Below are 57,671 nucleotides of genomic sequence, written 5' to 3' on the forward strand. Positions count from 1 at the left end.
CGTTCTCATCGGTAGCTGTCCAGGTAACTACCGTGGTCCCAAAGATAAAGCTGTCTGGTGCATTGTTCGTAACCGTAACCTTGAAAATATCTGTAGCCGTCGCCTGCCCCAGCTCTACCGGTGTCTTAATGGCAGTGGCTTCTGCTGTAATATCCCCGGGCACTGTCAGGTGTGGCGCTGTCTTGTCTGTAACCGTGATCTTCTGCACCTGTTCCGAGACATTTCCATGCTCGTCTCTGGCTGTCCAGGTTACCAGGGTTGTGCCTACCGGATAGTCAGCCGGAGCATCATTCGTTAAAAGCACATCGAACAGATCAGTGGCTTCGGCTTGTCCGGTAGCTACCTTCGTCCGTTTGGCTGTTGCTTCCACTGTAATATCCTTCGGAATCGTCAGCTCAGGCTTGGTTGTATCGGTAATCACGATAGTCTGATCTGCTGTAGAGGTATTGCCATTCTCATCTTTCGCCACCCAGCTGACCTTAGTGGTTCCTACCGGATAGTCTTCAGGCGCATTATTCGTAATACTTACCTTGAAAATATCCGTAGCGGTTGCTGTGCCAACAGCTACCGCTGTTCTTCGGCCCACAGCTTCTTTCGTAATGCCCGCAGGCACAGTCAGCACCGGCTTGATCCGATCGACTACTGTTACCTTCTGTGTAGCTGTGATCACGTTGCTGTTCGCATCTGTCGCGGTCCATGTGACCGTAGTTGGACCTATAGGGAATTCCTTCGGCGCATCATTCACCACAATGACCGGAAAGATATCAACGGCCGAGGCTCCACCAACAACAAACGGTGTTTGTACAGCCGTAGCTTCCACTACGATATCTCCCTGCACAGTGAGCACTGGTTTCGTTGTATCCTTTACGGTGATCTTCTGCACCTGTGAAGAAGTATTGCCAACCGGATCCACAGCTGTCCACTTTACAGTTGTCGTACCGATTGGATAATCCGCCGGTGCATCGTTTGTCAGGATGACATCCGGGATGGAAATATCCTGAACGGAGGCTTTGCCAATATCGACAGGAGTACGTACTGCCTTGGCCTCAATAGTAATATCTGCCGGAACGGTGATTACCGGAATGGTTTTATCTATTTTCACTTCCGTTGTCTGCACAGGTGTACTGTTACCTGCCTGATCCACTGCCCAGAATGTAAGAGGTGTAATTCCTTCCGTCTGAACGGCGAACGAAGCGGTTGTTCCTGATACAGTCTTCTCTTCCCCGTCTGCTCCCAGTGTATAATGGATCTCCTTAACACCCGAGTTGGCATCTGAAGCGGTGAGCGAGACTGTGACATCCGTACTGTTCCAGCCCTTATCATTCGCTTTCGGGCTTAGAATGCTGGCAATGAGCGGGCCGCTCTTGTCAATTTTCACGGTCACTGTCCGGGCGGCTTCCGCATTCCCGGTCTTATCCACAGCCCAGTAACTGACTGCAGTTGTTCCTTCCTCGTCGATCTCAAGCCCGGCACTTGTACCCGCAGTTTTCACGGCATCATTCTCACCCAGCTTATAATAGATAGAGTCCACACCGGAATATTGATCCTCTGCGGCAAAATGCAGCGTTGCCTTCCCGTGATTCCAGCTGCCGGCTTCGGCACCCGTCACGGTTATCGCTGTAACCGGAGCGCTTTTGTCAATGTTAATGGGCCCAAAGGTCGCGATGGAATAATGGTTCTTATCCTCATCACTGGTTGCGACACTGTCAACAGCCTTCCCCGTTGCCGTCATGCCGACTCCCTCAGCTGTGAAGCTCTGATCGGAGGTCAGTGATTTGATGCCGGATAAGGTATCTTCCGCCGTGTAATGAACCGTCACCGAATGACTGGTCCAGGTTCCCGCAATGTACGGAGTTCCACCATCAACCTTCGCTGTGGCCTTAATCGTAGGCGGAGTGGTGTCGATCAGGTTGGAGCCTACGGAACCGATCTCCACCTTGAAGGTAACCGGCTGCAGACCCGGGACTGTAGCTTTCACCTCCAGTGTCTTAATGACACCAGTGCTTTTAGAATAGACCTGGTAGCCTTCTCCAGCATAACCTGTGTAGTTGTTAGCGGCTGTGGCATATCCGTTTGCATCCGAGAAAACCGTGATCCCAGTGCTGTTAAGCCCGCGCATAACCGCTGTGATTGTGCTGTCCTCCGAAACGGTGAATGTAACCGGAACACCTGCCAGCGGATTGCCCGCCAGATCCTTGACAGCCACGACCTGCGGAAGCATAAATCCGCGTCCCCCTGGAATAACACCCGAGGCCTGTGACAGCTTGATCTGCTGCAGCAGCGGTGACACCGGGGCCATCGTTCCCTGTACATCGCTGGCCGCAAGCAGACTCAGCTGATACGCACCGTGATGCAATATGACTCCAAGAGTAGGGTCTAGCCCATACACCGAATCATATACGGAATTGTAGACCGATTCTTTGACTGTTAATCTATTCTGAATCGGCTGTACGGTAGGCGGAGCATCATACACTGCCGCAAAAGCTTTGCCTGCGCTCTGATCCGAAGAGCCGTCCGGGAACATTTTCGCTGAGCCGAATACGGCGCCGGGCGCCAGCATCAGAATCAGGAGTGAGAGACACAGCCATTTACTGATAATGCCTAACCGTCCTTGCTGCACATGCTTCATTTTCCTCTTTGAATGTTTCATCATGCATCCCCTAACTTTTTATTTGATAAGCGTATTAATCATGGCGAAGCTTGGCCCCTCCTTTACTAATCAAAGGGAACTGCGGGCAGGATTTCACAACTGTTTATTGCGGTTCACATAAACTTCTATTTTCGTTTCGATCCATGCTTCAAGGTCTCCGATGACAAGGCCCAGCTCCTCTTTGGCGGCCTCCCCCAAGATGACAATCGCCTTCTCTTTTGCCAGAAGGAAAGATTTCTCCATCGCGGCAGCATCAAAAGCACCTTGCTGCTTCAGCGTCTCAACGAACGTTTGATTCACAGCAATTACAGCGGATTCAACGGCATCCGCCGCCCGCTCCAGCAGACCGTTTACAGCCTCGCTGCCGATTTTTTGCTCCAGACGGACCATTTCACGCTTGATATAAGCAATTATTGCTTTTGCCATCAGGCCAAACAGCGGAACAATCAGCACAGTAAGCATGGAATTGATAATCTCCGGTGTAAAATAATCCTTCATCGCCAGCGCCTCCAAAAATGTAATTTCGACAAACAAGCCTCCCTTTTTCTCAAAATACATGGTATTGGAGAGATTATTTTTACAACTTTAGACAGAAAAATAGTAATCATGTAAATTTATGTTTTTGTCAGTTGTGGAATCTATGGAATATTTTACTTGTTATATAAGAGGATCAGCGAATGGTGAAAACCGGCCTGGGGGAACAGGTTCTGCTGAACCCGTCTATAAAGTGTATAACTGAACATGGGGAGGTAAATTCATGATTACCTGTGATGACGAGCTAGTTGAAACCTGCAGAAAATTGTTAAAACGCTCAGCATGGAGAATCCAATATAAGACTCGCATTCAACTGATACGGGAAAGTAATCCGCTCTATGAGAATCAGCTTTATGACAACAGCTTTGAGAGTCTGGTAATTTCAGAGTTATTCGTCGACGAGCTGTTGGAAATGATCCCCTGGGAAAAATGCAGGTACATTATCAAAAAAACGGTAATAGACGGGATGGCAGAGCAAGAGGTTGCAGGCGAATTACATATGACTCAACAGGGGGTTAGCAAATGGAAGCGCAAGGGACTGGAAATTTTGAAGGAAAATCTCATCCATTCGTCGAGACAGTAAAAAAAGCGAAGAGCGGAGATAAAGCATCCATGGAGGATATTCTTAGCCTGTTCTCGGTAGACATCGAATATTTATCCAAATTCATCATGCTGCCACGGGAAGAAGCCATCCAAACCTTGAAAATCGAACTTATAAATATTGTTTATCAGGATTTGTAAATCTAGAAAGAACAATGCTCAAATCCTACATAATTTCTGTCTTATCCAATCCATGTGACCGTTTCAGCAGGAAAGATAACGATAATGGATTGCGCGAAACCTATTGATTCTTATCTGCTCAGAGTAAAGAGGGCATCCATACGGAGTTTACCGATTGGATGCCCTCTTTTATATGCAATGTTTAAACAGAAACAGCCGGAACTGTATATTATACCAGAGAAAATCCAACTATTTCCGGCCGCCGGTGCAGCTAATCCGATTAGCAGGAGTTTCTATAGAGAGGTTCAACATTAATCATACAAAACTTCAATCATCTGCCTTGTCTTCGCCAGCTGTTCCACAGTTAAATCATGCTGGGCAGAGGCATATACGCTAAAGACAATATCGAGTACAAATAATTGGGCAAATCTCGAGCTTGTTGCTGCACTGCGAAGCTTGGCTTCCGGTGCACGTGATGTAAATAGAGAAACATCCGCGAGCTGGGCAAGCTTGTTATTTCCGGGACGGGTAAGGCTAATCGTTTTGATCCCCTGCTCCTTGGCCCGTTTTGTTAATTGAATGACCTCTCTCGTCTCACCGCTATACGAAATTCCCCAGAAGACGGCGTTTTCTGATTTCGTAGCCATGGCTGCGGCCAATAAATGACGGTCTGAAATAGCATATACATTTTTGCCGAGCCGAAGCCATTTCTGTGCTGCATCCTCTGCAATGATAAAAGAGGCGCCTATCCCATAAACATAAATAACCTCTGCCTGTTGTAACAGGCTCACGGCCTGCCCGATCGATTGCGCATCCAGTTGACTGGCCGTGTTCTGAAAGGTCAATATGGTATTGGACAACATTTTATCAATGATAGAATGCACTGTTTCATTGGATTCAACATCAAAGTAGCCCACATAATTCTTGTTCTCTACTTCAGCGGATAAACGGATCTTCAGAGCGGGGAAGCCCTCGATGCCCAGTGACCGGCAAAAACGGACAACCGCCGCACTGCTTGCCTCCGCTTTGGCTGCTAGCTCATGTATGGTCATATGCATCACTTCTTTAGCATTGGCAAGAATGAACTCCGCTACTTTTTTTTCTGATTCCGGAAGTTCATTCAATACCAGTTCAATTTGGGAAATCATACTTCCTGCTGCCAAGTTCTAAGCTCCTCTCCTCAGTCTATTCTCCTTATTGTAACAAAATAGAGGGGAGTAATCATTAAGTAGCAGCTGTGAAGCTAAAGCGCCTTCCGCCTTGTCTGACGTAGTCCAAAAGAGGAAGGTCCTCTTCTATCACATGACCAATCACATTAACAGCTTCATGTGCTGGCAGATCTCTTAATGTGATCTGCAGCTCATGTTCATAGCGGCCGTACAAATAATTATCGACGGTAACCGTTCCTCTAGGCCGCTTGTACGTATGCATAGGCGCAATACTTCGGGTCATTACAAAACGTTCCTGATCTGTCCGGGCAGTTTCTGAGCGAACTACATCACGGGCAGCGTCCAGGCGGTTCAGGTGGACCTTATCCCATAGGGCATAAGGCAATTCTTGGATTACCCGCAAAGAAATAATCCCTTCTTCATACTGCTGAAATTGAACCTGAGACCCTTCTGATAGGGTTAAATCGCCAACGAAAATTTTGTCCACCGCACAATCTTTCTCTAATTCCAGATAAGCTAGAAAAGAAGATTGATTCCTGTGCTTCTCTAAGGTAGGCAAGCTTTGAAATAACGGTTTTCTCTTTAGCCCGTCTCCCGGAATAAAGGCCATCGTCGTAATACCTTCCGCTTGCAGCCATCTGTTCTTCGCTATAAATGCTTCTTTATCCAGACCTGTCTCCGGGCGGGGATAATAATTATGCCAGGCTTCAATATTGTCTAGACAAATGTGATGCTCTTGTAAGGCAGCCAGGAATTCCGGGGTTAAGGTACTGGCATTTAAGGCGATTTTCATTTTGTGTGAGTAGGCTGCAATTTCAACGGCGCTAAAACCAAAATCCATCCGCAAACCTGTAACACCAGCTTCCAGTAGAAAGGGAAATGAAAATTTCTCCAATGCTTTTCCGGAAATATCCGCCATCAGGTCCATTCCTAACCGCCGGGCAGCGTTTGCGATCTCCAGCAATTTCTCCTTCAATTGTCCGATATCATCTTCCGGCATATGAAGAGAGGTGAATATCTCCGTACAGCCTGCAGCCTTCATTTCTTCCATATACCTAACGTTGTCTTCTAACGAGCGGTCCGCCACAAAAATCGAAATTCCGAGCAATGGAATCACCTCAATATTTCAGGGTCGCTTAATCCTGTTCTGCCATAGCCTCTTTGGGTGTACCGAAGAGATAAGTGGCGATGAATCCGCCAGCGTAAGCTGCAATTAAGCCTATTACGTATTTCAGCCATAATCCACCCGCAATCAAGGGAATTAACGCAACCCCGGAAGGACCAATGGCAATCGCTCCAACGTTGCCGAATAAACCAATGACCGCACCACCAATCCCACCGCCAATACAAGCTGTAATGAACGGCCGGCCCAGCGGTAAGGTAACCCCGTAAATTAAGGGCTCGCCGATTCCCAGAATACCTACCGGAAGCGCACCTTTAATCATGTTCGTTAATGATTTATTCTTCTTGCAGCGAATCCATAAGGCAATTGAAGCCCCGACCTGACCCGCACCAGCCATAGCCAGCATCGGAAGCAACAGTGTCATCCCTGAATCATTGATCATCTCAATGTGAATCGGCGTCAATACCTGATGCAGTCCTAACATAACAAGCGGAAGGAACGCTGCTCCTAGAACAAATCCCGAGAATGCACCGCCAACTTCTAACGTCCAGTTAATCGCTCCGATTAAATTACTGGAAATAAATCCGGCGAATGGCATAATGAAAAATATAGTAATCAGCCCCACGACCAGCAAGGCGATTGTTGGTGTAACGATAATATCAACCGCATCAGGAATCACTTTTCGCAAATATTTCTCGACGATTGATAAAATCCATACGGCGATGAGGACGCCGATAACTCCTCCTTGTCCTGCCGTTAAAGGCGCACCCGTAAATATATTAAAGATGGGCAGGTCCGCTGTAACCCCTGTTAAGAGCGTTACCCCGCCGATCACTCCCCCGAGAGCAGGAGTAGCTCCAAATTCTTTAGCGGCATTAATACCGACATAAATCACCAGGTAACTGAAAATTGCGTTTTTAATCACATTTAAAATTGTTACATACTGCTGCCAGGTTGCAGTGTCTAAGTTGCCTGCTGTAATATTGTTAGCTAGAATCGAGCCAATTCCTGCAATTAATCCGGCTCCAACGAACGCAGGGATAAGCGGTATGAAAATATTTCCGATCTTCCGTAAAAAGTTTTTGAACGGAGTATCATTCTTCTTTTTAAGCTGCGCTTTCATATGTGCGCCTTTAGCCTGTAATTGTTCAGCCGAAGTTGAAGGATCGCCCTCAGGCCCGCTGTTTTCCAACACTTTACCGAATTCTTCAGCTACCTTGGTCACAACTCCTGGCCCGAGAATGACTTGATACGTTTCATCATCCACCACACCCAGAACCCCGTCGATTTGCTTCAAATCCGCTTCGGCGATCCGGCTGCGGTCCACAACCGTTACTCGAAGACGGGTCATGCAATGGGTATAAGAGGATACATTCGCACGGCCACCGATAGCCCCTAGTATTTTGACCGCTAAATCATGATATTTACTCATGCTTGTGCCCCTTTCTTCTTACCTTATTATTGAATCGCCTGACGGACGAAGCCTTGTGATTCTTCCAGCCGTTGCACAGCTTCTTCTTTAGTTAGCCCCGCAAGAATCATCACAATGGCAATTTTCGGTTTATGATCTGCCTGCTGCAGAACACTCTCCGCCGTTTCAGCGTCGCAATCTGTCGCATCCATAACAATCCGTTTGGCACGTTCTACAAGCTTTTCATTGGTTAACTGTACATCCACCATTAAATTTCCATACACTTTTCCCGTACCGATCATCGAAGCTGTTGACAGCATGTTGCAGATTAACTTTTGCGAACTGCCGGCTTTCAAACGTGTTGACCCGGTTAACACTTCCGGCCCATTTACGACTTCAATTGCAATCCCGGCAATTTTACCAATTGCTGAATCCTTGTTGCAGCTCACAGCTACAGTGGGTGTTCCTATAGAATTGGCATATTCTAATCCGCCGATAACATAGGGTGTGCGTCCGCTGGCAGCAATTCCAACGACTACATCTTTGGCGGACAGCTTGATATCCTGTAGATCCTGCACCCCTAATTGTTCGTTATCCTCTGCACCTTCGACCGCCTTGATGAACGCCCTCTCTCCTCCGGCAATTAACCCGATGACCTCCTCTGGTGTTGTTCCAAAGGTTGGCGGACATTCAACAGCATCCAGTAAGCCGATACGCCCGCTTGTTCCAGCCCCCATGTAAATTAAGCGTCCGCCTTGTTTGATCGCCATTGTAATCACCTCTACTGCTTTGGCAATTTGCGGAATTTCCTGTTTAACCGCCTTTGCGACCTTGTGATCTTCTTCATTCATCACTTCCAGAAGTTCAAGAGGAGTTAATTCATCCAGGTTCATTGTTTTCTTATTGCGGGTCTCTGTTGTCAAATGCTCTAACATGATTTCCTCATCATCCTTTTCTGTTTATGAAATCGCTCTCTAAGTGAAGAATAACATCACTGAAATAATATTTCAATATAAATTTTATTTAGTTAAAATTAAATATCACCGGGAGGTTAAAGGGTAAGATTAACGTGTGCACTTGAGCGGACGCTGCGCGAACGGACTGTTTAAGCGGAAAGCGAATCTTCAATCTTTTAAAAGCACAAAAAAAGAAACCGCTCCTGTGTAAAATGGAAGTACAACCTAACCATTTCAAATCAAAGGAGAAGTTTCTTACTTTTGTACATTCAACAAACCATGGACCAACCCAATTACAACCCACCCAACCGGTACATAAAAGTCTTACTTTCCTTCTTACTGCCTGTAAACTTGAACCGCAATTCTGATTTATCATCATTACTCCCTGCGAACTCAATCCCATCGTATTTAAATCCCGTCATATCCAACGGATCAATTCCGAATTCCTTGTAGAGGAGGATTGCCCGGTTAGCTCCGGTATCAATTAACGTCAGGAAGCCTTCTTGTGAGGAGCGGGCAACCAGATAATTCTCACCTATGGCTTCAATGGCGTAGGTTTGATCCGGCGTACCTGCCAGCTTCGATACGTTCCAGGCTTGCAGGACGGAAGCATCCGGCGCAATCAGCCGGACCGTGTGGCCATCGTTCATAACGGCGTTACCGCCATATGACTTCAGCTCCAGAGGGGAGAACTGCCAGTAATGGGCAGTGGATTGGCGCAGGATGGCCCCATTTTTGACAAAAAGGTTGAATACCGTAAGGTTGACCGAAGGTTCACCGCTCGAATTCTGAATCGTCACCAAATCCGCATCTTTTGAAATCTTCACCGATGTCAGCCGTGTACCCGCAATATAATAAGGTTCAAGCTTGGCTGCAGAGGCGCCCATAGAGTGAACCACTCCTGCTGCATCCCGCTTATATAAAGTGCCGTTCACCCCGTTTAAGAAATACGCGTCTTTACTGGTCTGGCCGTCACCGACAAATTCAGGATAACTGATGAGCGCCTCCCGGCTGTCCTCATTCCATTTCAGCGAGCCGCCAATGGCATCATTCACGAACCGCAGTGGGATGTAGAGCTGCTTATTCACCTGCTGGAAGGCTGCGGAATAAGTGATTTGCTTCCCGTTCACCATTGCAATGCGGCTCCCGATCTTCATGCTGCCCTTCGTGAATAGATTCCCGATGGTGATCAATTTCGAATGTTCATCGTAACTGACCGTTGCCCCCCTGACATATAGCATGTCCAGCGAGAGCATCACCGTTCCATTCATTAGGGTGGCTCCTCCTGCTGAAGAGGTGATCTGCGAGTTGTTCAAATAGATACGGATAGCCGGTAAGTTCGCGGTCTGTGCTGTACTAGTAGCTGCTGCTTCCATAGCGGGGGGATGAACAACGCCCGTTACAAGAACACTAAGACCAATGATCTGCAGAATTTTCTTAAAAGTAATCATAAAGAGCCCCTTCTTTCTCAGAAAATACCATATCTCAAATCATAGCACAAACCAGACGGAACACCAGAAATTTAATGGCAGACTGAGAAATGCCAAGAAAGCGGGCAGTAAGTATCAGTAAACTATCTTATTTCTTGACGGACACCCGAGGCGCTTGCCTTACGAATCGAATCCATCAGACGATGCAACCGGACCGCCTGGGTGAAATCAGGCAATTCCACCTCTTCCCCGTCAAGCCGCTGCGCCAATCGGGCGTAGAGATGAGCTACATTGTATCCGGGACCGGGGAGCAGCTGATGTACCTGTGATGCATACACATCCGGCGTTTCCAGCATCTCTGTCTCACCGGAAGGACGGGCGAGCTGCAGCGTCAGCCGGTCCATCTGAAACATCAGCTGATCCCGCGGAGTGATGACCAGTTCACCATCGGTTCCGATGATCCTCAGCGTAAATCCGGGGGCACCACCATTGACGAACTGTGCCGAAACAAGTGCATTCTGTGCCAGTTTCCCGCTAACGAGCACGTGATCCGGTGCATTTGCGGTCACTGATTCACCAGTCTCCAGTACGTGAACTTCAGGGTATTGCGTATCCAGCTTACCAGACACCTCAACGAACGGCGATACCATATATTCAATTGCATCAAGCACATGTGCAGCACCAATCGTCAGCTGGTCTGCCCCGTTAGCTTCATCCAGCAGATAGACATGTGCCTGGTCCACTGTTCCGTTCGAGGTCGGAAATACAGGCAGACTAACCATTATATTCACAGCTAATACACGGCCAATAGCACCTTCAGCGACCAAGTCCCTGATGTAGCGGACAGTTGGATTGCCCCGTGCCTGAAGACCCACTACATGCTTCACTCCCCGTTCTTCCGCAAGTTCAAGTAGCACCTCCGCTTCCGCAGTAGTCCGGGCAAGCGGCCATTCACTGTACACATGTTTACCGGCATCCAGGGCTTCCCGGATCAGCCGGTCATGTTCGGGTACTTTTACAGTTACCACTACTACGTCAATTCCGTCCTGCTTGGCCATCTCCGATGTACTACTATAGGAAGAGCCAATGCCGTGGAGCTCAGCCGCCGCCTGTGCACTCTCTAATCGTGTGCCGACTACGGCCTTCACCTCATATGCCTCAAGCGCTGCGAGCGCAGGAATATGAGCCACTCCACCCCATCCGCCTGCTCCGACGATTCCTGTTCCCCATGAATTTCTTGTCCCCATAGCCATATATTATTACCTCCACATTTAGCGTTGTACTGACACGATTGAATATAACCTTTATAATCAAAACAAAAAAGTACGCACTTTTTCGTAATATAGTTACCAATCGGGTACGTTGAAGGAGATCGATGATTATGACACATAAAAAGTACCACAACCCTACGGAAGCCACCCTGGAGCGGATCGGCGGCAAGTGGAAAACAGCGATTCTCTGCCTGCTGGCCGAGCAAGGAGCAATGCGCAACGGGGAAATCCTGCGCACGCTGTCACCGGTCACCCAAAAAATGCTCACCCAGCAGCTTAAAGAGCTTGAAGCAGACGGGCTTATTCTCCGGACCGTATTCCCTGAAGTGCCTCCAAAAGTGGTATATGAGCTGACGGACAGCGGAAGGTCAATCAGGATGGTTCTTGATCCGCTGTGTGAATGGGGCAAACGGTTTGTTAATACAGTAAACCGGGACACCCGCACGGGAATTGAATAAATCAAAAAAAGCTCCTATCATCTAAAATGAAAGAAGCTCCTTCACCGGCGGATTACGCATCCTCCAGTACAGATCACTTTATGTATGTCAAGCCTTAAATAAAATAACAATTTCGGTAATCAGGATCAGCCCGGCAGCAGACACGCCAAGTGAATTAATGATTGTCAGTGCGTCCGGGTAATTCTCTTTCCGAAACTGTGAACAGAGCGAAACCGTCCATAATACGCTGAAAAAAAGTCCGGCCGACCCGCAGCCCTGCTCGTTCAGAACCTGTCTTCTGCGCTGAAAGAACCGGCCCAGCCCGGCAAAAGTGAACACCATATAAATGATAAGCTCAGCCGATGAAATGGCAAGGACCTCGCCTGCAGAAAAAAGATGCATTAATGCGTACTGAATGCTAAAACCCATAATTACTAGCATGTTAAAGGAAACCTTGTGTAACCTCAAGTCTTCTTCCTCCCTTTGCGTAATAATGTATACAGCATTTAGATAACGCTTACATTATAATTGTAAACGTTTTCCTTTTCTGTGATTAATGACGCTTCCGGCCTATAGGATACTATGCATTATGGGTCTTATCAGCCAAAAATACATACAAAAAAACCGGACTGCATCGGTAGCAGCCCGGTTTCTCTACAGATTCATAAATAGATCATGATTATTTATTCATCACCGCAGTTCGGTTAGAGGTCTTGTATGTCTGCACAAAAGCCTCATATTGCACCGCCCGTTCCACAACTTGGTACCAGGCTTCACCACCGCTGCCTTTTTACCATACATTAACAATAGGTTCGTTATGCTCAAGCCGCTCTCTGCTTTCGCTGATCCAATCCTTGAACCATTGATTATCTGATGAACTGAAGGATTCGTCACCGTCGAAATTCCGGTATGCCCCGATGTAAACAATCAGTTCTCTGAGCTTCAGGAACACAGGGATTTGCTTCAGCCAATACGGCTCCAAGGTGTTCTCCCGGCTGTACCCCTTCATAAAATGATCCATAAACCGGAGAGCCTGTTCCTCACGGTGGTCCCGGCCCTCTTCCCCGCCGTATACATAGACCAGATAATATAGCTGAATGGCGATATCCTCTACAAACCAACTGTACTGCGCCTCATCGAAATCGAATAACGTGATCTTGCCTTGATCACTCACATGGAAATTCCCGAACCCCATATCCCCATGGATAAGTCCGTAAGCCTCTCTATCCTTCGGAAATTTATGGATGGTCTCTGTGATGCTGTAATAAGTCTCTCGTACGTGATGGTGCGAGGGGGGCAGAATATCGATATTTTGCAGATAATAATTGAGATTCCAGTCATGCCGCCGCACAGAGGCATCCGGATTGTCATACCGCTTGGCAAGCACATGCATCTTCCCTGTAATCCGGCCCAGCTCCTCATAGGTGGCGTTATCGTTCAGGCATTCGGGATAGCCGATCCTGTTGCCATGGGCTTTGTCAAAGCAGGCGGCAATAAAACACATCTCCGGCGTTTCTATAACTTCAGTCCAATTACCATCCTCAGAAAGAATCGGACCCGACGCTGAGATTCCGTTCCCGGTTAGATAGATAATCCAGTCCAGCTCTGCTCTAACCTGCTCTGCAGTCCGGTGCATTCCTGGAGTAATTCTTAGAATATACAATTCACCGCTCCGCTGGTATTCGTACACGAAGTTCTGAAACCCGCCTATGTAAGTTAACTCATCAGGGTTGATTTCATAGCGGCTTGCGGCAATACGCATAATATCTTTCTGTTCAAATATGTCCCTAATAGCATTTTCCATTTGTGTATCCCTCCGGTGACTTAGTTCGACTGCAATAGCGACTATAAAACTAGTAAAAAGCATCATCACACTGACGGGTGCCCAAATTCTACTCTCCCGGACACTACGTGTAATGATATTCAAGATGGATGAGTGTCTTATGAATTATCATAGACAATGTGGATGCAAAAAACCATAATGATTGTATATAAATGGTTTTTTATGAACAGGAGAGCAATTATGAAATTATCAGAAGCGTTTAAGACGGAGCGGCTGCACTTCCGCTTGCTGAATGTAGAGGATATTGATGTAGTGTATAGACAATTCTCAGACCCGGAGATGTGCAAACATTTCAGCGAACCGCCCTGTAGCTATGAAGAAGCCATAGAAATCATTGAACATTACGCCAGTCCAGAGGGAAAAGGCCATCACCGTTACGGCATGTTCGATATTGAAACGGATGCATTTATCGGGACCTGCGGCTATCATTACTGGGATCGTGAGCTGAAACAAGTCGAGATCGGCTATGATATCTGGAAAGATTACTGGAGACAGGGATATATGTCGGAAGCCTTACCTGTACTCATTAAGCTCTGCTTCGAGCATCTTAACGTAGATTGTATTTATATCTTGACCCATCCACACAATGCTGCATCAATAGCCAGTGTGCGCAAGTTTGGATTTGAAGTGTGTGAACCCTGCAGAAGCGTTGATGAGGAACCCCAGGTGTGCATGAAGTTGATGCGGGGGTAAGTGGGCTTATTAATGAGGAGCAGAAAACGGCTACTTCATCTAATTCTTTATACTGGACTCATAAAAAAACAAGGTACCTTTGTTTAGACAAAGATACCTTGTTAACTAAAGGTGGATTTATAGCCCCAGAATCTGTTTTTTCTTGGCTTCGAATTCTTCCGTAGTAATAATACCTGAATCCCTAAGCTCAGCGAGCTGTCTCAGATCATCGATCGATCCGGCCGGAGCAGGAGGAGCTTGGCGATTGCTTCTTCCGGATTTATAGCTTGCAATATATTCACGAATTTTTTCGGCGGTTTTCATTTTACCAGGCTGAATCAGCACAACGTTCGCGCTTGCCCCTTTAAGATTATCCTTTTTGGATGTTTGCAGGCCCGGTGTAATGACTTGTAAATAAGGTACTTTTAGAAAAGGTTTAACTATACTGATTGTTACTACCGAATCCAGAGGAATTGTTTGAGTTTGTCCTCCTAATTTCTGTACATTACTTGGCTTAATTACTAGGTAATCCTCATAGAGTTCGAGAGATGATGAACCCCCGCTGATCTGATGTATCATATTATCCACCTCATATTCAAGATGGGTCTATCTTAGCATATTTTTCTATATTATTGCTATATTTATCATTTACTCCAAATTTAAAATAAGCTAAACAACTTATTAATTATCGAAGATAAATCCGCCCCAGCACCGCCTCCACCTCAGCCAGATTCTCCAGAACCCCTTCCCGCTGCCTGCCCAGCTCCGCAATACTGATGTCGATGGCATGCACACGTTCCTGCAGTATGTCACGGGCGAAGCGGAGCACCCCCGCTGTCCCGCAGCCGGATTGCGCCTTATGTCGGAACAGACATTGAATCTCCTTCACCGCAAAGCCCCACTGCTTCAGCTGTGCGATGGCCTGGAAATCCCGGACTTCCTTCTCTCCAAAAGAATAACGGTTCCCCTTAAGCTCCGGTCCCAGCAAAGACAGCTCCATGTAGTAGCGCACGGTATCCGCCGTTGTCCCCATCTCTCTGACAAACGCTCCAATTTGCATCGTCCTCCGCCCCCCTTGCCATGGGGTTAACCCCATGTGATTAACTCGTATTATATCCCACTGCAAGGAGGAACAAGAATGATCTATCTCCTAATTGTATTGTACGCACTACTCATGGGTGCCGCCGCCATCATCAAACGCCGGAACCTTCAACTATCACTGACAGCAGCTAACCTTCTTGGTTCATTAGCGCTGCTCTGCACACCGTATCATCCGCTTTTTCTACCGTTTGGACTGATCCTGTTATTTTGCTGCGCACTTCGCAACGGATATGTGCTTCAGGGGCACATCCATCTGCTTCATGTGCTGGTCCGCTGTTTACTCTCGCTATACTTATATTTCAGTTACACCCTTTTTTAAAGCAACAAGCGCCGGTACCTGCGGATACTCCCGCTTCCCGGCGCTTGCTATGCTACACTCCTCTTACTCTTCCCGCTCTTTTCGCTTCCGTATTTGCTGTGACCAGAAATCCGGCTGCGCATAGCCGATGTACGAATCATCCAGTTCATCACCCTGCGGGGTGGCTAATTGAATGAGCATTACCTTTTTGAGGTCAGTGGGATGCAGATTCCCTGTTTTGATAGTCGCGACTTGAACGCCAGCATGTTTAGGGATACCTGTGACAACTACCTGATTACCTTTGGTATACACAGCTGTAATCTCCGTTTGAAAAGCAATGATATACAGATCCAGATCCGTTTTGTTCTGAAACAGCGGGAATTGAATGCCTACATTCTGCTGGAAATCGTATTGGCTGGATAAACCGATATCGTAGGTTGTAAATAACCGGTGGAGTGCGTATTGTATCCGCGTTGGCATGTAACTCCATCTTCCTCCACTATAGGTGCTATGCCAATGTTTTTCATACACAGGTCTCTGATAGAGAGGGTCATTCTTTATAATAAAGAAAGGAATTCTCTTGCCTTTTTTAATTACTCCGGAAATGGATATTATATCTTTAGGCAGATGTGCAGCAGCCTCTGTTTCCTCTGGCGAATTCATAATGGTAACGGGTTCGGGCGGCTCAAGCTCCTTCAGGCGAAATTTCAGCTGTTCCAGTTGTTTAGCGGTCTCTTCGGGATTACCAACCCCAGAATTTGGTATATCTTGAGCATTAGTAGTTATTGGGGATGTAGTACACGCGAGCGACAGGGATAAGATTATTGCTGAGCCTTTGCTTAATAATGGCATATGGACCACCTCATCCATAGCTTGTTCCCCACTCCATGAATTTATGTAGCTGAGCATAAGGTAACCTATTGAAATCTTGCACATAATACAATATTATCCAGATTTAATTAACCCAGATTCCATATTCAATTTTGTTTAAAGTTCTTACTAAGCTAAGAGGTCTCCATTCTGCCGATAATCCCTTACTTCCTCCGGAGCATTCAGACTTGGAACAAGAAGTTCAACAGATTGTACTAGATCTATTAACGGCTCTGACAGATAAGAAGGTTCCATATAGACTTCATTGTGCTCAATTTCAAGAGAGGATTCTGCCCAGCCTATACTATTCAGCATGTATGTGAATTTCATTCTTCATCTCCTGTAGCGATATCAAACAACGCCAATAACCCATCCAGACGATCAATCACAAGATCATACCTGCTCACTTCGCCAAATCCGTAACTTGCGTACACAAAAGGAATCCCGGCAATCCCCGCCGCCTTCATATCTCCCTCCGTATCGCCCACATAGACAGGACTGCTTAAGTGATTTCGCTCCATAACCAGCCTGATATTCTCGCCCTTGGATAGTCCGGTTCTGCCCGGATTCTCGTAATCTGTGAAATACTTCTGCAGCTGATGGTATTCATAAAAAGCCTCAATATAACCCGCCTGGCAGTTGCTCACGATGAACAGCATATATTTTGCAGATAATGCCTGAAGCACTTCTTCCAGCCCTTCATACAACCTTCCGCCTTGCTTGGCCAGACAAAGACACTCTACTTCACAGCATTCTCTGAGAATTCTTTGCCGGGTGTCCTCATCTATATTCGGGAACAGCTTCCGGCCAGCCTCATCTACCTGCAGACCCATGATTCCCTGTAAATCTTCCTTGGTTACTGCGCTTACGACACCTTGGTAATTGCTGAGCACACTATTCCATCCCACCACTACTGCATCCGAAGAATCCCATAACGTGCCATCCAGATCAAAAATAATGCTGTCCATTCCACTTCTCCTAACGTTCAGTTCGTAGTTGCTGCTGCGGCCGGGCCCATATCAGATGAATCATATTCAGCGAGTAGCTCTCTACCTTACTGATCTGCATCCCGGACTCCCGGACCAGTCCAATAATATCCCGGGTGTGATGGCATCCATAGACACGGTACAGCAGCGGATTCAGTGTCCGTTGCAGCGTTGACACCATGAAGTTAGAACTGATCCCATGCTCCAACAGCAGGATAGTCCCGTCCGGCTTACACCAGCGGTTAATCTTCTTCAGCATCTCCAGGGGATTCTGATAGCTGCAACAAGATAACGTAGAAACAATAGTATCGAAGGTTTGCCCGGGGAAGCTCATTTCTTCCATATCTGCACATACAAAACTGGCGTTCACGTGGTAATGTCCTGCTGCCTGCCGCGCCTTCTCAAGCATTGCGCTGCTGAAATCCGCTGCAGTAATCCTGACCTCCCTGGGATAGTAAGGGAAGTTAGCCCCCGCCCCCACTGCCAGCTCAAGCACATCCCCCTTGGCATGACTTATAAGATTCCGGCGCCAGCGTTGCTGTTTGGGATCTTCTCTTTTGCGGGCATAGTCTGTGGCCTGTTTATCAAAAATACGGATCAGCTTCTGCTTATCCATCTGCACCGGTCACTCCATTCATTAATAAAGTCGTTTCTCGTAGCTCTCCTGTATGCCTTGCCGGACTACTTCCACAGTAAACTCGGCAGAATTCACATGATCCGCTATAATCGCCGGAGCAGACGGAAGCGAGGCCTCTGCGGGCCAGGAGCCGCTGTCCCATAGCTGTGATCTTTTAAAAGCCTTGGCACAATGCATATAGCATTCCTCCACCTTCACTCCAATTCCCAAGGCAGGCCGTTTATCCCGGGCCTTCATCCTATCCAGAATATGCTCGTCTCTGATCACGAAAGCTTGACCGTTAATCCGCAGGGTCTCTTCAAGTCCCGGGATGATAAAGATTAGGCCAACATTGGGGTTAGCGAGGATATTTCGCAATGAATCAAATCTGCGGTTGCCCGGCCGCTCCGGTATCACCAAATGACCGTCATCCAGCACTACTACCGATCCAGGTGCATCCCCGCGTGGAGATACATCGCAAGAGCCGTGTTCATCTGCAGTAGACAGGAATAACAGCGGTGACATAGCGATAAAATTGCGGCAATTATGATCCAGATGATGGATCGATTTGCGCTTCACCACTTCACTGGGATAACCCAGGAGTTCTCTAAGCTCAGCTTCTGAAGTCAGAATTTCTGTAAAAGGATTATTCATCTAGCGTCCTCGATTCTGGTTTGGCTTCTAAGATATATTTTACAATCATATACCCGAAACGTTCCTCAGCGCCAGATCTCCATCCGTTCATCGAGGGTTGAAGTATGCAGCTCTAACTGGATTCCATCCGGGTCCAAGAAATTAACGGACCAGCCTACTCCACGCTGTATCGGGCCTCTTACAATTGATACATTGTTGTGATGCAGGATGCCCATAGCTTCCTTGAAATCGTTCTCTGCGATATAAAAAGCCACATGGTCCATACCGGCGAATCCGTCAGTGTGTTCCTCAGCATCCGCCCGTTCAACCAGGCAGACCCAGGCACTTCCCCACTCCAGATAAGCATCCGACCTGCCACGGTGTCTTAGGGTCATACCTAGAATGCCATGGTAGAATTCCAGGGATGTCTGCAGGTTGCGAACATTTAGCGTAATATGGCTAAATCCGGTTACATTCATATCAGTGGCTCCTTTCGGGCTTCGTTTGAAAATAATAAAACATCCTGAAATGGAGAGGTCGTAACCTCCTGAATTTTTCCTTTTTGTCGCATTTCTCCTCTAGTGACCTTCAATAATATTTCTTCAATCTTTAACTTCACTTCATCTATATTTCTTGAATTAAAAACTTCTAATGGGTTAGCCCAATCAGCGAATTGTTGCTCTTCATCATCACTTTTATGTATTAATAATAGCCTGTACTGCCCGTTTGGCTGAAATTCAGGATACCAACCGAGGTCTAATATCTTTTTCCTATTGTAGTTTACAAATTGGAATAAATCCTCATTATATTCCCAGCGGTGTTCATGTTCTTCATCTGTGAAGTCTTCCGGTGATACTTCGGTAAACACATTCCATTTTATTGTCCAACCTATAGGAATTCTTAGAGGAACTAATTGCAGGTTCATCTGAATGATCCTTTCTATTTATATTCGATTAGTTGTGATGCCCTAATTACAGCCATCGCGTAAACCGTTTATGCAACACTTTAATCTGATGTTGTTCTGCCCAATCCTTCAGATCCTTTATCCCCTGATCTTCCTTGTCAGCGAAACAGAAACAGTACTTGTACGGCACCAGCAAATTAGCCTTGGGCTTAACCGCGATTACAGGCTTAAAGTATCCTTTGATAAAAATCTTCTTAACCTTGCCCGCTTCTATCTCAGTATTCTTGATCTGAAGGACTTCAGGTTTAATCTCAATGACGAACGCTCTGCTAAATGTCAACAAGCGATAAATTAATATCCCAATGATGGTTACTGCTACCCCAATGACGAGGAAGGCCATGATTAGTTCTAATCGGGTAGATTTATTGGCTTGCAGCATGAACCATATCCAGCATAACATCAGAATACTCGTACCTATCGTAGCCATAATTTCAGCAGGACGTTTGCCTTGATGTGTGATCATCCTTTCCATTCACTTCCCCCACTTTGTTCATAATAAAGACCTATTGGATTCTTATTATAATACAGGTAAAAGATGGTATGCAGCAGTCTGTGGTAACATTCTTTGACGGATAGGCGAATCCCTTAATTTGCGTATTCATTTTTTTGACTAACCGGGTACGAAACTATAAGATAGATCGCATGAGAGTGATTACAGATCAGGAGGGACAAGCATGGAAGAGTTTGCACAGTATTTAGCGAAGATTGATAATCCGGTACACCGGGCCGCTACGGAAGAGGTACTTGCCTGGGTGATTCAGGAATTCCCCCAATTGACGCCGAAAATTGCCTGGAACCAGCCGATGTTCACCGACCACGGAACCTATATTATCGGCTTCAGTGTATCCAAAGCGCATATGGCCGTTGCTCCCGAGAAGGCGGGCATGGATCATTTTGCCGATGCCATTAAGCAGGCTGGCTTAGATCACACCAAGCTGCTGGTGCGTATGAAATGGACGAGTCCTGTTGACTTCACCCTACTCCGACACATGATCGAGTACAATATTGCGGATAAGGCTGACTGTACAACTTTTTGGCGGGCATAGAAGGCATGGATGAAACACTGGGATCAGCCAAGAAAAAAGGACGTGCAGGATAGCACGTCCATCGTATGACATATCATTTTACAGGATAACTCCAGTGACAATCTTACGGTGATCTGATACATAAGCTCTGAATTTATTCTCTTGCGCTGCATCCTCGAACGATTGCTTAGCTATGAACCAGTATTCCTGCTGACCATGGAACAGTAAGTAATAGCCTTTATTCTCCCACACCCGGGTGAAGGAGCCCCATTTCATGATGGCCTGATCTTCTTCCGGACTGAAGTTAATCCCTTCTGCATCAAACAGATATTCGAATTCCTTGTTGTACCTTGTATCTGCCGACAGGATCTTTGGTAACAGTAAGGTACGCATAACCATCGACATCGCGATCGTAAGCACAAGGGTTATCGATATCCCGAGGAGTATGATCGATTCGTTCTTAACATATAGAATCATACAAACGGCTACAAACACCGCTTGAATCCCAATGGAGAGTATGGATTTCCACGAATGGAAATATAGTGCCCGCGCAACCTTTTGAATATGTTTTCCGTAATGAAAGCTAATTTTCTCCATCTTGCCACCCTTTATCTGTTCACTTAATAACCTCTAGTAGTATAGCATTCATTACACGAAACCCATAGCGGAGAAACTGCCCGCCATCCTCTTCATTCTACTTGGCGCCCTGATCCACCACAGGTTCTGGCCCCAGCTTCACAAAGAGCGTCGCAATCAGTGCGATAAGAAAACCGGTCGTACAGGCAATAAGAAAACCGCCAAACCCGTCTCCCAGATAAGCAGGCAAAGTCGCCAGACCCGGAAAAGCGAAAGAAATCGCGGACGAGCCGGACAGGCCGACCATTCCGCCCCCGATCGCACCCGCACAGCAGACAATGACCATCGGCTTGCGCAAGGGCAGGTTCACCCCAAACATCGCGGGCTCGGTAACTCCGAACAAGGCTGAAATAGACGCGGACAAACATAAGGTTTTGAACTTCTTGTCCTTGGCTTTGATGAACACGGCGAGCGCTGCTCCTGCCTGCGCGAAGGCGGCTGGTCCCATCAGCGCGAGGATTGTATCCGAGCCATGTACGTTGATATTGTTGATTGCCAGCGGCACCAGACTCCAGTGCAATCCGAAGATAACCATCGGCTGAATAATCGCGCCAAGCACCATTCCCGCCCCGACCGAACTGAGGTCGTATACAGAGCGGTATCCTTCAGCCAGCGCGTCTCCGGCAAGTGAACCAATGGGACCGAACACCAGCAATGTCACGGCGGACACCGTTACAATCGAGATCAACGGTGTGAAGAACTCCCGGATCACCTCAGGCAATATTTTAACGCAGAAGCGTTCTACATACACTAAGAGGCCTACCGCAAGGATGATCGGAATGGCGCTCGACGGATAGTTAACGGGAGTAATACTCATGCCGAGAAAATGTATGATTTCCTGGTTGTCAAACAGCGTGGTCAGGCTCGGGTACACCAGTACTCCGGCAATCACAACGGCAGTAAAGGGGTTGGCCCCGAATTTGCGGGCGGCTGTAAAGGCAAGCAGCAGCGGAAGGTAGTAGAACAGACTGTCCGCCATCGCATTAAGCACCATATATGTGCCTTCCGCTTTACTGATGATCTCCAGCGCAACGGCGCCGGCGAGCAAACCTTTCATAATGCCCGCAGCACTCAGAATATTAACAATGGGAAGAAAGATTCCCGAAATGCCGTCAATGATGACATTGACCACATTCCTTTTGGACTGCTTCACAACTGTTGACTCATTATGTACTTTCATATGATCCTCCTGCAGCTATACTTGAATTCCGACATAAATGACCCGTAAGAGTGTCACTTTGTTCAAAGCTGTCCTCTTACGGGTCACCGTTAGACCAGCATGATTGCCGGCTCTTTAGAATACTTTTGTCGTCCACGATTCGCAGTTCCAGATATCCGTCACGATATCTCGGTAGAACTCAGGTTCATGGGAAATCAGCAGGATGCTGCCTTTATAAGCTTTGAGCGCACGCTGCAGCTCCTCCTTGGCATCTACATCGAGATGGTTGGTAGGCTCATCCAGTACAAGCAGGTTGCTATCACGATTGATCAGCTTGCACAAACGTACTTTGGCTTTCTCGCCGCCGCTTAAGACCGCAATCTTGCTCTCGATATGCTTGGTCGTCAGGCCGCATTTGGCCAGTGCCGCCCGGATCTCAAATTGGGAGTAGGATGGGAACTCGTTCCAGATCTCTTCAATACAGGTGTTGTAATTCGATTCCTTCATTTCCTGTTCGAAATAGCCGATCTCCAGCAGATCACCGAGTCTGACCGAGCCTGAAATGGCCTGAATCTGACCGAGAATGCTGCGCAGCAGCGTCGTTTTACCGATCCCGTTCGCACCGACGAGAGCTATTTTTTGTCCCCGCTCCATGCTCAGATCAAGAGGTCTGGACAATGGAGAATCGTAGCCGATTACCAGATCCTTGGCTTCAAAAATCACCTTGCCGGAAGTCCGGCCCTGCTTGAAATTAAATTGCGGCTTCGGCTTCTCTTTGGCAATCTCGATGACATCCATCTTATCCAGCTTCTTCTGCCGGGACATCGCCATATTCCGGGTAGCTACGCTGGCCTTGTTCCGGGCCACGAAATCCTTCAGATCCGCGATTTCCTGCTGCTGGCGTTTGAAGGCGGACTCCAGCTGGGACTTCTTCGCCTCGTACACCTGCTGGAAATACTCGTAATCGCCCACGTAACGCGACAGCGACTGATTCTCCATATGGTAGATCAGGTTGATGACGCTGTTCAGGAAAGGAATATCATGCGAAATGAGAATGAACGCATTCTCGTAATCCAGCAGGTAACGCTTCAGCCAGTTGATATGCTGTTCATCGAGATAGTTCGTAGGCTCATCCAGCAGCAGAATATCCGGCTTCTCCAGCAGCAACTTGGCCAGCAGGACCTTGGTCCGTTGACCGCCGCTGAGATCGTTAACGTCTTTGTCCAGACCGATGTCGGTAAGTCCAAGCCCGCGGGCGGTTTCATCGATTTTGGCGTCGATCATATAGAAATCCTGGCTGGTCAGCATGTCCTGAATCGTGCCGACATCCTCCAGCAGCTGCTCCAGCTCCTCCGGGGAGACCTCGCCCATCTTGCCGTACATATCGTTCATCTCTTGTTCCATATCGAACAGATATTGGAAGGCTCCGCGCAGAACATCACGGATGGATTGTCCCTGCTGCAGGACCGCATGCTGGTCCAGATAACCGGCGCGCATACGCTTCGCCCATTCCACCTTGCCTTCGTCCGGCTGCAGCTTGCCGGTAATGATATTCATGAAGGTCGATTTACCTTCACCATTGGCACCAATCAGACCGATATGCTCGCCCTTCAGCAGGCGGAAGGATACATCGGTGAATATGGCCCGGTCTCCGAACCCGTGACTCAGCTTTTCTACATTTAATATACTCATGAAATTAACACCTTTTCCTTTATTCTATATTCTCGTCATATTATAAAGGCTAAAGCGCCACAACTCCAGACGGTTTGCAAAAAAAGCAGAAAAAACACTAACTTTGGGGTTAGTGTCTGCTTACGCCTTGCGCTCTCCTGTGAATTACGCATAGTTTTTGGCTCAATCCAGGCATTTGGCGAAAAGCTCTGTTAACTGGATGCCCCTGTGCCAATCTGTCCCTCCATCTTCAATCGTCCAGCATGCCTCAAGCACGCCCCGAACCACACCCCACATCGCGATTCTGCGAGGGTCCAAGCCAAGGCGGTCGGCCATAAGCGCAATCCGGCCCCGTAGTACCTGCTCGCGATCACCACCCCGATCCATATAGTTCAGCAGATACTGGATAGTATCAAAATGAACGTCACCGATGATGCCTTTGGGATCAATAACTACCCATTGCTCTTCTCCTTGGCGGAGGATGTTGTCATGATGAAGATCTCCATGCAGCAGGAGATTCTCTCTCGTGGTCGTAATGAGATATACCAGACACTCTTCGGCATTCTCCACCCAACTCTCAGGCAGTGGCGCTGCAGCGTTCCCATCGTCGAACCGCTCACGGTATCGCTCTATTGCCGCGAAGTACTGCTTCATAGAAGGGTATACACTACCCGTTGGCACAGGAAGATGAAGGCGGTGAAATACTTGGCAAAAGATATCCGTCGCCATCGCATCATCCGTAATCGCCGACAACGGTGTCCCAGGGTCCGCTCCCTCCAGCAGAGCCATCCCCCAATCCTCGTCAGCATCCAGTACACGAATCGCCCCCCGGCCCTCATAGGCACGCAGCACACTAACTTCCTTGGAAAGCTCGTCCTTCAGGTAGGAGGATTTTAGTACTGCCGGCTTCCCGTCCCTGAGCTTTGCCCGGAGTACAAAGTTATAGGATAAATTGGAAAAGGGAGTTTCCGGACTAAAGCCGAAGCGGTTAGCGCAGTCGGCTATTAAACTTGGCAGCGCCTCCGACCATGCTTCGCCCTGTATACGGTAGAGTTCGTTCATTCTTTTAGTAAAAGTATCCGGGATTGTAAACATGCCGTAATGGCTCCTTTCGGTGAAATCGTTTGACTGTAAGCTGAATGAACAAGGACTTTTTTGATAAAGTAATGCTGTGATATCCCAGCACCTCTTGTTCCGTTATGCCAATTCTATCAGGAAAACCGAAATTCGCCATAACTCCAGACAGTAATCAGGTTCCATGGTCATACTACAGGTAAAGAAGCAGCAGAACGTAAGCAAGCGTGACCCCCCCGGCCGTGTAATCCATCCGCGACAAGTTCAGCTCCCTATAAGACGTGCGGCCCTTTCCGGTCCCGTAAGCCCTTGCATCAATCGTCATCGCCAGCTGTTCCGCCCGCTGAACCGTAGACAGGAGTAACGGAACCACTAGCGTCAAATAAGCAAGTATCCGCTTATAGCCCTTGACCGCCATGATCTCATATCCCCTCGCTCTTTGCGCCAGCATAATCCGGTCCAGCTCTTGCACAATTGTAGGGATGAAACGGACTGCAAGCACGAGCATCAGGGCGATCGCCTCCACAGGAACCCCCCAGCGGGATAGAGGCTTGAACAGCTTCTCCAATCCTTTGGCCAGATCCAGCGGTTTGGTCGTCAATGTCAGCAGCGAAGCAAGGGAAACCAGCAATAGTATGCGCCAGACCACGAAGATGCCGTTCTCTATCCCTGCTCCTGTCACCTTAACGGCCGAGCCCGGCCAGAGCGGCGTTCCTGGGGTATGGAAGAGATGGTACACAAAAGTAAAGGATAAGATGAGCACCACCGGTTGTAATCCCCTAAGAAACATCCGCACCGGAACTCTGGACAGCAGCAGCTGACTTCCCGCAAAGACTGTCGCCACAGCATATCCGCCAACATTATGAAGAGAGAGGCAGCAAAACGTGAACGTCAGAACGCTTAACAGCTTCGTCCGGGGGTCAAGCCGGTGGAGCACCGAGCCTGAGTGGATATACTGGCCCAGCAGGATGTTATCCTTCATTCCGAAGCCCTCTTGACTGCCAGACGGTCCGCGCAAGCTGCATAATATCTTCTTCCCTGCAGCTCTCCGGCTCAAGCTTCTGTCCGGACAGCGCTTCAAACAAGTGTAAGAGCTGAATAGGCTCCGGCAAAGGCAGTCCGGCTTGCTCCAGCAGCACTGCATGCTTCAGGAACAACTCATCCGCTTCCAAGTGGGCCAATAAGCGTCCCCGCTCGAAGATCATCACCTCGTCCGAATATTCGGCTACCTCCTCGAGCTGATGAGAGATGCATAGCACCGTCCGGTCCTTTGCCCTCTGCCATACCTTAAGCTGCTTCAGCAGCGCTGTCCTGCGTACGGGGTCAAGTCCGGCGGTCGGTTCATCCAGAATCAGCAGCTCCGGCTCCGCAATCAGCAAAGAGGCGATGGCGACAAGCCGCTTAAGCCCCCCGCTAAGCTGGAACGGCTTCTCCTGAAGCAGCTCTGCGGGGAGTCCCAGCTGCTCCATAACCGTCTTGATGGCTTTGTCCACCTTCTCTGGAGATTCCCCCTTCATGGTTGGAGCAAAGGCCAGCTCTTTAAACATCGTCGTTTCAAACATCTGCTGCTCCGGATATTGAAACACATAACCGATCTGCGGAATGACCTTCAATTTTCCTTTACCATCCCCCGGCAGAGGCTGCCGGTTATGCGTATATTCACCTCTATAATAAGGAATCAGCCCTTTAATGACTTTGGCGAAGGTGGACTTTCCGGCCCCGGTATGGCCAATCACCGAAATCCATTTCCCCTCCTGAAGGGTACAGCAGACCGAATGGAGTATATCTTCACCGTCTAACATCACACTTACATTAGTTAACTCATAGACCATAAGGCAGAGACCGTCTCCTTCCAGTCCGCGCTTAAGGGCGCGTTCAACCCAAGCGCTTGGTGTAGTCTTGCCGCAAAAGGCAGTGCCAGCTGGTGTTCCGAAACAGATACGTCGCTGAACAAGGAGGACGGTGACCCGTCGAAGACGAGGTTCCCTTGGCTTAACAGCAATACACGTTCAGACAATAAAATCTCTTCCATATCATGCGTGATCTGAATGATGGTCTTGCCCTGCCGGTGAAGGGTGTGCATAAGATCCAGAACATCTCTCCTTCCTTGCGGGTCCAGCATGGAAGCCGCTTCATCAAAAATCATAATAGAGGGTTCCATCGCCGCAACGGCAGCCACCGCTACCCGCTGCTTCTGTCCGCCCGACAATTGATGCGGCATAGCTTCCATATAGTCTTCCATATGAACCGCCTCCAGAGCCTTAGTCGCCCGATGAGCCATTTCATCTCCCGGCACGCGCAGATTCTCCAGTCCGAAGATCACTTCATCCATGACCGAGGTGGTGATGAATTGATCATCAGGATTCTGAAAAACAAGACCGGCCCGCTCCCGGATCTTCCCAAGGTCATCAGGATTCCGTGTATTCAAAAGCCCTAGCCGGACTTGTCCCCCTCTTGGCTGAAGGAGCCCGTTCATTAACTTGGCAAGCGTGGACTTCCCGCTTCCGTTCCCTCCAATAATGGAAATGAATTCGCCTTGGCGGATCTTGAAGCTTAGCTGGCGAAGAACAGGCTTCCCCCTCCGGTAGTAATAATCGACCTGATCAAAAGCAAGCATCTGCCTCACCCTCCCTCCGCTGCTTCCAAAATTCAAAAAAATCCTCCGGCGCAGCAGTCACTGAAGCCAGCGGCCGTGGTTTCTCCCACGGTGTAATCTGCTGCCCGTTAACGCCGAACACCCTGCCAGTCAGCTCAGGGTCCGGCTGATCCAGAAGCGCACGGACGAACCGGGCCACGTCCTCAGCTTCGCCCAGCTTCCAGGCCTCCGGGAGCGGCTCATTACGCTGTGCATATTTGTCCGTCAGATGTTGAACCACCGGCCGGGTCATATCGGTTAAGGCCGCAGGAGCAACGCCATTGACCCTGATCCGTCTGGACTTCAGCTCATCGGCAAGCGTCCATACCATCCCGAGAAGTCCCGCCTTAGCAGCACTGTAATTGACCTGTCCCGCCGATCCGGCGAGTCCTGCGGTGGAGGTCATCAGCAGAATATCGCCTCCATGCCGGTTCAGATGAGCCAATGCCCGCTGGATGCAGTAGAAAGCCCCGTTCAGATGAACCGCCAGAACACTCTGCCATTCCCGGTCCGTCATGAACTCGCATTTGCGGTCATGAAGGATGCCCGCGTTATGAATAACAATATCCAAAGCCCCCATCTTGCTGCTCACTTCATCCATCATTGCCGTAACGGCAGCGGGATCGGCGACATTGGCACAGAATCCCTCCGCTGAGCCGCCTGCCCGCCGGATGTCCTCAACGACTTGCTTAATACTCCCGGCATGTAAACCATTTACGGCTACTTTATAACCGCAGCGGCCCAGCTCAATAGCTATACTGCGCCCAATCCCCCGGGCTGCCCCGGTAACCAATACCGTCTTCATGTATCCGCGATCCCCTCTGCAACGCTAAAAGAGCCTTTGGCGATGATATCTTCATGGTCCGATATCACCGTTACCTGAATCTGATCCTGATTACAACTGTGATACCGGAAGTCTACGCATGTGCCTTGGACACACGGTTTTTCAAATCTCATCGTAAAAGCTTGTATCCACTGAGAACGGTGTTCTTTCATATATAGAGACTGCGCCAGCCCCATGATGTACATTCCATGGGCTATGGGGGCCTCATAACCCGCTGTCTTTGCGGCTTCGGCATCCAAATGAATAGCTGCCTCATCCCCGGTCACAGAGGCATATTGCCGGATGGCTGGCTCAGAGATCCTGATTCTCATATCATTTCTCCTCTCCCGATCAAGACCGTTTCAGCTTCAGCAATGAGGCTGCCCCGGTGATAGCAGACCAGTGAAAGGGTATATAGCGTCAGCAGGCCGCCTCTGCCGTTTTTGTGCTCCACGGCCAGCAAGGATAGCTCACAAGCCAGATTCATACCCGCCAGCAGCGGTGCATGACAGGTTAACTGCTGCGTTCCGTGAATCATTGTTCCCTTCCCGTGGAGCCAGGGGACATCCTCTATACTCCAGAACGTTACCGGCATGGTGGAAGGAGCAATCACTGCTCCTTTTATTCGCTGTACGGGCGAAGCTATGCTGTCAGCATATTGCAGAATATTGTCCGCCATGAGCTGAACCTGAAAGCAGATCCGGTTCATAGGACCGCCTCTACCAGAACAGCCAGCCCCATTCCGCCGCCAATGCCAAGCGTAGCCAGCCCCCGTCTGTAAGGGGTCTGCAGCATCTCCGAATATAGACGCGTCATCAGGATCGCACCGGAGGCTCCGTAAGGATGGCCCAGAGCCAATGCACCGCCGCCGGGATTGACCTTACCCGGAGGAAGCTGAAGCTCCTGCAAGGAGGCCAGTACCTGGGCGGCAAAAGCTTCATTAAATTCAACGATATCCAGATCGCCGACTGCCAGCCGCTGGCGGCCCAGCAGTTTCCGGACCGCCGGGACCGGTCCGATCCCCGGATACCGGGGGTCCACCCCGGCAGCCTGCGAGTCTACAAAACGGAGGATGGGCTTTAGGTTAAGCCGTTTGCATTTTTCACGCGACATCATGAGCACCAGAGCGGCGCCATCATTAACGGGGCAGGCATTCCCGGCAGTCACGGTGCCATTCGCCGCAAAAACCGGCGGCAGGCTGCCCAGCTTCCCCAGGCTTGTATCCGGCCTTGGACATTCATCCTCTGTAATCCGGAATCCGTTAGCTTGAAGCGGTACAAGCTCCGGTGCATATCTGCCTGTACGCTTGGCGCGGACTGCCTTTTGGTGGCTCTCAAGCGCATACAGATCCTGCGCCTCCCGGGTAATCCCGTATTTGGACGCTACATGCTCTGCAGCAAGCCCCATATCAGGATCTCCGTAAGCAACGGGCGTGAACGGCGCGCGTGTGTACAGGGTTGGCGTGCCGCTCAGCGTGTGCGGTCTGAACATTTTCCAGGGTGCCCGGCTTGCACTTTCGACTCCGCCTGCCAGGAATATCTCTCCGGCACCGCTCTGAATGAGGCGTGCTGCCATGATGATGGCTTCAAGCCCTGAGCCGCATTGGCGGTCGACCGTGACTCCCGGAACTGTGACCGGCAGCCCTGCTTCAAGCACAGACTTGCGGGCAATATTCCCGCCCGGACCCACTACATTGCCTATGATGACATCATCAATCCATTCCGGCGGCAGCTGTGCTTCGGTAACGAGGAGGCGGATCAGTGGGGCAAGCAGCTGCTCCGGTTCAAGCAGGCTTAACTGCCCACCGATTTTCCCGACAGGTGTACGCCTGGCCATGACAAGAACGGCCTCATTCATAGCCTCCCTCCGCTCACATCGTCCTTCATCCGCTGCCGTGCTATTTTTCCGCTGCTGGTATATATGAATCGGCCGACAGTAATGAACTGCTGGGGTACCTTATAGCCTGCAAGATATAGGCGACAGTAATCCCTGAGCTGATCCGGACTAAGACGCAGTTCCCCGTTCCACTCAATCAGTGCCGTTACCTGCTCTCCCCACCGATCATCCGGCAACCCGAATACCATCGCATCGCGGATCGCCGGATGACGAAGCAGCACAGCCTCCACTTCTTCGGGGAAGACCTTAAGTCCCCCGCTTTTGATCATGTTGCCGGCGCGGCCAGCCAAATGCAATTGCCTGTCCTGATCAAGGAGCACGTAATCCCCCGTTCGCAGCCAGCCCTCGCGAAACACATTTGCCGTCTCTTCAGGCAGCAGATGATACCCGGTGAACATCATTTCGCTCCGGATATACAGCTCACCAATCGTACCCGGAGGAAGCTCGCGAAACTGCCCGTCGCGGATGGAAATCTGCACGCCGCCGAACAGCTTGCCTAAGGAATCCGGCTCCTCCTCCCCGGTTATCTCCAGATAGCTGATGTAGCTGGCCTCGGAGGACCCGTAATATTCATAGAGCTTCGTCCCTTGGAATAGCTCGCGGCAGCTTTGTTTGGAGGTCCCCGGCCACTTGCCGCCGGAGCTGATTAAGGCCTGCATGGATATCCGCGCGGGGGTTACAGCAGCCAGCCGGACCAATGCGTCAATCATCGCAGGCACAACGAACAGAATCATATCCTGTTCACGGGAGCAGAGCTTAAGGACGACCGCAGCATCGAATTCCGGGAGCAGATGAAAGGTTGCCATACTATACAGGGACTGCATCAAGGCGAACAGCGACAGGGAGTGCACGAACGGCCCAGGCGCAAGCACATGCTTCATACTGTTCAGCTGGAATGCCTTCTCTGTCGCCTCAAGGCTTCTTAACCAGGACAGATGCGTCCGCATGTACCCTTTAGGCAGACCGGTGGTGCCTGACGTATATCCGATGAACAGGAGTGCGGGGTTCTCCGCTGCTGCGGCATCCGGCTCGAAGCCAGCCAGCCACGGGCCATAGCTCCGGTCTGTCTGCTTCCCGCCGAAGTACACCTGCGGAATTTCTGCATAACGTTCTGCGAAATCAGCTGCGTGGTGCTCTTCACAAGCGATGAGCCCGGGCTCACACTGCCGGATAACCTTATTCAGCTCTTCGAGAGGCCATTTGGGGTCCAGCAGAATGGGAACACATCCCGCATAAATAGCACCAAGAACAAACTCGGCGAACTCCATACGGTTTCCGGACAGGATGGCGATGTTCCGCTCCCTGTATCCGCCATGCTTCAAACCGGTTGAAACCTGTTGCACCCGCTTCATAAGCTGCGCGTATGTACGTTCTTCCCGCCCGTCCGAGATCGCGGTACGGGAAGGGCAGGCCTGGCCGCGTTCCAGAATGTGCTGTACCAGATTCATGGATTCCTCACACCTCCGCTTGTTCAATCGGGCTGACGGCTTTCAGCTGCATCGTGATGACGGCTGCAAGTACAGCCTTGATGATGTCACCCGGAAGGAAGGCCGTCGCGCCGATAAGTCCGGCCCAGACCGGCGTATCCGTCAGCAGAGCCATAACAGGTGCGCCTATCAGATTCACCAGCAGTACACCAAAGATCAGGTTGATGGCTAACAGCTTCCACATGCTGACCTTCGGCCAGATTTTCTCGGAACACCAGCCAATGACGGCTGCTGCAAGCGGCCAGCTGAATATGTATCCTGCAGACGGTCCAACCAGCACCGCCAGCCCGCCGCGTCCGCCGGTCAGCACTGGCAACCCTAGGGCAATGAGGATAATAAAAATAACTAGGCTGAGGGTACCTATCCGGCTCCCCAGAAAACAGCCGGCGAGCATGACGCCAAGCGTCTGGGCAGTGACCGGAACAGGAATGAAGCCAAGGGGCAAAGGCGGAATCATGCCGAGCACCGCGATGAGTGCTGCGAATAATGCGGCATACACAAGTTCTTTCGTCTTCAAGCTATTGACCTCCAGGTGGATGAAATAAAGGTTGTATTCTGGTTAAAGAATACAGCCAATACGCTGAATTATAATGGAGACTCATTCTATTGTAAACCATTTATATTTTTTAGGTTCACAATTGAGTGAAATAACACCTTCGTTTTCCTATTGTTATCTAAGCATGTTAATATAATCGAAGAGGATTGATCGGAACGTAATATTTCTGGAGGGTTATTTCCATGACAGTTAAAGAACAAATTCTATCCTTGCTGGGCAGCAACAAAGGCGGTTATATATCGGGCGAGGAGATCGCAGGGCAGTTATCCGTAACACGCAGCGCAGTCTGGAAAGCCATCAAATCGCTGCAGACGGACGGTTATTCCATACAGGCTGTAACCAATAAAGGGTATTCCTTATCCCCTTTAACGGATATTTTGTCTGCCGGTGCAATTTCGAAACACCTGAATCTCCAGAGTCAAAAGCTGCGCCTTGAGGTTTACAAAACTATACCTTCAACGAACGAAGCTGTAAAAATCCTGGCCGCAAATGGAGAGGCTGAAGGTAAAGTGATCCTCTCGGAAGAGCAGACTGCCGGCCGCGGAAGAAATGGCCGGCCCTTCTTTTCCCCGCGGGGAACGGGCATCTACATGAGCATCCTGCTGCGCCCCACGCTATCTGCGGCAGAATCCATTCTTCTGACGACCTCCGCTGCAGCCGCCGTTGCTCTGGCCATCGAGTGCGTATCCGGTAAAGACACGCAGATTAAGTGGGTTAATGACGTGTTCATGGACGGCAAAAAGGTGTGCGGAATTCTTACCGAAGCTTCCATGTCGCTGGAAAACGGCCGGCTGGATTATGCCGTTCTCGGCATTGGCATCAATGTAACCCTACCGGCGGGCGGCTTTCCTGACGGGCTTGGCGGGATTGCAACGTCTGTATTTTCCGAAGGCAATCATTATGATGATCTCCGCTGCCGGCTCGCGGCAGAAGTGCTGAATCATTTCATGGAATACTATGCGTATTTAACGGACAGACCGTTTCTCTCCGAATATAGACAACGAATCCTTTCCCTTGGTAAGCTTGTGACAGTGGTGAAGGATAACAAACAACGCGGGGCGACAGCCATTGACATTGATAACGACTGCCGTCTGAAGGTCAGATATGAGAATGGTGACGAGGAGTATCTGTCAAGCGGAGAAGTCAGCATTACCATCTAGGTCACGACTGTAACCACACGTTATCATGAACCTTCGACTACTCTTGCTCTCCACTCCGCTTCCGTTAGCTCATAATCGATGCAGGTTTGCCATTCTCCAAGCTGATCGGTCCATGCATGATTACGCACCGCAATTTTCCGGAAGCCGAGTTTCTCATAGACATGCTGTGCTCTAGTGTTCTTATGGTTGGTATCGAGAATGATTGTGTGATATCCCAACACTTCAAATAAATAACGGATTAGCATCGTTAAAAACCGGGTTCCGGCCCCTTGATTCTGCGCTCTGAAATCACAGATTTTGATGCCAATTTCCGCTACGAGCTCTGCAACCGCACTGTAGCTCATCTCTCCCGCAGGAACACCATCGATCTCCAGTATCAGACGCCCTTTCCGTTCATGGGCTGTGCCGGTCTGCAGTTTGGCTAGCACCTCATGTTCAGTAGTGCCTATTCCATTAGGGTAGCCGGCATGCGCCATAACCTCCCCGTCGTTCCACCAGCTGCATAACAGCTGTGCATCGGCTGCAGTTGCACGCCGAATGACCAGGTTCTCTTTTTGCAGATACATATCGTGTGAACCTCCATCTCTTCCTTCGGTCTAAATGATCGCAGGTTCATCTTATCATGCAAGGATTTCCAGATTAATGGATAGTTTCGTTATACATAAACTGTACAGGGTTATCGTTCATGCTCACATTAATAGAGCCAGCTAACCCATTCCTTGAATACAAGGAAATGCAGTACTAACACGGACAGATTAAGCAGCAGTCCAAGTATAGCCCATTTATTTCTCGAAATAATCCCCAGCACACTGATGCAAATGGCAAATAGCAGGAAGAAGAACACCAGGTAGATTAAGACATCTGCGTGAAGCGCTAAGACCTGCGAACCTGAATTATTTAACCAGATTTCGTCGCCTTATGCCACTCTTAAGCGGTGTCTCACTTTTCATCCTCCGTCTGCTTTCTGACGGCTTCCCGCGAGTCATGAGGAGTATGAATGCTCTCCTTTCTATTGTGTTCGGTTTTCCGCATACATTTGGCCGATGACCTTCGCGCCAGCACATTGTGTTCGGTTTTTCGCATACATTAGGCCCGATGACCTTCGCTCCAGCACATTGTGTTCGGTTTTTCGCATACATTTGACCCGGTGGCCTTCACAGCCGCACACTGTGTTCGGTTTTTCGCATACATTCTATGCTCCCCATTTACTTTTTCGGCCTGCTTCCGGTGAAATCAGGGTGCGCTCCTCCTCATGGCTATCCTTCAGCCACCCTCCGCCCCATCCCAGGGAGGATTCCTTGGATTTCACCCTGTAGCTGACCTCCTGCGGCTTCCAAACGGTTGCTCTTCCTTCCGGAATGCAGCCGATTTCGGCCGCCTCAGGGGAGTTGTTTCTTTGATCGATCCACATCATCCTACGGATGATTCAAGCAACCCTTATCCCCATCTTTATACACTCCTTATCCACAACAGACGAAATCCATAATTTCCTAAACGATAAAAAAGACGCTAACCTGATGTATTCCTACACCTTTTAGCGTCTTTTAGTCAATCCTGCTTAAGTCCAGCGCATATATGCGCGCACCGTAATAGGAGCGAAGATGGCAACAATCACAGCGGCGCCGATTAGGGAGAACACCAGATCGCTGCCAACTGTGCCGTGATTAATCAGATCACGGACTGCAGTGACCAGATGGGAGATCGGGTTAATATTTACGAACCACTGAAGCCAGTTCGGCATAGTGTCCACCGGCACGAATGCATTTGAGAGGAAGGTGAGCGGGAACAGCACGATCATCGAGATCCCCTGCACACTGGAGGCTGTGCGGGCAATCACGCCGAAGAAGGCAAAGATCCAGCTGATCGCCCATGAGCATCCGATGACGAGAAGCGCTGCGAGCGCAACATTCCCTAGGCCGCCTTCAGGCCGCAAGCCCATAATATAACCCATGACGAATGTAAGCACCGTTGCAATGGTATAACGGATGGTATCCGCGAGCAGCGCTCCCGCCAGAGGAGCAATCCGCGCGATCGGCAGTGATTTGAACCGGTCAAACACCCCCTTTTCCATATCCTCCCGCAGCTGGACACCGGTAACGACAGAGGTCGTAATTACAGTCTGCACTAAGATCCCGGGGATGATGACCGGCAAATAACTTGCCACATCACCCGCAATTGCTCCGCCGAAGATATAAGTGAACATCAAGGTGAAAATGATCGGCTGGAACGTGACGTCAAACAATTGTTCCGGCGTGCGCCGGATTTTGAGCAGCCCTCTATAGGCCATTGTTAGTGAATTGCGCACGGCCTGGCCGATGCCCGTATGATTCTTCAATTTCCGTTCGACCCCGGGTTTGATTAAAGTACTCATGCCAGTACACTCTCCTTATTCTTCGCTGAATCAGAGGCAAGCCCGGCCTCTTCCTTCACGCCATGGCCGGTCAGGGTCAGGAACACCTCGTCAAGCGTTGGCTTCTGCACGCTCATCTCAAGCAGCGGGATACCTGCCTCGCGGAGGGCAAGCAGCAGGTCGGTCACCCGGTCCACGTTGCCCATCGGAGCCATGATTTTGGCGGCTTCTGCCGATATATTGGACCGCACCTCCAGTACCTGCTCGATAATCCGGCGGGCATTCCCCAGATCCTGCGGGTTCACTACCTTCAGATGCAGCGATGAATTGCCGACAGAGCCCTTCAATTCATCCACGGTGCCTTCAGCGACCACTTTGCCGGTGTCAATCACCGCAATCCGGTCAGCAAGCTGATCTGCCTCTTCCAGATACTGCGTGGTTAACAAGACGGTTGACCCAGTATTCACGAGCCGCCGGATCGTATCCCACATCTGATTGCGTGTACGCGGATCAAGGCCGGTGGTCGGCTCATCCAGGAAAATGAGCGGCGGCTGCGCAATGAGACTTGCTGCCAGATCCAGCCGCCGGCGCATTCCGCCGGAGAAATTTTTCAAAGGACGCTTGGCTGCTTCAGTCAAACCGAATTCCTCCAGCAGCTCTTCCGCCTTGTTCCGCGACTCGCTGCGTCCCAGTCCGAGCAATCTGGAGAAGATAACCAGATTCTCTGTAGCGCTGAGTGACTCATCCACCGATGCATATTGGCCCGTTACCCCGATTAACTGACGCACGATCTGCGGTTCTTTTGCCACATCATGTCCGAAGATACGCGCCGAACCTGCGTCAGGCCGCAATAAGGTGGCCAGCATGCGGATTACTGTTGTCTTCCCCGCCCCGTTTGGACCCAGCACCCCGTAGATCATTCCTGTGCCTACCTTGAGATCCACACCATCAACTGCACGGTTGCTGCCATACGTTTTGACCAGCCCCTGCGCCTCGATGGCATAGCTGCTCTTGTGCCGCGCTGTTTGCGTTTGTTGTACTTGACTCATTCTTTACTCCTCCTAGACAACTGAATGTAATAGGATGGTAACCGACTTTTTTAAACTGAATATAAACTTATCATTCATCCGCCAGTTTGCTTTTCCCAAGTTCTATTAAAACAAAAATCCGATCCCATGGGATCGGACTGGAGAAGTACGCTTGCAGACGTATGCCGTTTAATCCGTATTTTTAATCATAGCCGCCTTCAGCTTCGGGCAATTCTTTGTACGCATCCTTACCGGCTACGATGTCCTCTATGAAGGTCCGCAGCTCCAACAGCTGCCTGGAATCGTCCGTGAGTTCACAATTTTCATCAGACCAGGTTAAATTCCGGGTGACTCCGTCTACAGTGACTTGCCAGCTGTCCTCCTGATAAGGGGTTGTGGCACAATTATGACTGGCAGGCACCAGTTCCAGGCTCCCCATGATGTTGATTTCTCTCATTTGATCATAGATGCTGCGCATTTCATCTCCGGTCAAAGTAATATTCGCCGTAGCTGTCCCGTTCACAATCAGATCTTTTGCCACGGTATCACTGTAGGTATTAATCTCATTTTTGGTGACTTCACCATAGCCGTATCGAACGAGAAAATCGAAATCCACGGGCATTTCTTCCGGCATTTCCTGCTGCTCTGGTGCTGGCTCTACTTCATTATTCATGTTACAGCCCGCTATAAGCAGCACTGCCAGCAGGAATAAGCGTACTCGTTGCACATTGCTCACCTCCACATAGAAACCTTTACAGAATCATTAGAACTGAATCATACATGGTTGTTCAACGGGACGATTGCCAATTAGTGCAGAACAGGTTATGTAGTATAGTTATAGCTGGCTAAATACTTCGCGACGGCTTCCTTATTCTCATGCCACCATAGAATGGGGATTTCGCCCACTTTCGCCAAACCTAACTTAACGGCCAGATGGTTAGATGCATGATTGCCAGAGTCACAATCCCAATATGTTGTTAAGTTCCGCATGCGGCCAAGCTCAATGAACTCCTGACACAGTCTAAACGCCAAACCTTGATTCCGGTAATCCTGATGTGTAATGATGTCCGGTTCGATATACCCTCCGCCGAGATAAAAGGTGTTACAAACGCTTACAAAGCCAGCTTCATTCGAATAGCTGAAACCGTAAGCCTTCTCAAGATAGGTCTCTGCGGAATCCCACAGCAAGCGGTAGGAATCATCCATCTCCTGAATATACCGCTCAAAAAGCTGCTCATCCATTCGTGTCAGCACGAATTCCCCAGCTTGTTCCTGGGATGCCCCAGAGTCTGCTGCATTGTCACTCATGATGTAATGAGTTCTGCTCAGCTCTACTGTATTATCTTTCAGCGGACCTTTAACCACCGTCAGCCAGTGTCGGGACGACAAATACAGGTCATAATAATTCGCATGATTGGCCGGATCGGCTAAGAAATCTAACAAGCTGCGATTGAACAGTTGATCGTCTTCTTCACCGAACAGATAATACTTTCCCCCGCGGCTGGTGACGATTCCGGCAGTCGGATGGTCTATATTATTCACAAATATTTTACCAGGCTGGTTAAGATCTATAACGCCTCCGACAAATACAAACTTAAATTCACCGTCTTTATGTTTCAGGAGATGCCTGATTCTGCTGTAATCACTCGTCAGTAATTCTATCATTGTTATCCTTCCTCTCAGCAAATGTCCTGGTTATGTATAACTGTAGTTCTCTTAGCAATAAGGGCTGCCGGCCACAGATTTCTGTATACCGCCAGCCCATGCTGCATCCGTTCCGGACACGATTCATTTTGACAGGTAAATCTGCCCATTACAAGAATATCGGGGCATTTAAGGACGTTTCGCTTCCTGCACAGGTATCCATATTTCACTTCTGTACGCTGGCGAGGTTGTATCCTTGCTCTCATTCCATAGGATTTCCGGCCCTTCGACCTGCTCGTAATTGGAAGAAGGGAACCATTCGGAATAAATCCGGCCCCAGATATTCTGGAGCGTATCCGGAAACGGCCCCACCGCTTCAAATACAGCCCATGTAGACGCAGGGACTTCAAGTCTCGCATAGGATAGAGGGCAGTCCAGCGTGGTAGCTACACCAATATAATGATCGAGCTCCCCCCGTTCCGCCATCCGCCCTTCGGAGAAATTCACCGATGCGCTGATCATCCCCGCAGGAACGATGTTGGACAGCTGCTTCAGTTCTGTAATGATCTCCATATTGAGACTCTGCCACATTGCCGCGATTTCCGGATTCACTCCGTTGAACTGAATAGGCACCCTTTTCTTCAGTCCGACGATGCTAAAAGCCGCTTTCTCTTCCATACGATAATTCATTTCACTGCCTCCTCTGATCGTTAATTGAAAAGTCATCCGAGGAAAGGCCTTCAGCGGTGTCCCTGCACTTCTTGCTTCCGACGGCGTCACGCCGTGAACCAGCTGGAAAGCCTTGGTGAAGGCATCTGGTGAACTATAACCAAATTCCAGGGCCAGATCAATAATCCGCTGCTGGCTGCCCTGTAGTTTGAATGCGGCCAGTGTGAGACGTCTGCGGCGGATATATTCCGACAGCGGAATACCTGCCAGGAAGGAGAACATCCGCGTGAAATGATACTCCGAGCATAACGCCCGCCTCGCTGCCTCCCTGACATCCACCTCACCCTCCAGATTCTCTTCAATATAGAAGAGTGCTGCGTTCATATTTTCGAGCAGGTTCATCGTTTATCACCCTTTCCTCACAATCAGATTAACATCTATACAGAGAGCGGTTCCGACAGTTCCTGCACCAGATTGACGGGTACTCCCCCAGGACGCTGCAATAATTCTGCCGTGATATATAGTTGAATTTGAAGACAATCCGATCATTGACGTTTTACCATAATAGATCTCTTTCAATAAAGTGTTTCCTAGTATATATCGGTCAGTCCCTTTATTCTCAGTCCCTACTTTTGATGAATAAACATTAAGAACATAACGCTCTATTTCATTCCTTGTAAAAATCTATACTAAGCTATATAAATTTATTTATTTATTGGATGGAAAACGGGCATTTATCATTGTACTTATGGAGGCTTTAACTACAAGTGCTTTATATTTAGATATTCACCTAATAGCTAATCGAACCATGTTCTTGTCCTCAACTGCTAGTTCAAGTAACAATATTTAGATTTCTTAATACCCATCCTGCCGTTTTTATAGTTTACAGATTCATCTGTTCCTTAAGAAATTTGAAAACTGTTCTGCATTATACTGCTTAATGAGGTTTTATCTATATCACTTATTATTTTAAGCGCCGAACCAACTGGGCTCTAAACATACGGTGACCAATAATGGACGTTTTTAAACAGTCCTATGTCATGTCTGTTGCTTGCCCGTCATCCACTTTACGTTGCCTCTCTTTTGACCAGACTGTACAGCGGCGCCAGCAGCTCCACCTATGAAAATTTGAAAGCGCCTCTACGGGTTCCGGCAAGCCGGTTGGTAGAGGCGCTCTGCTGCACCATCACTTATAATAAAGCCGTTTTACTTGTCCGCAGTCCAATACTGAGCCAGAATTTGCTGCGCATCGGTTCTTTGTTCGTTCATCGCTTGGGACCAGCTGGTTCCGGTGGAAGAGGAATAGGTCGCCATCGCTTGAATGAGCTGCTCAATCTGTGTATTCTTGATCCGCGTTCCATCCTGGGCCATAAACAGCTCTGTCTGGTATGCGGCGCTCGTATACCAATTGCTCACGGTTGCCTTATCTTCACTGCCGTTAATCTGAACCACCAAGTCACTCGCATTTTTCGAAAAAATCACCTCATCGCTGTCCACCAGCAACTTGACAATGTCCGTATTCGTTTTCGTTTCATAGTCATAAATACGGTCCTGGCCGTAGCCTCTGCCGAATACGTAAGTATCGCTGCCGCTGTACGAATACGACGAGGAGTCGTTGTTGCCCTGAAGGTAATCGTCCCCCGCTCCTCCGTCCAGCACGTCGTTGCCCGCTCCGCCATACAGTGTGTCGTTACCGGCGTCGCCGTACATATAGTCGTTGCCGCTGTAGCCGTACAGCGTATCGTTTCCGGCATACCCGTACATATGATCGTTAAGACCGCTGATTCCGGAAAGGGTATCGCCCTCATCCGTTCCTTTGGTCAGCACATTCGCTTCAAGCTCGGCCTTACCCCAAACCGTGCCGTCGGCGAACGTCACCCGCTCAATCTGGTACGCGCTGCTGTTGAAGTAATACTGGATTGTCAGCTGATCGCCGGTTTCTATAATACGAAGCGACAGATGACCATCTTTTTGCAGCACCTCGATATCGGAAGGGTTAACCAGCATTTGAATGGTGTCCTTATTGGTGCTGCTGGTGTCGTAATCGTAAATGCGGTCCTGGCCGTACCCTCTGCCGAATACGTAAGTGTCGCTGCCGCTGTACGAATACGACGAGGAGTCGTTGTTGCCCTGAAGGTAATCGTCCCCCGCTCCACCGTCCAGCACGTCGTTGCCCGCTCCGCCGTACAGTGTGTCGTTACCGGCGCCGCCGTACATATAGTCGTTGCCGCTGTAGCCGTACAGCATATCGTTGCCGGCATACCCGTGCATATGATCGTTAAGGCCGCTGATCCCGGAAAGGGTATCGCCCTCATCTGTTCCTTTGGTCAGCACATTCGCTTCAAGCTCGGCCTTGCCCCAGACCGTGCCGTCGGCGAACGTCACCCGCTCGATCTGGTACGCGCTGCTGTTGAAGTAATACTGGATTGTCAGCTGATCGCCGGTTTCCATAATCCGTAGCGACAGATGACCGTCTTTTTGCAGCACTTCGATGTCGGAAGGGTTGACCAACATTTGGATAGTGTCCGTATTGGTGCTGCTGCTGTCGTAATCGTTAATGCGGTCCTGGCCGTACCCTTTGCCGAAGACGTAGGTATCGTTGCCACTGTACGAATATGAGGAGGAATCGTTGTTGCCCTGCAGATAATCGTCCCCCGCCCCGCCGTCCAGCACGTCGTCTCCGGCTCCGCCGTACAACGTGTCGTTGCCGGCGCCTCCGTTCATAGTATCGTCGCCGCTGTAGCCGTACAGCGTATCGTTGCCGCCGAACCCGTACATGCTGTCATTAAAATCATTCATTCCATAAAGCGTATCGGTCTCTTCCGTTCCTTTGGTGAGCACACTGGCTTCAAGCTCGGCCTTGCCCCAGACCGTGCCATCGGCAAACGTCACCCGCTCAATCTGGTACGCGCTGCTGTTGAAGTAATACTGGACCGTCAGCTGATCACCGGTTTCGATAATCCGGAGCGACAGATGACCGTCTTTTTGCAGCACTTCGATGTCGGAAGGGTTGACCAACATTTGGATAGTGTCCGTATTGGTGCTGCTGCTGTCGTAATCGTAAATGCGGTCCTGGCCGTACCCTTTGCCGAAGACGTAGGTATCGTTACCACTGTACGAATATGAGGAGGAATCGTTGTTGCCCTGCAGATAATCGTCCCCCGCCCCGCCGTCCAGCACGTCGTCTCCGGCTCCGCCATACAACGTGTCGTTGCCCTCGCCGCCGTTCATAGTATCGTCGCCGCTATAGCCGTACAGCGTGTCGTTGCCGCCGAACCCGTACATGCTGTCATTATAATCATTCATTCCAAAAAGCGTATCGGTCTCTTCCGTTCCTTTGGTCAGCACACTGGCTTCAAGCTCGGCCTTGCCCCAGACTGTGCCGTCGGCGAATGTCACCCGCTCGATCTGGTACGCGCTGCTGTTGAAATAATACTGGATTGTCAGCTGATCGCCGGTTTCCATAATACGAAGCGACAGATGACCATCTTTTTGCAGCACCTCGATGTCGGAAGGGTTAACCAGCATATGGATAGTGTCCGTATTGGTGCTGCTGTCGTAATCGTAAATGCGGTCCTGGCCGTACCCTTTGCCGAAGACGTAGGTATCGTTGCCGCTGTACGAATATGACGAGGAATCGTTGTTGCCCTGCAGATAATCATCCCCCGCCCCGCCGTCCAGCACATCGTCTCCGGCTCCGCCGTACAACGTGTCGTTGCCCTCGCCGCCGTTCATAGTATCGTCGCCGCTGTAGCCGTACAGCGTATCGTTTCCGCCGAACCCGTACATGCTGTCATTATAATCATTCATTCCGTACAGCGTATCGTCAGCATCCGTTCCCTTAGTGAGCATATTCGCCTCAAGCTCGGCTTTACCCCAGACAGAGCCGTCAGCAAACGTCACCCGCTCGATCTGGTACGCGCTGCTATTGAAGTAATACTGGACCGTCAGCTGATCGCCGGTTTCTATAATCCGGAGCGACAAATGACCGTCTTTTTGCAGCACCTCGATGTCGGAAGGGTTGACCAGCATTTGAATGGTGTCCGCATTTCCGGCGGTAGTGTCGTAATCGTAAATCCGGTCCTGACCGTAGCCTTTGCCGAACACATACGTGTCATTGCCGCTGTACGAATATGACGGTGAATCGTTATTTCCCTGCAGATAATCGTCCCCCGCCCCGCCGTCCAGCACGTCGTTGCCCGCTCCGCCGTACAGCGTATCGTTGCCTTCGCCACTGTCCAGCGTGTCGTTTCCGGCCATTCCGTTCAAAATATCATTGCCGGTCCCGCCGTAAACCGTATCGTCGCCTCCCTGGGCGTTTATGGTATCGTCACCGCCCATGCCGTAGATGATATCATTGGTGTCATTGCCATTCAGCGTTTCGCTCTCATCGCTTCCGAGAATGCTAAGAACGGCATTGTTCACATAATCGAAATCCCACACCGTTCCGTCGGCAAACCATATTTCTTCAACCCTATACTTTCCTCCGGGGCTGAAATAATCCGATACCGTCAGCTTGTCGCTGGTCTGGTTAATTCGGATTTCCAGATGATTGCCGGTACGGCGCAGCGTTATGTTATCCGGAGACAAACTGGCTGCAAGCTGCACCCTGTCGGTGTTGCCTTCCGTACCGTCATAATCGATAATAGTATCCTGCCCTGAACCCCGGCCAAACAAATAAGTATCATCGCCATTTGCGCGTGCATAGGAAGTATCGCTGGCGTCGCCGCCGTACAGCGTATCATTGCCTGCGCCTCCATCCAGGACGTCATCGCTTGCGCCGCCGTACAGCTTGTCCCCTTCGGCTCCGCCGTACAGCAAGTCGGCTCCGTCATTGCCGTAGATCAGGTCCGCACCTGCGCCCCCGTACAGCTTGTCGTTGCCTCCTGCGCCGGACAGGATATCATCGCCGCCATTTCCGTAGATCGAATCGTCGCCTTCGTAGCCGTTTAACGTATCATTGCTCTCGCTGCCGGTGATGTTCAGTACCGCTTGCCGCACAAATGAACTGTCCCACTCGGTTCCATCGGCAAACTGAATTGTTTCCACCACGTATTTCCCGCTGGCTTCAAAATAATTCGATACCGTCAGCTTGTCACTGGTACCGGTAATGAGCAGTTCCAGGTTACTTCCGCTGCGGCGAAGTAATACATCGCCTGGGAGCAGACCGCCGGTCAAAGAGATGACGTCCGAGTTGCCCTCTGTACCGTCGTAGTCGAAAATCGTATCTTGGCCGGAGCCACGGCCAAACAGGTACGTATCGTTCCCGTTGACGCGCGTATAGGATGTATCGTATTGATCACCGCCGGACAAGGTGTCGTTACCTGCACCTCCGTCCAGCACGTCATTGCCCGAGCCGCCGTACAAGACATCGTTGCCGTCTTCACCATACAGACGGTCATCCCCTTCATTGCCGTACAGCGTATCCCGGCCGTCGCCGCCGTACAGACTGTCTGAGCCTGCTGCCCCGGACAAGGCGTCGTTGCCGCCGAATCCAAACAAGGTGTCGTCGCCTTCATAACCGTTCAGCGTCTCGCCGGCTTCGCCGCCCTGAATCAGCAGCGCCGCCGTACTGATGTGAGATCCGTTCCAAACCGTGCCGTCAGCGAAGCGGATGGACTCAACTTTGTATTTGCCGCCCGCTTCAAAGTAGTTCAACACCGTAAGTTTGTCAGCCGTGCCGTTAATCAGCAGTTCCAGATTGCTGCCATTGCGCCGCAGCGTTACGTCGCTTGCCAACACGCCTGCCGCAAATTGAATAACGTCTTCATTGCCCTCCGTGCCGTCATAGTCAATGATCATGTCCTGACCTGAGCCTCGGCCAAAAAGGTACGTATCATTGCCGTTGGACCGGGTATAGGACGTGTCGTACTGATCCCCGCCGTACAGCGTGTCATTCCCGTCTCCGCCGTCTAGCACATCATCGCCGGCTCCGCCATACATAGCATCGCTGCCGTCGTCTCCGTTCAAGCGGTCGTTACCTTCGTTGCCGTACAGTTTGTCGGCGCCGTCGCCGCCGTTCAACTCATCGTTCCCTGCGCCGCCACTCAGCGTATCGTCTCCGCCGAAACCGAGCAGGATGTCGTTGTCCTCGTACCCAGTCAGCGATTCGCTCGCCTGGCTGCCCGTGACGTTGCGCACCGCCGCCCGAACTACGGCCTCATTCCACACCGTGCCGTCGGCGAACTGGACCGATTCCACGATATATTTGCCGCTAGGTTCAAAATAGTTCGCGACCGTCAGTTTGTCGCTCGTGCCGTTAATCAGCAGCTCCAGGCTGCTGCCGCTCCGCCGCACAGTAACGTCGCTTGGCTTCACGTCGGCCGCAAACCGGATCACGTCGGCATTCCCCTCCGAACCATCGTAATCAAGAATCGTATCCTGACCGTAACCCCGGCCGAACAGGTACGTGTCGTTGCCGTTGGCGCGCGTATATGACGTGTCATATGGATCGCCACCGTACAACGTGTCGTTGCCCGCACCGCCGTCCAGCACATCGTCCCCGGCCCCGCCATACAGACGGTCATCGCCGCCATCCCCCCGCAGCGTGTCATTCGTCTCATACCCGGACAGTGTTTCGCCGACTTCACTGCCGTCAACGTTCAGTGCCGCCGTCCGAAGCGCGGCTTCGTCCCATACGGTCCCGTCGGCGAATACCGCCGACTCCACCACATACCGGCCGCTGGCGTCGAAGAAGCTCGCCACCGTCAGCTTGTCGCTTGTGCCGTTGATCTGCAACTCCAGATTCGTACCGCTGCGCCGCACGGTAACGTCTCCCGGCTTCACGTCGGCCGCAAACCGGATCACGTCAGCGTTGCCTTCCGTGCCGTCGTAGTCGACAATCGTGTCCTGGCCGGAGCCCCGACCGAACAGGTATGTGTCGTTGCCATTGGCACGCGTATAGTACGTATCGCTGCTGTCGCCGCCATACAACGTATCGTTGCCTGCGCCTCCGTCCAGCACGTCATCCCCGGCTCCGCCCTGCAGCATGTCCGTTCCTTGACCGCCCTGCAGCCGGTCATTGCCGGCGTTGCCATACAGGGTATCGTTGCCGTTGCCTCCGTCTAGCACATCGTCCCCGTCGCCGCCGCTCAGCGTGTCGTCGCCGCCGTAACCGAGCAGGATGTCGTTGTCCTCGTACCCGGTCAACGATTCGCTGGCTTCGCTGCCCTTGACGTTACGCGCCGCCGCCCGTACTGCAGCCTCATTCCACACCGTGCCGTCGGCGAATTGAACCGATTCCACGATATATTTGCCGCTTGGCTCAAAATAGTTCGCGACCGTCAGCTTATCGCTCGTGCCGTTAATCAGCAGTTCCAGGCTGCTGCCGCTCCGCCGCACAGTAATGTCGCCCGGCTTCACGTCGGCCGCAAACTGGATCACGTCCGTGTTACCCGCCGTGCCGTCGTAGTCGACAATCGTGTCCTGACCATAGCCCCGGCCGAACAGGTACGTGTCGTTGCCGTTGGCGCGCGTATATGACGTGTCATATGGATCGCCACCGTACAACGTGTCGTTGCCCGCACCGCCGTCCAGCATGTCGTCGCCCGCACCGCCGTTCAAGCGGTCATCGCCGCCGTACCCCCGCAGCGTGTCGTTCGTCTCATACCCGGACAGCGTTTCACTGGCGTCGCTGCCGTCGATATTCAGTGCCGCCGTCCGAAGCGCCGCTTCGTCCCATACGGTCCCGTCGGCGAATACCGCCGACTCCACGACGTACCGGCCGCTGGCGTCAAAGAAGCTCGCCACCGTCAGCTTGTCGCTCGTGCCGTTAATCAGCAGCTCCAGACTGCTGCCGCTCCGCCGCACGGTAACGTCGCCCGGTTTCACGTCGGCCGCGAACCGAATGACATCGGCATTGCCCTCCGTGCCATCGTAGTCTATAATCGTATCCTGCCCGGAGCCCCGCCCGAACAAGTACGTGTCATTGCCGTTAAAGCGGGTGGCCGAATCACTATTATCACCGCCGTACAGTGTATCGTTGCCCGCGCCGCCGTCCTGCACGTCGTCTCCAAGGCCGCCCTGCAGCGTATCTCCGCCTTGGCCACCCAGCAGCCGGTCATTGCCGGCGTTGCCATACAAGGTGTCATTGCCGTTGCCGCCGTCCAGCACATCGTCCCCGGCACCGCCGCTCAGCGTGTCGTCTCCGCCGTAACCGAGCAGGATGTCGTTGTCCTCGTACCCGGTCAGCGATTCGCTCGCCTCGCTGCCCGTGACGTTACGCGCCGCCGCCCGCACCGCGGCCTCATTCCACACCGTGCCGTCGGCGAATTGGACCGATTCCACGATATATTTGCCGCTTGGCTCAAAATAGTTCGAGACTGTCAGCTTATCGTTCGTGCTGTTAATCAGCAGCTCCAGGCTGCTGCCGCTCCGCCGCACGGTGATATCGTCCGGCTTCACTTCGGCAGAAAACCGGATCACGTCCGTGTTACCCGCCGTGCCATCGTAATCAACGATCGTATCCTGACCGAAGCCACGTCCGAACAGATACGTATCGTTCCCGTTGGCCCGCGTATACGACGTGTCGCTGCTGTCGCCGCCATACAAGGTATCGCTCCCCGCACCGCCGTCCAGCACATCGTCTCCCGCGCTGCCGTACAAACGGTCGTCGCCGCCATCCCCCCGCAGCGTGTCATTCGTCTCATACCCGGACAGCGTTTCACTGGCGTCGCTGCCGTCGATATTTAGTGCCGCCGTCCGTAGCGCCGCTTCGTCCCATACGGTCCCGTCAGCGAATACCGCCGACTCCACGACGTACCGGCCGCTGGCGTCAAAGAAGCTCGCCACCGTCAGCTTGTCGCTCGTGCCGTTAATCAGCAGCTCCAGACTGCTGCCGTTCCGCCGCACAGTAACGTCGCCCGGTTTCACGTCGGCCGCGAACCGAATGACGTCGGCATTGCCTGCCGTGCCGTCATAGTCAACGATCGTATCCTGACCGGAGTTCCGACCGAACAGATACGTGTCGTTTCCATTGGCGCGTGTATAGTACGTATCGCTGCTGTCGCCGCCATACAACGTATCATTGCCTGCGCCTCCGTCCAGCACGTCATCCCCGGCTCCGCCCTGCAGCATGTCCGCTCCTTGACCGCCCTGCAGCCGGTCATTGCCGGCGTTGCCATACAGGGTATCGTTGCCGTTGCCTCCGTCTAGCACATCGTCCCCGTCGCCGCCGCTCAGCGTGTCGTCGCCGCCGTACCCGAGCAGGATGTCGTTGTCCTCGTACCCGGTCAACGATTCGCTGGCTTCGCTGCCCTTGACGTTACGCGCCGCCGCCCGTACTGCAGCCTCATTCCACACCGTACCATCAGCAAATTGAACCAATTCCACGACATATTTGCCGCTTGTCTCAAAATAGTTCGCGACCGTCAGCTTGTCGTTCGTGCCGTTAATCAGCAACTCCAGGCTGCTGCCGCTCCTCCGCACGGTGATGTCACCCGGATTCACGTCGGCCGCAAACTGGATCACGTCCGTGTTGCCCGCCGTGCCGTCGTAGTCGACAATCGTGTCCTGACCATAGCCCCGGCCGAATAGGTACGTGTCGTTGCCGTTGGCGCGCGTATATGACGTGTCATATGGATCGCCACCGTACAACGTGTCGTTGCCTGCGCCGCCGTCCAGCACGTCGTCGCCCGCACCGCCGTTCAAGCGGTCATCGCCGCCGTACCCCCGCAGCGTGTCGTTCGTGTCATACCCGGACAATGTTTCGCCGACTTCACTGCCGTCAACGTTCAGTGCCGCCGTCCGAAGCGCCGCTTCGTCCCATACGGTCCCGTCAGCGAATACCGCCGACTCCACGACGTACCGGCCGCTGGCGTCAAAGAAGCTCGCCACCGTCAGCTTGTCGCTCGTGCCGTTAATCAGCAGCTCCAGACTGCTGCCGTTCCGTCGCACGGTAACGTCGCCCGGTTTCACGTCGGCCGCGAACCGAATGACGTCGGCATTGCCTGCCGTGCCGTCATAGTCAATAATCGTGTCCTGACCGGAGCCTCGGCCGAACAGATACGTATCGTTGCCATTGGCACGCGTATAGTACGTATCGCTGCTGTCGCCGCCATACAACGTATCGTTGCCCGCGCCTCCGTCCAGCACGTCATCCCCGGCTCCGCCCTGCAGCATATCCACTCCTTGGCCGCCCAGCAGCCGGTCATTGCCGGCGTTGCCATACAGGGTATCGTTGCCGTTGCCTCCGTCTAGCACATCGTCCCCGTCGCCGCCGCTCAGCGTGTCGTCGCCGCCGTAACCGAGCAGGATGTCGTTGTCCTCGTACCCGGTCAACGATTCGCTGGCTTCGCTGCCCTTGACGTTACGCGCCGCCGCCCGCACCGCGGCCTCATTCCACACCGTGCCGTCGGCGAATTGAACCGATTCCACGATATATTTGCCGCTTGGCTCAAAATAGTTCGCGACCGTCAGCTTATCGCTCGTGCCGTTAATCAGCAGTTCCAGGCTGCTGCCGCTCCGCCGCACGGTGATATCGTCCGGCTTCACGTCGGCCGCAAACCGGATCACGTCCGTGTTACCCGCCGTGCCGTCGTAGTCGACTATCGTGTCCTGACCGTAACCGCGGCCGAACAGGTACGTGTCGTTGCCGTTGGCGCGAGAGTACGAGGTATCGTATCGATCGCCGCCGTACAGCATATCGTTGCCTGCGCCTCCGTCCAGCACATCATCTCCAGCCCCGCCGCTGATCACATCCTGATCAGCACCGCCTGTCAGTTGATCGTTATTAGACGTGCCGGAGAGAGTCAACCCCGTTCCATTGGCCGGACTTGTTGAAAGATGCGTCCCAATAAAGGCACTGTCCCACACCGTGCCGTCGGCAAACTGAACCGATTCTACAACGTATTTGCCGCTTGGCTCAAAATAGTTCGAGACCGTCAGCTTATCGTTCGTGCCGTTAATCAGCAGCTCCAGGCTGCTGCCGCTCCGCCGCACGGTGATGTCGTACGGCTTCACGTCGGCCGCAAATTGGATCACGTCCGTGTTGCCCGCCGTGCCGTCGTAGTCGACAATCGTGTCCTGACCATAGCCCCGGCCGAACAGATACGTATCGTTCCCGTTAGCACGCGTGTATGACGTGTCATATGGATCGCCACCGTACAACGTGTCGTTCCCTCCGCCGCCGTCCAGCACGTCGTCCCCGGCCCCGCCATACAGACGGTCGTCCCCGCCGTGCCCCCGCAGCTTGTCGTTCGTGTCATACCCGGACAGCGTCTCGCTGGCTTCGCTACCGTCGATATTCAGCGCCGCCGTCCGAAGCGCCGCTTCGTCCCATACGGTCCCGTCAGCGAATACCGCCGACTCCACGACGTACCGGCCGCTGGCGTCAAAGAAGCTCGCCACCGTCAGCTTGTCGCTCGTGCCGTTAATCAGCAGCTCCAGACTGCTGCCGTTCCGTCGCACGGTAACGTCGCCCGGTTTCACGTCGGCCGCGAACCGAATGACGTCGGCATTGCCTGCCGTGCCGTCATAGTCAACGATCGTATCCTGACCGGAGTTCCGACCGAACAGATACGTGTCGTTGCCATTGGCACGCGTATAGTACGTATCGCTGCTGTCGCCGCCATACAACGTATCGTTGCCATCGCCGCCGTCCAGCACGTCGTCCCCGGCTCCGCCCTGCAGCATATCCACTCCTTGGCCGCCCAGCAGCCGGTCATTGCCGGCGTTGCCATACAGGGTATCGTTGCCATCGCCGCCGTCCAGTACATCATCCCCAGCCCCGCCGCTCAGCGTGTCGTCTCCGCCATACCCGAGCAGGATGTCGTTGTCCTCGTACCCGGTGAGCGATTCGCTCGCCTCGCTGCCCGTGACATTACGCGAAGCCGCCCGCACTACGGCCTCATTCCACACCGTGCCGTCGGCGAACTGGACCGATTCCACGATATATTTGCCGCTAGGTTCAAAATAGTTCGAGACCGTCAGCTTGTCGCTCGTGCCGTTAATCAGCAGCTCCAGGCTGCTGCCGCTCCGCCGCACAGTAACGTCGCTTGGCTTCACGTCGGCCGCAAACCGGATGACGTCGGCATTCCCCTCCGAACCATCGTAATCAAGAATCGTATCCTGACCGTAACCCCGGCCGAACAGGTACGTGTCGTTGCCGTTGGCACGCGTATATGAAGCGTCATATGGATCGCCACCGTACAACGTGTCGTTGCCCGCACCGCCGTCCAGCACATCGTCCCCGGCCCCGCCATACAGACGGTCATCGCCGCCGTACCCCCGCAGCTTGTCGTTCGTGTCATACCCGGACAATGTTTCGCCGACTTCACTGCCGTCAACGCTCAGTGCCGCCGTCCGAAGCGCCGCTTCGTCCCATACGGTCCCGTCAGCAAACACTGCCGACTCCACGACATACCGGCCGCTGGCGTCGAAGAAGCTCGCCACCGTCAGCTTGTCGCTTGTGCCGTTGATCTGCAACTCCAGATTCGTACCGCTGCGCCGCACGGTAACGTCTCCCGGCTTCACGTCGGCCGCGAACCGGATCATGTCCGCGTTGCCTGCCGTGCCGTCATAGTCGACGATCGTGTCCTGACCGGAGCCTCGGCCGAACAGATACGTATCGTTGCCATTGGCACGCGTATAGTAAGTATCGCTGCTGTCGCCGCCATACAACGTATCGTTGCCTGCGCCTCCGTCCAGCACGTCATCCCCGGCTCCGCCCTGCAGCATGTCCGCTCCTTGACCGCCCTGCAGCCGGTCATTGCCGGCGTTGCCATACAGGGTATCGTTGCCGTTGCCTCCGTCTAGCACATCGTCCCCGTCGCCGCCGCTCAGCGTGTCGTCGCCGCCGTAACCGAGCAGGATGTCGTTGTCCTCGTACCCGGTCAACGATTCGCTGGCTTCGCTGCCCTTGACGTTACGCGCCGCCGCCCGTACTGCAGCCTCATTCCACACCGTACCATCAGCAAATTGAACCAATTCCACGACATATTTGCCGCTTGTCTCAAAATAGTTCGCGACCGTCAGCTTGTCGTTCGTGCCGTTAATCAGCAACTCCAGGCTGCTGCCGCTCCGCCGCACGGTGATGTCACCCGGATTCACGTCGGCCGCAAACTGGATCACGTCCGTGTTACCCGCCGTGCCGTCGTAGTCGACAATCGTGTCCTGACCATAGCCCCGGCCGAATAGGTACGTGTCGTTGCCGTTGGCGCGCGTATATGACGTGTCATATGGATCGCCACCGTACAATGTGTCGTTGCCCGCACCGCCGTCCAGCACGTCGTCGCCCGCACCGCCGTTCAAGCGGTCATCGCCGCCGTACCCCCGCAGCGTGTCATTCGTCTCATACCCGGACAGCGTTTCACTGGCGTCGCTGCCGTCGCTGCCGTCGATATTTAGTGCCGCCGTCCGTAGCGCCGCTTCGTCCCATACGGTCCCGTCAGCGAATACCGCCGACTCCACGACGTACCGGCCGCTGGCGTCAAAGAAGCTCGCCACCGTCAGCTTGTCGCTCGTGCCGTTAATCAGCAGCTCCAGACTGCTGCCGCTCCGTCGCACGGTAACGTCGCCCGGTTTCACGTCGGCCGCGAACCGAATGACATCGGCATTGCCTGCCGTGCCGTCATAGTCAACGATCGTATCCTGACCGGAGTTCCGACCGAACAGATACGTGTCGTTTCCATTGGCGCGTGTATAGTACGTATCGCTGCTGTCGCCGCCATACAACGTATCGTTGCCCGCGCCGCCGTCCTGCACGTCGTCTCCAAGGCCGCCCTGCAGCATATCCGCTCCTTGACCGCCCTGCAGCCGGTCATTGCCGGCGTTGCCATACAGGGTATCGTTGCCGTTGCCGCCGTCCAGCACATCGTCCCCGGCACCGCCGCTCAGCGTGTCGTCTCCGCCGTATCCGAGCAGGATGTCGTTGTCCTCGTAGCCGGTCAGCGATTCGCTCGCCTCGCCGCCCGTGATGTTGCGCACCGCCGCCCGCACCGCGGCCTCATTCCACACCGTGCCGTCGGCGAATTGGACCGATTCCACGATATATTTGCCGCTTGTCTCAAAATAGTTCGACACCGTCAGCTTGTCGCTTGTGTCGTTAATCAGCAGTTCCAGGCTGCTGCCGCTCCGCCGCACGGTGATATCGTCCGGCTTCACGTCGGCTACAAACCGGATCACGTCCGTGTTGCCCGCCGTACCGTCGTAGTCGACAATCGTGTCCTGACCGTAACCACGGCCGAACAGGTACGTGTCGTTGCCGTTGGCACGCGTATATGACGTGTCATATGGATCGCCACCGTACAACGTATCGTTGCCTGCGCCGCCGTCCAGCACATCATCCCCGGCTCCACCGTACAGACGGTCGTCGCCGCCATAACCCTGCAGCGTATCGTTCGTCTCATACCCGGACAACGTTTCGCCGGATTCGCTGCCGTCGATGTTCAGCGCAGCCGTCCGAAGCGCCGCTTCGTCCCATACGGTCCCGTCGGCAAACACAGCTGACTCCACGACGTACCGGCCGCTGGCGTCGAAGAAGCTCGACACCGTCAGTTTGTCGCTTGTGCCATTAATCAGCAGCTCCAGACTTGTGCCGCTGCGCCGCACGGTAACGTCTCCCGGCTTCACGTCGGCCGCAAACCGGATCACGTCCGCGTTGCCTTCCGTGCCGTCGTAGTCGACAATCGTGTCCTGGCCGGAGCCCCGACCGAACAGGTATATGTCGTTTCCGTTAAAGCGGGCTGCCGAATCACTGTTATCTCCGCCATACAAGGTGTCGTTGCCCGTACCCCCGTCCAGCACATCGTCCCCGGCTCCACCGTACAAACGGTCGTCGCCGCCATAACCCCGCAGCGTGTCGTTCGTCTCATACCCGGACAGCGTCTCACTGGCTTCGCTGCCGTCGATGTTCAGCGCCGCCGTCTGAAGCGCGTCCGTGTCCCAAACGGTCCCGTCGGTAAACACCGCCGATTCCACGACATATTTGCCGCTGGCATCGAAGAAGCTGGACACTGTCAGCTTGTCGCTCGTGCCGTTAATCATCAGCTCCAGATTTGTGCCGCTGCGCCGCACGGTAACGTCGCTCGGCTTCACGTCGGCTGCAAACCGGATGACGTCGGCATTCCCCTCCGTACCGTCATAGTCGATAATCGTGTCTTGACCGTAGCCCCGCCCGAACAGATACGTATCGTTGCCGTTGCTTCGGTTGTAGGAGGTATCGCTGCTGTCGCCGCCGTACAGCGTATCGTTGCCACTGCCGCCGTCCAGCACATCGACTCCGGCTCCGCCGTACAGAACGTCGCCTCCCCCTTCGCCTTCCAAGTGGTCCCCGCCATCGTTGCCATATAGCCGATCGTCCCCATAACCCCCGTACAGCAGATCGGCGCCCGCCGCTCCGGTCAAGGTATCTTCGCCGCCATAACCGTAAATGCTGTCATTGCCCTCATAACCGGAAAGGCTCTCACTGGATTCGGTTCCGTCCACACTTAATACAGCTTGCCGGATATAATCCGTGTTCCAAACCGTTCCTTCGGAGAAGTGTACCGTTTCCACTACATAGCTGCCGTTGGCGTCGAAATAATTCCATATGGTCAGCTTATCATCGGTACCGATAACGGATAACTCCAGATGGTTGCCGCTGCGCCGCAGCTTTACATCCCCCGGCTGCACGGATTCGTCCAGCTTAACAAGATCCGCGTTGTACGCCGTGGCGTCATAATCGACAATCGTATCCTGGCCATAGCCCCGGCCAAAGAGGTACGTATCGTTGCCGTTGCCCCGGTTATTGGAGGTGTCGCTGCTGTCACCGCCGTACATCACGTCATTTCCGGCTCCACCGTCCAGCACATCGTCGCCGTTGCCGCCGTTTAAGCGATCATCACCGGTCCCCCCCACAAGCTTGTCATTCAACTCACCGCCAAAAAGGGTATCGTTCCCTCTGTCGCCGAACAGGAAGTCTTTGCCGCCGCCCCCGGAAATGGTATCGTCGCCTTCCAGTCCCCAGAACACCTCATCCATGTTTGTTCCGGTAAAGGTGTCGTTCTCCCGCGAGCCGAGCACTTCGGATCTCCCGGCTATATCGATAATTAGCGCATACTCTGGTCCCTTGGCCGCAAACGTCTTGCGGAAGCTTTCAATGTTGACATAATCCGTCAGTTCCAATTGATGAATGCTGGCCGCCACCTCGTTAAGCTTCGCCTTGCCCGCCTGTTCATCTGTGGACATCACATTCATAATATCGATTGCGATCCCCGACAAATCAAATTTTACGCTTTCCGTCGTCGCATCCCAGGCCAAGGTAAGCCTGCTGTAAAATTCCTTCAATCGGGTCTGCGCCGTCAATTGGGAATACACCGTGCCTGCCAGTTGATTGAAAGTATCCGAAAGCAGAGCCGCCGCGTTTGTTATCGGGTTGCCGCCCTGTCCGTTCGTGGCTTCCTGATATTTCTTTCCAAAAAGCTTCTCTAGCGCCTCCAGCTTCCGGGCATCGATATTACCTCCACGCTGATTCGGATTGATGGTCTCGACCCCGGTCCAGGCATAAATAATGTCGACTGACAGTTGTTTGCGGAAGTTTATGTCCGGTTCAGCTGCAAATCGCATCACCAATGCTTTGAGATGTCCGGTAGTGTCCCTAAGCATCGCCTGGTGCAGACTATTGACGTTACCGAATCCCTTTAAATCCGGCAATGCCGCGATTTCGGACGTAACCGGCAGCAGCTGCGTGGAGGTGGAGTTCACCTTGTCGGTCTTGAACCAGACGTCACTCACGGCTGCAGTCGTTCCGTCGGTCCGGGTATACGTTCCGGTCTGCTTATGTTCGTTGCCCTGGGCATCGACAAAAGTGCCTGAGCTGTAGCCTGTAAAAATAGAGGCCACGCCGGCGTCCTGGAGAGATACCAGCTCTCCGGCGTCCGTTATGCCGTCCCCGTCCAGGTCCCTCCAGATGTTCAGCTGGCTAAATACGGCATCGGCGGCGTCGATTTTACCGTCATGGTTATCGTCAAGATCGGCCAGCGCCGAAAATCCATTGGCAGCCTTGTTCCCACCTGACAAAAGCGTGTTGTTGCCGAACAATTCCTGCCCGCTGTCGATCCGGCCGTTACCGTTTAAGTCCCGGACCAGCAGACCGTCGTCCTTGCCGACCCAAGCCGATTTCTCGGCAAAGCTGTTGTTGTCATGGTCAAAAGCAATACCGTTCTGGATCGTTGTCGTTTCCACTCCGTCTCCGTCCAGATCGAGCACGAGCGGGCAAGAGGTCATTGCTTCGGCGTTCTGGAACAGACCGAAGATGCTTCCAATCAGGTCGCTAAGGCCGTGTCCGAGCTCGCTTCCGACAATCCAGCCTACGATGCCCGCCCCAACCTCCAGCAAGAGTCCCGCGGCGATGCCAACCGGTCCCCCTGTCGCTCCGAGCGCCAGCGCTATAGGCGCAACGGCTTCCATAAACAACTGTGAGGTCACTAGCCCTCCCGCCGTTTCCAACGTCCAGTCGCGGATAATTGTATTGCCTAGTTCCGTATCGCCGGACGCATATGCCGCGCTTGCATCGCCGATCATATTGACAGCATCCACGGCGAGCATTACGCCGCCAACGATGCCCAGAGCCTTCAGCGCTCCCCCTCTCACACGGGTATAGCGGGCGGCATCGGCCAGAGTAGAACTCGTGCTGACGCCCGGCGTTTCCACAAGAGTCCGGTCCATGTACTGGACGATCTCGGTCGTTCTGGCGGCAACTGAATTGTTCGATCCCTTTATACTCTCAGAAATTTCGGCCAGCCTCGGATATTTGGCGTTCAATTCAGCCTGGGACAATCGTCCTTCCATTTGGCTCAGCGACTGGACGCTGGCGGTTCCCTCGGGAACGCGGGTAGACCCTCCCGTCAGTCTGGCGACATCAACCCCCAGAATTTCGCCTGGCTTAACGACAGCCTCACCTTTGGGATCTACCACAATCGTCTGCGGTCCCCTATACACATCAATCAAGGACATATTGGCACTTGATTTATAAGATATCGCTTCTCTCAAGCCATCCAGCGCCTTGGCTTCGGAGTAGCCAAGCTCTTTCATGAACCAATCCTTGGCCTTTAACAAATCCTCCTTAGGGATACCGTCAATGCTGTTGACCTGTGGCATATCCAGCAGGGTACGCAGCTCCGTCAGCGTCCAGACGCTGTCCGGCGTCGAGCCCGACGTTAATGTGATTACATTGCCGTGGGCATTGGCGAGCATAAC

The 57,671-nt window shown here is 52.0% G+C and carries 45 protein-coding genes (2 of these 45 cut by a window edge); 6 read left to right on the forward strand and 39 right to left on the reverse strand.

Features of this window, described 5'->3' with window-relative positions:
* Positions 1-2,650, reverse strand: partial view of an HYR domain-containing protein gene (locus R50912_RS19755; RefSeq protein ID WP_042237276.1) — the 5' portion only. The gene continues 4,844 nt to the left of window position 1, outside the view; 2,650 of the gene's 7,494 nt are visible here — the first part of the coding sequence; the start codon lies at positions 2,648-2,650; its stop codon lies beyond the left edge, outside the window.
* Positions 2,651-2,743: 93 nt separating this feature from the next.
* Complete coding sequence (locus R50912_RS33400) at positions 2,744-3,148, reverse strand: hypothetical protein (protein WP_052416525.1); 405 nt, start codon at positions 3,146-3,148, stop codon at positions 2,744-2,746.
* A 558-nt stretch (positions 3,149-3,706) separates the two neighbouring features.
* On the opposite strand from R50912_RS33400, the gene R50912_RS19770 reads away from it, so the two are divergent.
* Positions 3,707-3,925, forward strand: a complete 219-nt coding sequence (locus R50912_RS19770) for a helix-turn-helix domain-containing protein (RefSeq protein ID WP_042237280.1) — start codon at positions 3,707-3,709, stop codon at positions 3,923-3,925.
* A 290-nt stretch (positions 3,926-4,215) separates the two neighbouring features.
* Here the strand turns inward: R50912_RS19770 and R50912_RS19780 are convergent, their stop codons facing one another.
* The 6 genes from R50912_RS19780 to R50912_RS19805 all read right to left on the reverse strand — a co-directional run bounded on the left by R50912_RS19780 (position 4,216) and on the right by R50912_RS19805 (position 11,246).
* Positions 4,216-5,067 (reverse strand): MurR/RpiR family transcriptional regulator, encoded by an 852-nt coding sequence (locus R50912_RS19780; RefSeq protein WP_052416527.1) that lies wholly within the window; start codon positions 5,065-5,067, stop codon positions 4,216-4,218.
* 61 nt (positions 5,068-5,128) lie between these two features.
* Positions 5,129-6,190, reverse strand: coding sequence for a DUF871 domain-containing protein (locus tag R50912_RS19785; protein ID WP_269322072.1), 1,062 nt, complete (start codon positions 6,188-6,190; stop codon positions 5,129-5,131).
* 19 nt (positions 6,191-6,209) lie between these two features.
* Positions 6,210-7,628, reverse strand: a complete 1,419-nt coding sequence (locus tag R50912_RS19790; RefSeq protein ID WP_042237286.1) for a PTS transporter subunit EIIC — start codon at positions 7,626-7,628, stop codon at positions 6,210-6,212.
* A gap of 26 nt (positions 7,629-7,654) precedes the next feature.
* A complete protein-coding gene (gene murQ, locus R50912_RS19795) occupies positions 7,655-8,542 on the reverse strand; it encodes an N-acetylmuramic acid 6-phosphate etherase (RefSeq protein ID WP_042237287.1) in 888 nt (295 codons plus the stop codon).
* A 314-nt stretch (positions 8,543-8,856) separates the two neighbouring features.
* The gene (locus R50912_RS19800) at positions 8,857-10,014 is read right to left on the reverse strand and encodes a copper amine oxidase N-terminal domain-containing protein (RefSeq protein ID WP_042237289.1); all 1,158 of its coding nucleotides are present in this window, start codon (positions 10,012-10,014) and stop codon (positions 8,857-8,859) included.
* 122 nt (positions 10,015-10,136) lie between these two features.
* Positions 10,137-11,246 carry a Gfo/Idh/MocA family protein gene (locus R50912_RS19805; RefSeq protein ID WP_052416530.1) on the reverse strand — a complete coding sequence of 370 codons (1,110 nt, stop codon included), beginning with the start codon at positions 11,244-11,246 and terminating at the stop codon, positions 10,137-10,139.
* A 128-nt stretch (positions 11,247-11,374) separates the two neighbouring features.
* Here R50912_RS19805 and R50912_RS19810 point away from each other — a divergent pair, with 128 nt between their 5' ends.
* Positions 11,375-11,722, forward strand: coding sequence for a winged helix-turn-helix transcriptional regulator (locus tag R50912_RS19810; RefSeq protein ID WP_042237291.1), 348 nt, complete (start codon positions 11,375-11,377; stop codon positions 11,720-11,722).
* Between the two features lie 87 nt (positions 11,723-11,809).
* Here R50912_RS19810 and R50912_RS19815 read toward each other — a convergent pair whose 3' ends face one another.
* Positions 11,810-12,169 carry a hypothetical protein gene (locus R50912_RS19815; protein ID WP_042237293.1) on the reverse strand — a complete coding sequence of 120 codons (360 nt, stop codon included), beginning with the start codon at positions 12,167-12,169 and terminating at the stop codon, positions 11,810-11,812.
* Positions 12,170-12,491: 322 nt separating this feature from the next.
* The gene (locus R50912_RS19820; protein WP_042237294.1) at positions 12,492-13,505 is read right to left on the reverse strand and encodes a phosphotransferase enzyme family protein; all 1,014 of its coding nucleotides are present in this window, start codon (positions 13,503-13,505) and stop codon (positions 12,492-12,494) included.
* Positions 13,506-13,724: 219 nt separating this feature from the next.
* Here R50912_RS19820 and R50912_RS19825 point away from each other — a divergent pair, with 219 nt between their 5' ends.
* Positions 13,725-14,237, forward strand: a complete 513-nt coding sequence (locus tag R50912_RS19825) for a GNAT family N-acetyltransferase (protein ID WP_052416532.1) — start codon at positions 13,725-13,727, stop codon at positions 14,235-14,237.
* Positions 14,238-14,354: 117 nt separating this feature from the next.
* Here R50912_RS19825 and R50912_RS33405 read toward each other — a convergent pair whose 3' ends face one another.
* Positions 14,355-14,795: an SHOCT domain-containing protein gene (locus R50912_RS33405; protein ID WP_052416535.1), complete on the reverse strand. Its 441-nt coding sequence runs from the start codon at positions 14,793-14,795 to the stop codon at positions 14,355-14,357.
* A gap of 106 nt (positions 14,796-14,901) precedes the next feature.
* The gene (locus R50912_RS19835; protein WP_042237296.1) at positions 14,902-15,276 is read right to left on the reverse strand and encodes a MerR family transcriptional regulator; all 375 of its coding nucleotides are present in this window, start codon (positions 15,274-15,276) and stop codon (positions 14,902-14,904) included.
* 78 nt (positions 15,277-15,354) lie between these two features.
* Here R50912_RS19835 and R50912_RS19840 point away from each other — a divergent pair, with 78 nt between their 5' ends.
* Positions 15,355-15,636: a hypothetical protein gene (locus R50912_RS19840; protein WP_042237298.1), complete on the forward strand. Its 282-nt coding sequence runs from the start codon at positions 15,355-15,357 to the stop codon at positions 15,634-15,636.
* 63 nt (positions 15,637-15,699) lie between these two features.
* Here R50912_RS19840 and R50912_RS19845 read toward each other — a convergent pair whose 3' ends face one another.
* The 7 genes from R50912_RS19845 to R50912_RS19880 all read right to left on the reverse strand — a co-directional run bounded on the left by R50912_RS19845 (position 15,700) and on the right by R50912_RS19880 (position 20,156).
* Positions 15,700-16,485 carry a hypothetical protein gene (locus tag R50912_RS19845; protein WP_231637679.1) on the reverse strand — a complete coding sequence of 262 codons (786 nt, stop codon included), beginning with the start codon at positions 16,483-16,485 and terminating at the stop codon, positions 15,700-15,702.
* A 326-nt stretch (positions 16,486-16,811) separates the two neighbouring features.
* The gene (locus R50912_RS19855; protein WP_042237301.1) at positions 16,812-17,453 is read right to left on the reverse strand and encodes an HAD family hydrolase; all 642 of its coding nucleotides are present in this window, start codon (positions 17,451-17,453) and stop codon (positions 16,812-16,814) included.
* A gap of 10 nt (positions 17,454-17,463) precedes the next feature.
* The gene (locus tag R50912_RS19860) at positions 17,464-18,087 is read right to left on the reverse strand and encodes a class I SAM-dependent methyltransferase (protein ID WP_042237302.1); all 624 of its coding nucleotides are present in this window, start codon (positions 18,085-18,087) and stop codon (positions 17,464-17,466) included.
* A gap of 21 nt (positions 18,088-18,108) precedes the next feature.
* Positions 18,109-18,741, reverse strand: a complete 633-nt coding sequence (locus R50912_RS19865) for a pyridoxamine 5'-phosphate oxidase family protein (RefSeq protein ID WP_042237303.1) — start codon at positions 18,739-18,741, stop codon at positions 18,109-18,111.
* Between the two features lie 65 nt (positions 18,742-18,806).
* Positions 18,807-19,199 (reverse strand): VOC family protein, encoded by a 393-nt coding sequence (locus tag R50912_RS19870; protein WP_042237306.1) that lies wholly within the window; start codon positions 19,197-19,199, stop codon positions 18,807-18,809.
* Positions 19,196-19,645 carry a hypothetical protein gene (locus R50912_RS19875; RefSeq protein ID WP_042237308.1) on the reverse strand — a complete coding sequence of 150 codons (450 nt, stop codon included), beginning with the start codon at positions 19,643-19,645 and terminating at the stop codon, positions 19,196-19,198. The genes R50912_RS19870 and R50912_RS19875 overlap by 4 nt, the downstream gene beginning before the upstream one ends.
* Positions 19,646-19,691: 46 nt before the next feature.
* Positions 19,692-20,156 (reverse strand): hypothetical protein, encoded by a 465-nt coding sequence (locus R50912_RS19880; protein WP_042237311.1) that lies wholly within the window; start codon positions 20,154-20,156, stop codon positions 19,692-19,694.
* Between the two features lie 202 nt (positions 20,157-20,358).
* On the opposite strand from R50912_RS19880, the gene R50912_RS19885 reads away from it, so the two are divergent.
* Complete coding sequence (locus R50912_RS19885; protein WP_042237312.1) at positions 20,359-20,730, forward strand: iron chaperone; 372 nt, start codon at positions 20,359-20,361, stop codon at positions 20,728-20,730.
* 78 nt (positions 20,731-20,808) lie between these two features.
* Here the strand turns inward: R50912_RS19885 and R50912_RS19890 are convergent, their stop codons facing one another.
* From R50912_RS19890 to R50912_RS19950, 13 genes are all read right to left on the reverse strand, one after another.
* Complete coding sequence (locus R50912_RS19890; RefSeq protein ID WP_042237314.1) at positions 20,809-21,306, reverse strand: YcxB family protein; 498 nt, start codon at positions 21,304-21,306, stop codon at positions 20,809-20,811.
* Between the two features lie 97 nt (positions 21,307-21,403).
* A complete protein-coding gene (locus R50912_RS19895; protein ID WP_042237316.1) occupies positions 21,404-22,525 on the reverse strand; it encodes a PTS transporter subunit EIIC in 1,122 nt (373 codons plus the stop codon).
* A 114-nt stretch (positions 22,526-22,639) separates the two neighbouring features.
* The gene (locus tag R50912_RS19900) at positions 22,640-24,196 is read right to left on the reverse strand and encodes an ABC-F family ATP-binding cassette domain-containing protein (RefSeq protein ID WP_042237318.1); all 1,557 of its coding nucleotides are present in this window, start codon (positions 24,194-24,196) and stop codon (positions 22,640-22,642) included.
* 162 nt (positions 24,197-24,358) lie between these two features.
* On the reverse strand, positions 24,359-25,270 hold the full coding sequence (locus R50912_RS33410; RefSeq protein WP_052416538.1) for an aminoglycoside phosphotransferase family protein: 912 nt from the start codon (positions 25,268-25,270) through the stop codon (positions 24,359-24,361).
* A 172-nt stretch (positions 25,271-25,442) separates the two neighbouring features.
* Positions 25,443-26,231, reverse strand: coding sequence for an energy-coupling factor transporter transmembrane component T family protein (locus R50912_RS19910; protein ID WP_042237320.1), 789 nt, complete (start codon positions 26,229-26,231; stop codon positions 25,443-25,445).
* The gene (locus tag R50912_RS19915; protein ID WP_042237321.1) at positions 26,221-27,081 is read right to left on the reverse strand and encodes an ATP-binding cassette domain-containing protein; all 861 of its coding nucleotides are present in this window, start codon (positions 27,079-27,081) and stop codon (positions 26,221-26,223) included. Before R50912_RS19915 ends, R50912_RS19910 begins: the two co-directional genes overlap by 11 nt.
* Entirely contained in the window at positions 27,066-27,866 is an 801-nt protein-coding gene (locus R50912_RS19920) for an ATP-binding cassette domain-containing protein (protein ID WP_042237323.1), read from the reverse strand. The genes R50912_RS19915 and R50912_RS19920 overlap by 16 nt, the downstream gene beginning before the upstream one ends.
* Positions 27,853-28,689, reverse strand: coding sequence for an SDR family NAD(P)-dependent oxidoreductase (locus R50912_RS19925; protein WP_052416540.1), 837 nt, complete (start codon positions 28,687-28,689; stop codon positions 27,853-27,855). Before R50912_RS19925 ends, R50912_RS19920 begins: the two co-directional genes overlap by 14 nt.
* Positions 28,686-29,039, reverse strand: coding sequence for a MaoC family dehydratase (locus R50912_RS19930; protein ID WP_042237325.1), 354 nt, complete (start codon positions 29,037-29,039; stop codon positions 28,686-28,688). The genes R50912_RS19925 and R50912_RS19930 overlap by 4 nt, the downstream gene beginning before the upstream one ends.
* Positions 29,036-29,416, reverse strand: a complete 381-nt coding sequence (locus R50912_RS19935; RefSeq protein WP_042237327.1) for an FAS1-like dehydratase domain-containing protein — start codon at positions 29,414-29,416, stop codon at positions 29,036-29,038. Before R50912_RS19935 ends, R50912_RS19930 begins: the two co-directional genes overlap by 4 nt.
* Positions 29,413-30,564: a thiolase family protein gene (locus R50912_RS19940; RefSeq protein WP_042237329.1), complete on the reverse strand. Its 1,152-nt coding sequence runs from the start codon at positions 30,562-30,564 to the stop codon at positions 29,413-29,415. The genes R50912_RS19935 and R50912_RS19940 overlap by 4 nt, the downstream gene beginning before the upstream one ends.
* Positions 30,561-32,051 carry a class I adenylate-forming enzyme family protein gene (locus R50912_RS19945; RefSeq protein ID WP_042237331.1) on the reverse strand — a complete coding sequence of 497 codons (1,491 nt, stop codon included), beginning with the start codon at positions 32,049-32,051 and terminating at the stop codon, positions 30,561-30,563. Before R50912_RS19945 ends, R50912_RS19940 begins: the two co-directional genes overlap by 4 nt.
* A gap of 7 nt (positions 32,052-32,058) precedes the next feature.
* Positions 32,059-32,607, reverse strand: a complete 549-nt coding sequence (locus R50912_RS19950) for a biotin transporter BioY (protein WP_042237332.1) — start codon at positions 32,605-32,607, stop codon at positions 32,059-32,061.
* Positions 32,608-32,828: 221 nt separating this feature from the next.
* On the opposite strand from R50912_RS19950, the gene R50912_RS19955 reads away from it, so the two are divergent.
* Complete coding sequence (locus R50912_RS19955; RefSeq protein ID WP_042237334.1) at positions 32,829-33,806, forward strand: biotin--[acetyl-CoA-carboxylase] ligase; 978 nt, start codon at positions 32,829-32,831, stop codon at positions 33,804-33,806.
* 23 nt (positions 33,807-33,829) lie between these two features.
* Here R50912_RS19955 and R50912_RS19960 read toward each other — a convergent pair whose 3' ends face one another.
* From R50912_RS19960 to R50912_RS35950, 7 genes are all read right to left on the reverse strand, one after another.
* Complete coding sequence (locus R50912_RS19960) at positions 33,830-34,372, reverse strand: GNAT family N-acetyltransferase (protein ID WP_042237336.1); 543 nt, start codon at positions 34,370-34,372, stop codon at positions 33,830-33,832.
* A 992-nt stretch (positions 34,373-35,364) separates the two neighbouring features.
* Positions 35,365-36,177: an ABC transporter permease gene (locus R50912_RS19970; RefSeq protein ID WP_042237341.1), complete on the reverse strand. Its 813-nt coding sequence runs from the start codon at positions 36,175-36,177 to the stop codon at positions 35,365-35,367.
* Complete coding sequence (locus tag R50912_RS19975) at positions 36,174-37,205, reverse strand: daunorubicin resistance protein DrrA family ABC transporter ATP-binding protein (RefSeq protein WP_042237344.1); 1,032 nt, start codon at positions 37,203-37,205, stop codon at positions 36,174-36,176. Before R50912_RS19975 ends, R50912_RS19970 begins: the two co-directional genes overlap by 4 nt.
* A gap of 181 nt (positions 37,206-37,386) precedes the next feature.
* Positions 37,387-37,911, reverse strand: coding sequence for a hypothetical protein (locus R50912_RS19980; protein WP_042237345.1), 525 nt, complete (start codon positions 37,909-37,911; stop codon positions 37,387-37,389).
* A 95-nt stretch (positions 37,912-38,006) separates the two neighbouring features.
* Entirely contained in the window at positions 38,007-38,849 is an 843-nt protein-coding gene (locus R50912_RS19985; protein ID WP_042237347.1) for a GNAT family N-acetyltransferase, read from the reverse strand.
* A 168-nt stretch (positions 38,850-39,017) separates the two neighbouring features.
* Positions 39,018-39,899, reverse strand: a complete 882-nt coding sequence (locus R50912_RS19990; RefSeq protein ID WP_042237349.1) for an AraC family transcriptional regulator — start codon at positions 39,897-39,899, stop codon at positions 39,018-39,020.
* A gap of 804 nt (positions 39,900-40,703) precedes the next feature.
* Positions 40,704-57,671: the 3' portion of a calcium-binding protein gene (locus R50912_RS35950; protein WP_042237351.1), read on the reverse strand. The gene runs 432 nt beyond the window's last position; 16,968 of the gene's 17,400 nt are visible here — the last part of the coding sequence; the start codon falls outside the window, past its right edge; it ends in the stop codon at positions 40,704-40,706.

The sequence above is a fragment of the Paenibacillus sp. FSL R5-0912 genome (genome assembly GCF_000758605.1).
Taxonomy (GTDB): domain Bacteria; phylum Bacillota; class Bacilli; order Paenibacillales; family Paenibacillaceae; genus Paenibacillus_AQ.

What these genes read in the sequence shown, in the direction of transcription:
- R50912_RS33400 (WP_052416525.1), bottom strand. Translation starts at nt 3,148, where the DNA reads ATGAAGGATTATTTTACACCGGAGATTATCAATTCCATGCTTACTGTG.
- R50912_RS19770 (WP_042237280.1), top strand. Translation starts at nt 3,707, where the DNA reads ATGGAAGCGCAAGGGACTGGAAATTTTGAAGGAAAATCTCATCCATTC.
- R50912_RS19790 (WP_042237286.1), bottom strand. Translation starts at nt 7,628, where the DNA reads ATGAGTAAATATCATGATTTAGCGGTCAAAATACTAGGGGCTATCGGT.
- murQ (WP_042237287.1), bottom strand. Translation starts at nt 8,542, where the DNA reads ATGTTAGAGCATTTGACAACAGAGACCCGCAATAAGAAAACAATGAAC.
- R50912_RS19800 (WP_042237289.1), bottom strand. Translation starts at nt 10,014, where the DNA reads ATGATTACTTTTAAGAAAATTCTGCAGATCATTGGTCTTAGTGTTCTT.
- R50912_RS19805 (WP_052416530.1), bottom strand. Translation starts at nt 11,246, where the DNA reads ATGGCTATGGGGACAAGAAATTCATGGGGAACAGGAATCGTCGGAGCA.
- R50912_RS19810 (WP_042237291.1), top strand. Translation starts at nt 11,375, where the DNA reads ATGACACATAAAAAGTACCACAACCCTACGGAAGCCACCCTGGAGCGG.
- R50912_RS19820 (WP_042237294.1), bottom strand. Translation starts at nt 13,505, where the DNA reads ATGGAAAATGCTATTAGGGACATATTTGAACAGAAAGATATTATGCGT.
- R50912_RS19825 (WP_052416532.1), top strand. Translation starts at nt 13,725, where the DNA reads ATGAAATTATCAGAAGCGTTTAAGACGGAGCGGCTGCACTTCCGCTTG.
- R50912_RS33405 (WP_052416535.1), bottom strand. Translation starts at nt 14,795, where the DNA reads ATGATACATCAGATCAGCGGGGGTTCATCATCTCTCGAACTCTATGAG.
- R50912_RS19835 (WP_042237296.1), bottom strand. Translation starts at nt 15,276, where the DNA reads ATGCAAATTGGAGCGTTTGTCAGAGAGATGGGGACAACGGCGGATACC.
- R50912_RS19840 (WP_042237298.1), top strand. Translation starts at nt 15,355, where the DNA reads ATGATCTATCTCCTAATTGTATTGTACGCACTACTCATGGGTGCCGCC.
- R50912_RS19845 (WP_231637679.1), bottom strand. Translation starts at nt 16,485, where the DNA reads ATGGATGAGGTGGTCCATATGCCATTATTAAGCAAAGGCTCAGCAATA.
- R50912_RS19855 (WP_042237301.1), bottom strand. Translation starts at nt 17,453, where the DNA reads ATGGACAGCATTATTTTTGATCTGGATGGCACGTTATGGGATTCTTCG.
- R50912_RS19860 (WP_042237302.1), bottom strand. Translation starts at nt 18,087, where the DNA reads ATGGATAAGCAGAAGCTGATCCGTATTTTTGATAAACAGGCCACAGAC.
- R50912_RS19865 (WP_042237303.1), bottom strand. Translation starts at nt 18,741, where the DNA reads ATGAATAATCCTTTTACAGAAATTCTGACTTCAGAAGCTGAGCTTAGA.
- R50912_RS19870 (WP_042237306.1), bottom strand. Translation starts at nt 19,199, where the DNA reads ATGAATGTAACCGGATTTAGCCATATTACGCTAAATGTTCGCAACCTG.
- R50912_RS19875 (WP_042237308.1), bottom strand. Translation starts at nt 19,645, where the DNA reads ATGAACCTGCAATTAGTTCCTCTAAGAATTCCTATAGGTTGGACAATA.
- R50912_RS19880 (WP_042237311.1), bottom strand. Translation starts at nt 20,156, where the DNA reads ATGGAAAGGATGATCACACATCAAGGCAAACGTCCTGCTGAAATTATG.
- R50912_RS19885 (WP_042237312.1), top strand. Translation starts at nt 20,359, where the DNA reads ATGGAAGAGTTTGCACAGTATTTAGCGAAGATTGATAATCCGGTACAC.
- R50912_RS19890 (WP_042237314.1), bottom strand. Translation starts at nt 21,306, where the DNA reads ATGGAGAAAATTAGCTTTCATTACGGAAAACATATTCAAAAGGTTGCG.
- R50912_RS19895 (WP_042237316.1), bottom strand. Translation starts at nt 22,525, where the DNA reads ATGAAAGTACATAATGAGTCAACAGTTGTGAAGCAGTCCAAAAGGAAT.
- R50912_RS19900 (WP_042237318.1), bottom strand. Translation starts at nt 24,196, where the DNA reads ATGAGTATATTAAATGTAGAAAAGCTGAGTCACGGGTTCGGAGACCGG.
- R50912_RS33410 (WP_052416538.1), bottom strand. Translation starts at nt 25,270, where the DNA reads ATGTTTACAATCCCGGATACTTTTACTAAAAGAATGAACGAACTCTAC.
- R50912_RS19910 (WP_042237320.1), bottom strand. Translation starts at nt 26,231, where the DNA reads ATGAAGGATAACATCCTGCTGGGCCAGTATATCCACTCAGGCTCGGTG.
- R50912_RS19915 (WP_042237321.1), bottom strand. Translation starts at nt 27,081, where the DNA reads ATGGTCTATGAGTTAACTAATGTAAGTGTGATGTTAGACGGTGAAGAT.
- R50912_RS19920 (WP_042237323.1), bottom strand. Translation starts at nt 27,866, where the DNA reads ATGCTTGCTTTTGATCAGGTCGATTATTACTACCGGAGGGGGAAGCCT.
- R50912_RS19925 (WP_052416540.1), bottom strand. Translation starts at nt 28,689, where the DNA reads ATGAAGACGGTATTGGTTACCGGGGCAGCCCGGGGGATTGGGCGCAGT.
- R50912_RS19930 (WP_042237325.1), bottom strand. Translation starts at nt 29,039, where the DNA reads ATGAGAATCAGGATCTCTGAGCCAGCCATCCGGCAATATGCCTCTGTG.
- R50912_RS19935 (WP_042237327.1), bottom strand. Translation starts at nt 29,416, where the DNA reads ATGAACCGGATCTGCTTTCAGGTTCAGCTCATGGCGGACAATATTCTG.
- R50912_RS19940 (WP_042237329.1), bottom strand. Translation starts at nt 30,564, where the DNA reads ATGAATGAGGCCGTTCTTGTCATGGCCAGGCGTACACCTGTCGGGAAA.
- R50912_RS19945 (WP_042237331.1), bottom strand. Translation starts at nt 32,051, where the DNA reads ATGAATCTGGTACAGCACATTCTGGAACGCGGCCAGGCCTGCCCTTCC.
- R50912_RS19955 (WP_042237334.1), top strand. Translation starts at nt 32,829, where the DNA reads ATGACAGTTAAAGAACAAATTCTATCCTTGCTGGGCAGCAACAAAGGC.
- R50912_RS19960 (WP_042237336.1), bottom strand. Translation starts at nt 34,372, where the DNA reads ATGTATCTGCAAAAAGAGAACCTGGTCATTCGGCGTGCAACTGCAGCC.
- R50912_RS19970 (WP_042237341.1), bottom strand. Translation starts at nt 36,177, where the DNA reads ATGAGTACTTTAATCAAACCCGGGGTCGAACGGAAATTGAAGAATCAT.
- R50912_RS19975 (WP_042237344.1), bottom strand. Translation starts at nt 37,205, where the DNA reads ATGAGTCAAGTACAACAAACGCAAACAGCGCGGCACAAGAGCAGCTAT.
- R50912_RS19985 (WP_042237347.1), bottom strand. Translation starts at nt 38,849, where the DNA reads ATGATAGAATTACTGACGAGTGATTACAGCAGAATCAGGCATCTCCTG.
- R50912_RS19990 (WP_042237349.1), bottom strand. Translation starts at nt 39,899, where the DNA reads ATGAACCTGCTCGAAAATATGAACGCAGCACTCTTCTATATTGAAGAG.